We start from the raw sequence: 55194 nt of genomic DNA on the forward strand, positions 1-55194 counted from the left end.
TCTGGAGTTAGAAGTCGACCATCGCTTCGGCGTAACTCAACGCTCACCGGCCGGCGGCTCGGTTAAACAGCGTCCTCCCAACCACGCCACACCGCTCGAAGATCCGCCGTTCCCTCCCCATTAGCGTGACACTCGGCGCATGTCGTGGGCCCGGTTTCGCCGCATCCCGCCCCACACAGCACAAACCCCGGTGCACCGGGCACCGGGGTTTGTGTTGACGCGTTGTTGACGCCGTGGGCGATCTATCCCTTGCGGGCCTTGACCGCCTCGGTCAGCTGCGGGCTGACCTTGAACAGGTCACCGACGATGCCGAGGTCGGCGATCTCGAAGATCGGAGCTTCCTCGTCCTTGTTCACCGCGATGATCGTCTTGGACGTCTGCATGCCGGCACGGTGCTGGATCGCGCCGGAGATGCCCAGGGCGATGTACAGCTGCGGCGACACGGTCTTACCGGTCTGACCGACCTGGAACTGGCCCGGGTAGTAACCCGAGTCGACCGCGGCGCGGGAAGCACCGACGGCGCCGCCCAGCGAGTCGGCCAGCTCCTCGACCACCGAGAAGCTCTCGGCGCTGCCGACACCACGGCCACCGGCGACCACGACGCTGGCCTCGGTGAGCTCGGGGCGGTCACCGGCGACGGCGGGCTCGCGCTTGGTGATCTTGGTCGCGTTCTCGGCCTGAGCCGGGACCTCGACGTTGACGACCTCGCCGGCACCGTCGGCCGGGGTGGCCTCGATGGAGCCCGGACGCACCGTGATCACCGGGGTGTCACTGGTGACCTGGGCCTCGACGGTGAAGGCACCACCGAAGATGCTGTGGACACCCACGGCGCCTTCGCGGACCTCGACCACGTCGACCAGCAGACCCGAGCCGATGCGCGCAGCCAGGCGGGCGGCGATTTCCTTGCCGTCAGCGGTGGCGGCGAGGACGACGCCAGCGGGGGCAGCCGACTCGGCCAGCCCGGCCAGCACGTCGACGACGGGGGTGAGCAGGTAGTTCTCTGCGTCGTCGGACTCGGCGACGTAGATCTTGGCCGCACCGGCGGCCTTCAGGCCGTCGGTCAGCGCAGCCGCGGTGCCCGGCTTGCCCACCACAACTGCGGAAGGCTCACCCAGGGCGCGGGCGGCGGTAATGAGCTCGGCGCTGACTTTCTTCAACGCGCCTTCGGAGTGCTCAACGAGCACAAGTACTTCAGCCATGAGTTCTCGTTACGTCTTTCGGAAGTGGAAGTTCGGAATGAGCTGCTAGATCAACTTTTGGGCGACCAGGTACTCGGCGATCTTGGTACCGCCTTCGCCTTCGTCGGTCACCTTCTCACCGGCGGTCTTCGGCGGCTTCGGGGTCGAAGACAGCACCTTGGAACCGGCATTGGCAACGCCGACCTCATCGGCTTCCACGCCGATCTCGGCGAGGGTGAGCACGGTGACTTCCTTCTTCTTGGCGGCCATGATGCCCTTGAAGGAGGGGAAGCGGGGCTCGTTGATCTTCTCGTTGACGCTGACCACGGCCGGAAGCGTTGCCTCGAGGGTGAACACACCCTCGTCGGTCTCACGCTCGGCGGTGACCTTGCCGCCGTCGACGGTCAGCTTGCGCACATGGGTGAGCTGCGGCAGGCCCAGGTACTCGGCGATCACGGCCGGGACTGCGCCGCCGACGCCGTCGGTGGCCTCGTTACCGGCGATTACCAGCTCGGTGCCCTCGATGGTGCCCAGCGCGCGGGCCAGCGCCCAGCCCGTCTGGACCACGTCGGAGCCGTGCATGCCGTCGTCCTTGAGGTGCACAGCCTTGTCGGCACCCATGGACAGCGCCTTGCGGATCGCCTCGGTGGCGCGCTCCGGGCCGGCGGTCAGCACGGTGACGGTGCTGTCTCCGCCCTCACGCTCCTTGATCAACAGCGCCTCTTCCACGGCGCGTTCGTTGATCTCGTCGAGCACGGCGTCGGCAGCCTCACGGTCGAGGGTGAAATCGCCGTCGGACAGCTTGCGCTCCGACCAAGTGTCTGGGACCTGTTTGATCAGGACCACGATGTTCGTCATGACTCTGGTTCGTCCTCCTCGATGAGACCGGTGGCCCGGGCTCATATCACGTTCTAGGCAACTAGCATCATGTTACCGGTCGGTAACTTTTGATGGTTCGCAGGAACACCATAGCTGGTCGGAGTTTGTATTCCGGCCTCCCCTACCACACCCCTGAGGTATGGGAGCCGTTGGTTGATTGGCCACCGACCCCTTCAACCTGGGCAAGGCTGGGTTAGCCTGCCTTCCAATGAGCGCATTCGTTGGCGACCCGGATCACGCCCTACCCCTGACCGGCGAGCGGACCATCCCAGGCCTGGCCGAGGAGAATTACTGGTTCCGCCGGCATGAGGTGGTGTACCAGCGGTTGACCGGCCGGTGCGTCGACCGAGACGTCCTGGAGGCCGGCTGCGGCGAAGGCTACGGCGCCGATTTGATCGCCGACGTGGCCCGCAAGGTGATCGCACTGGACTACGACGAGGCCACTGTCGCGCACGTGCGGGCCCGCTACCCGAGGGTGGACATCCGGCACGGCAACCTCGCCGAGCTGCCACTGGAGGACGAGTCGGTCGACGTCGTGGTCAACTTCCAGGTCATCGAACACCTGTGGGATCAGGGTCAATTCGTCTCCGAATGCTTCCGTGTGCTGCGTTCCGGCGGCGTGTTCCTGGTATCCACGCCCAACCGGATCACCTTCTCCCCCGGTCGCGACACCCCGCTCAACCCGTTCCACACCCGCGAGCTCAACGCCGCCGAGCTGACCGAGCTGCTGAACGACGCCGGATTCACCGTCGAGTCGATGCTCGGGGTGTTTCACGGCGACGGACTCGCCAAGCTCGACGCCCGGCACGGCGGTTCGATCATCGAGGCGCAGGTGCAGCGCGCCGTGGCCGGTGCGGCATGGCCCGAGCAGCTGCTCGCCGATGTGGCCGCGGTGAGCGTCGACGACTTCGACCTCGAAGAAGCCGGCGGGCCCAACAACCGGAACATTGATGACAGCCTCGATCTGGTCGCGATCGCGGTGCGGCCGTGACCTCGAATCCCGAGCCCGAACGGGTAACCCGGCTCGATGTCGCCGGCGATCCGGCTCCCGGGTTGTTCACGCTCGTCCTGCACACCCACCTGCCCTGGCTGGCCCATCACGGCCGCTGGCCGGTCGGCGAGGAGTGGCTCTACCAGTCCTGGGCCGCGGCCTACCTGCCGTTGATGCGGGTGCTGCGCGGCCTGGCGGCCGAGGATCGCCGCCACCTGATCACCCTCGGGATGACTCCGGTGGTCACCGCACAGCTCGATGACCCCTACTGCCTGACGGGCATGCACCACTGGTTGGCCAACTGGCAGCTGCGCGCCCAGGAGGCGACGACGCTGCGCGAGCCGGAAGGGTTGCGGCAGTTCGGCATTCGCGAATATGCCGAGGCCGGCCAGGCCATCGAGGAGTTCACCACACATTGGCGGCACGGTGGCAGCGGACTGTTGCGCCAGCTGATCGACGCCGAGACCATCGAACTACTGGGCGGCCCGCTGTCCCACCCGTTCCAGCCGCTGCTGAACCCGCGACTGCGTGAATTCGCGTTGCGCGAAGGCCTGGCCGACGCACAGCAGCGGTTCGCGCACACACCCGTCGGCATCTGGGCACCCGAATGTGCGTATGCGCCGGGTATGGAGACCGGTTACGCCGCGGCCGGTGTCGGACACTTCATGGTGGACGGCCCCTCGCTGCACGGCGACACCGCGCTCGGCCGGCCGGTCGGTCAGTCCGATGTGGTGGCGTTCGGACGTGATCTGCAGGTCAGCTACCGCGTCTGGTCGCCCAAGTCCGGCTACCCCGGCCATGCCGCCTACCGGGATTTCCACACCTATGACCACACCACGGGCCTCAAGCCGGCCCGGGTCACCGGCCGCAATGTCCCGTCCGAGGAGAAGGCGCCTTACGATCCGCAGCGCGCCGACCGGGCGATCGACGAGCATGTCGCCGACTTCGTCGAGGTGGTCCGGCGCCGGCTGATCAGTGAGAGCGAGCGGATCGGCCGCCCGGCACACGTGGTGGCCGCATTCGACACCGAACTGTTCGGGCACTGGTGGTACGAGGGCCCGGAATGGCTCGGCCGGGTCCTGCGCGCCTTGCCGGCAGCCGGCGTACGGGTGGGCACGCTGGCAGATGCCAAGGCCGGCGGATTCATCGGCGACCCGGTCGAATTGCCGCCCAGCTCATGGGGTTCGGGCAAGAACTGGCAGGTCTGGAACGGCGAGAAGGTCGCCGATCTGGTCCAGCTGAACAGCGAAGTGGTCGACGGCGCCCTGAGCACCGTGGACAAGGCGCTCACCCAGCACGCCGCGGTGGGTGCACCGACCCCGCGCGACCGAGTGGCCGATCAGATCCTGCGGGAGACGCTGTTGACCGTGTCCAGCGACTGGCCGTTCATGGTGAGCAAGGATTCGGCCGCCGACTACGCGCGCTACCGCGCTCACCTGCACGCCCACGCCACCCGCGAGATATCCGACGCGCTGGCCGCCGGCCGGCGCGACCATGCCGAACGGCTCGCCGACGGCTGGAACAAGGCCGACGGACTGTTCGGTGCCCTCGACGCCCGGCGTCTGCCAAAATGACCATCAGCACGAGCGTGCGTATCTGCCGCTCCAGACCCCGCCAAGCCTCAGCTTTGTCCGCACACTCGCACCGGCATGAAAGCACGCAGTCATGAAGATCCTGATGGTGTCATGGGAGTACCCACCCGTCGTCGTCGGCGGTCTGGGCAGACACGTGCACCACCTGGCCACCGCGCTCGCCGAAGCAGGCCACGAGATCGTGGTCCTCAGCCGCAGGCCCACCGACACCGACCCGAGCACCCACCCGTCCACCGACGAGGTGAGCGAGGGCGTCCGGGTGGTGGCCGCGGCGCAGGATCCGCACGAGTTCGAGTTCGGCACCGACATGATGGCCTGGACCCTGGCCATGGGGCACGCCATGGTGCGCACCGGCCTTGCCGTCAAAGACAATTCGGGCGACCGCTGGGTGCCCGACCTCGTCCACGCCCACGACTGGCTGGTTGCCCACCCTGCCATCGCACTGGCCGAATACTTCGATGTACCACTGGTTTCCACGATCCATGCGACCGAAGCGGGTCGGCATTCGGGCTGGGTTTCCGGTCCGATCAGCCGCCAGGTCCATGCCGTGGAGTCGTGGCTGGTGCGCGAGTCCGATTCGCTGATCACATGTTCGGCTTCGATGAACGACGAGATCACCAAGCTGTTCGGCCCCGATCTGTCCGAGATCAGGGTGATCCGCAACGGGATCGACGCCGATCTCTGGCCGTTCGCCCCACGGCAGGTACGCCAGGGCCCGCCCGAGTTGCTCTACGTCGGCCGGCTGGAATACGAGAAAGGCGTGCACGACGCGATCGCGGCCCTGCCTCGCATCCGCCGCGCACATCCCGGCACCACCCTGACGATCGCCGGCGACGGAACTCAGCAGCAGTGGCTTGTCGACCAGGCCCGAAAGCACAAGGTGTTCAAGGCAACCCGGTTCGTCGGACGGCTGGGGCACGAGGAGCTGCTGGGTGCCCTGCAGGCTGCGGACGCCGCGGTGCTGCCCAGCCACTACGAGCCCTTCGGCATCGTGGCGCTGGAGGCCGCGGCCACCGGCACGCCACTGGTGACGTCCAACGTGGGCGGCCTGGGTGAGGCGGTGATCGACGGCCAGACCGGGATGTCGTTCGCGCCGCGAGATGTGGTGGGACTGGCGGCGGCGGTGCGGGCCGTGCTGGACGACCCCGAGGCGGCCCAGCGCCGGGCGGTCGCGGCCCGCGAGCGGCTCAGCGCCGATTTCGACTGGCACACCGTGGCCGCCGAGACCAGTCAGGTCTATCTGGCTGCCAAACGTGCCGAACGCGAACCACACCCGCGCCGGCCGATCGTCGAGCATGCCCTGCCCGACCGCTGATCCAGCCGAACGCGTGGCGAGAATGACCGATCCGCTGTCGCCCACGGTGGCCGGCAAGCACAATCGAGTCGTGACTCGAACTTGGAGACTCGGAGTGCGGACGGCCTGCGCCGCATTCGTCGGCGCAACGCTCGCACTCGGCCTGGCGGCCCCGTCGGTCGCCGAACCCAACGGCACCGCCCCCACGCTGCCCGCTTTCGTGCCCCATCCGTCAGACTGGTCGCCGAACTACACGGTGTTCCCCTACAACCTGTGGCAGGTGCGCGTCACGCCCGAGCAGATCGACGCTCAGCGCGAGTCCTGCCAGTGGTTCAACGCGCAGTACGGGACGTTGATCAGTCAGATCGTGGGCTTCCAGCATTTCCTGGGTGAGCAGCATGACTATTGGACCGCGCCCGGCGTGCAGGCCGCCGGCGACGCCGTGCGGGCCAACGTCGATCAGTCGGCGGCGTTCCTGGATCCTCGCGCCCACACCCTGTACATCACGAATTACCCGGATCAGAGCCAGTATTCACCGCTGTACAACGGCGATTCGATCTATCACCTGTGGTATCAGCTGACCCAGATCAGCGACAAGATCGCCAAGCAGCAGCCGGCGGGGGTCATCAACGCCAACGTCGCCACCGCCAATGTCTACGGGAACACGATCCGCGACTCCGGGGTGTGCAACGGGGCCTGAGCCGCCCGTCAGTTGCTGTTCGCCGCCTTCTTGCGCTCGATGTCGGCCAGCGCGGCGGCGAGTTCGGCGCGCTCGGTTGCCGAGGTCTCCCAATCCAGCTTGCGATTCTTGACCACCTTGGCCGGCGCCCCGACGGCGATCGAGAAATCGGGGATCTCCCCCTTGACTACGGCGTGGGCCCCCAGCACGCAGCCACGGCCGATCGAGGTGTTGCGCAGGATGGTGACCTTGGCGGCGATCCAGGTGTCGGGGCCGATGCGCACCGGGCCCTTGACGATGCCCTGGTCCTTGATCGGCAATTCGATGTTGTCCATCTTGTGGTCGAAATCGCACACGTAGCACCAGTCGGCCATCAGCGCGGAGTCGCCGAGCTCGATGTCGAGGTAGGTGTTGATCACGTTGTCGCGGCCCAGCACCACCTTGTCACCGATGCGCAGCGAACCCTCGTGGCAGCGGATGGTGTTCTTGTCGCCGATGTGCACCCAGCGGCCGATCTCCATCTGCGCCAGTTCGGGGGTGCACTGGATCTCCACGCCCTTGCCGAGGAAGACCATGCCGCGGGTGATGATGTGCGGGTTCGCCAGTTTGAACTTCAGCAGCCGCCAATAACGCACCAGGTACCACGGGGTGTAGGCGCGATTGTCGATGACCCATTTCAGCGACGCTCTCGTCAAGAAGTCGGCCTGGCGCGGATCACGCAGCCGGGAGCCACGCCAGCGCTTGTGAATCGGAGCGCCCCACATCGTCGTCATGGCCGGACAGCCTACGCGAGGGCGTTCGACGGGTATTCGGGTCGCTGTGCTCCGTTACGCCGCACCTGTGGCGGGTCACTGTGCGCCGGTTCCCCAGCCGGAACGGTTACCCTCACCTGGGTCACAAATACGAGCGCCCCGCGTGTTCGGCGACGAAAGGACATCGTGTTCCGGCGATACCTTGCACTGGCGGTCGCGGTGCTGTTCACAGGCCTGCTCGCCGGATGCGAGAACACCGATTCGTGGGTGGACGCGCACGCGGCACAAGGCTGGTCGGCACAGTACGGAGACGCCGCCAACAGCAGCTACAGCCGAATCCACGGCCCCGAGGCGCTGCGGCTGGAGTGGAGCCGGTCGGTCAAGGGTGAGCTGGGTGCCCAGGTGGCGCTGAGCGCGGACAACCGGCTTGCGGCCAACGCACAGACCGCCGGGGGCTGTTCGCTGATGGTGTGGGAAGCCGACAACAACGCCCGCCAACGCTGGTGCACCCGCCTGGTGCTGGGCGGCGGCTGGTCGGGTCCCTTGTTCGACGGGTTCGACAACGTCTACGTCGGGCAGCCCGGCACGATCCTGTCCTTCCCGCCCACGCAGTGGGTCCGTTGGCGTCAGCCGGTGATCGGCATGCCGACCACACCCCGGATTCTCGATGACGGCCAGCTGCTGGTGGTCACGCATCTCGGCCAGGTCCTGGTGTTCGACGGGCACCGCGGCACGGTCGACGGCACCCCGCTGGATCTGGTTTCCGGCGTGGATCCGACCGATTCGCAGCGCGGTCTGGACGACTGCCAGCCTGCCCGGTCGCGGTGCCCGGTGGCAGCTGCGCCCGCATTCTCGCATCAGGCCCGCATCGTCGTGGTCAGTGTGTGGCAGCCAGGAGCCGAGGCACCGGTGCTGACGGGTTTGCGTTACCACCCCGGCGAGGACACGCCGCTGACGCAGGAGTGGACCAGCGACGCCGTGGGCCGCGGGCCGCTGGCCAGCCCGGTGTTGTCCGCCGACGGCTCGACGGTGTACGTCAACGGCCGCGACCAGAAGCTGTGGGCACTCAATGCTGCCGACGGGTCACCCAAGTGGTCCGTGCCGCTGAACTATCTGGCCCAGACGCCACCCTCGGTGTCCCCGGACGGGCTGATCGTGGCCGGAGGCGGGCCGGAGTCCAAGCTGACCGCGGTGCGCGACGCCGGTGACCACGGTGAGGTGGCCTGGACCCGTGACGATGTGGTCCCGCTGACCACGTCGAGCCGGGCGGGCGGTGTCGGTTACACGGTGGCGCGCGAGGGCGGGCACGGCCAGACGCTGTTGGTGTTCGACACCGCCGACGGGCACACCCTCAACGCATATCCCGTTCCGGAGGCCACCGGCTGGCCGGTTGGGGTGTCGATCGGTCAGGACCATCGGATCGTCACCGCGACCAGCGACGGTCAGGTGTACGGGTTCGCGCCGGCCTGATCCCGCGTCAGGCCAGCAGGGCCGCCACGGCGGACCGGGGAACATTGGCCTGGCTGGCTCCGGCGGCCTCGGGCAGCAGTTCGCCCTGTCCGAAGAAGAAGATCACCGCGTCGTCGGTGATCGCGAAATTCTGGTAGTGCGCGGGATCGAGGCCGATGGTCGGCGGGATGGCCTGCTCGACGCCCGACTGTTTCTGCAGTTCGCGCTGGACGATCGGGAAGACCACGTCCAACGGCCTCGAGCCCGGTTTGAACAAGGTGTCGAACGTGATCGGGGCCCGAGTGGCAACGTTGTAGTTGAACGTCTTGTACCAGGTCTGCGGGTGGGCACCGCCCACATTCTGATAGACCTCGAACACCAGGCTCTGGGTGCGCGCCGAGGTCCCGGAGCTGTAGGCGGTGCCCTTGGCGTCCAGGACGTAGGGCTGATCGCGCAGGCCGGGCATGCTGGAGACGTTGACGAATCCGTCGCGTGTCTGGATCAAGTATCCGGCGACAGCCTGTTGGTCGGGATAGTCGACCGGGAACGTGTAGTCGAGTGTGTAGGCGGCATTGGCGGTGTGCACCTGACAGATCTGGTCACCGTCGACGGTGCCGCCGAGGTCGGCGCAGGCCGACTGCCCGGCTGCCACCGGCATGCCGAGCCAGCCCAGCAGCGCACCGGCTGCCAGCATCGCTGTCACAGGGGAAATTCGCATCGTCAGTCGTCCTCGCAGGCGATCAACTCACACCGGTGGTCCACCGGCGTGTTTCGTTCAGGGTACGTGGCCGCTATCGCGATGGGCGACAAATGAATGCCGTCGCCCGGCTGGCCGACCCGGAGCCTAGCCGTGCGATCACCACCGCGAGATGCTCGGTCCCGCGCAGCCGCATCCGCGCCCGCAACGCGTCGGGGTCCACGTCCAGGCCACGAACCAGGATCTCCAACGCCCCCACCGATCGGGCGGCCAACGCGGCCCGCAATCGCCGCTCCTGGAATTGCAGCTCTTCGAGCACCTCGAAACCACGCACCCCGGCGGGCAAGTCGTCACCGGAGAGGTAGGCGATGTCGGGGTCGAGTTGCCACAGTCCGTGCCGCGCCGCATAGTGACGCACCAGTCCGGCTCGCACCACCGCGCCGTCGGGGTCGATGATCCAGCGTCCGGCCGGCGCCACGGGGCAGTCGTCGGGTTCGGCGTCGGTGATCTCTTCGGCGGTGTCGAGCAGGCTGGCTCGCCGACGCACACCGGGCTCGGTCAGACCGGGTGACCAAAGGCACGCTTCGCGCACGCTGCCGGCCACCGACGTCACCTCGATCTCTCCGGCAAAGCCCATCTTGGTGAGCTCGTCGAAATCGATTCCGGGAGCGCACTTCACCACGAGGTCCCGGTCGCGGTAGAGCTCCAGTACGGCATCGAGCGCCGGTGTGTAGGCACGCGGGTCGAAGCGACGCCGTCCACCGGACCGCCGGGCCGGGTCGATGATCACCACCGTGTCGCGGGTGACGGGCGCGAGTGCGTCGGCGCGGCACAGCGGAACCTCGGTACCGCCCTCTTCGAGGTTGTGCGCGGCCATTGCCAGCCGCACCGGATCGAGGTCGCTGCCGAGCAGTTGGGCTGTGCAATCACGCAGTGCCACAAGCTCACTGCCGATCGAACAGGTTGCGTCGTGCACCCGGGCACCGGCGAGTCTGCGGGCCCGATGGGCGGCCACCGGTGCGGCCGTGGCCTGTTGCAGCGCCTCGTCGGTGAACAGCCACCGCCGCGGGTCGTCGAACTTGGCCGCGGCTCGACGCCTCAGCTGCACGGTCTCCACCAGAATCCCGGCATGGTCGCCGAATTGCGATCGTACGGCGGCGATGTCGCTGACCAGGCTGGCTCCGGTGAGGCGGCGCTCGGCCACCTGGGCCAGGGCCCGCTCTCCCGCCTCCGATCGCAGATATGCGACGTGTGAGAGGTCGAACGCTACTCCACCGTTCAGGAGGGCTTGACCCCCGTGACCATCACGTTGTAGAACCAGCCCTTCGGCACCACCCGGCGCCACACGTTGGCGTCGACCCAGCTCAGCGTGGTCCAGCTGTTGAACGCGAACTTGGCCCAGCCCCAACCCAGACGCTCCGGGGGCACCGCGGCCTCGAAGGTGCGCACCGGCCAGCCGAGCATCGCCGCGCTGAACTCCTCGCTGGCGGTGCGTACTTCGACGGCACCGGCGTTGCTCGCCATCCGCTCCAGGTCTGCCGGGTCGAAGGTGTGCAGGTCGACGACGGCTTCCAGCGCCGCGGCCCGGGAGGATTCGTCCAGCTCGGCCTGGGGCCGGCGCCAGCCGCTGAGCCAGGGCAGCTTGGTCAGGTTGGTGGTGGCGTGCCAGGTCAGGGTGGACAGCTCGCGGGCGTACTTGTTGCCGACCGTGGTGGGTTCACCGGCGAAGACGAAACGACCGCCGGGTTTGAGCACCCGGACCACCTCACGCAGGGAGAGTTCGACGTCGGGGATGTGGTGGAGCACCGCGTGCCCGACCACCAGATCGAAGGTGTTGTCCTCGTACGGGATGCCTTCGGCGTCGGCGACCCGCCCGTCGATGTCCAGGCCGAGTGACTGCCCGTTCCGGGTGGCCACCTTGACCATGCCCGGGGACAGGTCGGTCACCGAGCCGCGCCGCGCCACCCCGGATTGGACCAGGTTGAGCAAGAAGAATCCGGTGCCGCAACCCAGCTCGAGGGCCCGGTCGTACGGCAGCTCACGCTGCTCGGATTCGGGCACGATCGCGTCGAAACGGCCGCGGGCGTAGTCGATACACCGCTGGTCGTAGGAGATCGACCACTTTTCGTCGTAGGTCTCGGCTTCCCAGTCGTGGTAGAGCACCTGCGCGAGCTTGCTGTCATGCATCGCGGCTTCGACCTGCTCGGCCGTGGCGTGCGGGTTAGGAGTCGGCATGCCGGCAATATCGGCTTCCGTGCCGGAATCCTTGATGTCAGTCATGAAGGGCAGCCTAACGGCCGGGGTGGGGCAAGCGTCAGGGCCGGTCCACCAGTCCGTCGACGGCGGCCTTGGCCGCCGCCAGAACGTCCACGGGATGTTCGACGAACCTCCGGGCCCAAGCCAGTGCCTCGTCGTAGACGTGGTCGGGCGCCACCATCTGGTCGATCAGGCCGAGTTCCAACGCCTCCTCGGCGCCGACGAACCGGCCGCTGAACACCAGCTCCTTGGCCTTGCTGGCCCCGATGACCTCGGCCAGCCGCGCACCTCCGCCGGCGCGTGGCGCCAGTCCGGCCAGGATCTCGGTCGCCCCGAACTTGACGTTGTCGCCGCTGACTCGCCAATCGGCGGCCATCGCCAGGCCCAGTCCGCTGCCCAGCGCGTAGCCGGTGATCGCGGCCACGGTGGGCTTGGGAATGGCGGACACGGCTTGGATGCACTGGCGTAGCGCCTCATCCGCAGCGGCGGCCTCGCCCGCGTTCAGCGTGCGCAACTCGGGAACGTCGTCGCCGGCGCAGAAGATCTCATGCCCGCCGAACAGGATGACGGCCGAGATGTCGGTGCGCTCGCCCAGGTCGTGGGCCGCCGCGATGATCTCGCGGTACATCTGCCGGGTCAGGGCGTTGGTCGGTGGCCGCGACAACATCAGGGTGCCGACACGGTCCTGTTCCGGCGTCACCCCGCTGATCGCGCTGACGAACTCGTTCACTGAACCGATTCCTCGGCCGGCCCCCGGCCCAGAGGCGCCCGCTGGTTCCTGGCCGCGTTGTAGCGTCCGCTGTCGAAGAACTCGATCTGCCAGCTTCCCTCGCCGACTGAGAGGTTGGGTTCGATGGGGACGATCTTGCGTTCGCTGGCCAGCACGTCGGCGACCGAGCGGCCGGCGAGGCTGTTCAGCTGCGTCCAGGTCGGCGGCAGTAGGAACGAGTTGCCCTGCTCGAAGTCGTCGAGGCCGGCCTGCGGGGTGCTCCAGAAGGCCCGGTCGGTTTCAGTGTTCTCGCCGTCGGCCCGCTGGCCCTGAGGCAGGGCGCCGACGAAGAAGAAGGTGTCGTAGCGGCGGGTTCGTTCTTCTTTGGGCGTGATCCAGTTGTCCCACGGCCGCAGCAGGTCAGCGCGCAGCACGAGTTTCTCGTCCCGCAGGAAGTCGGCGAAGGACAGCGAGTGGTTGGCCAGGGCGGCACGTGCATCGCCGTAGACGGAGGCATCGCTGACGATCCCGTCCGGGTCGTTGGAGGGGCCGGCGAACAGGACCCCGGACTCCTCGAAGGTCTCGCGGGCCGCAGCGCACACCAGCGCCTCGGCCAGCCCGGTGTCCACCCCGAGCCGTTGTGCCCACCAGGCCGGTTCGGGTCCGAACCAGGCGATGTCGGCGTTGCGATCGCGGTCGTCGACTCCCCCGCCCGGAAAAACCATCACCCCGGCCACGAACTCCATGGCCGCGTGCCTGCGCATCATGAACACTTCGATGGATTCAGCGGCGTCGCGGACCAGCATCACCGTGGCCGCCGGTCGTGGCACCAGTGGATCGGGGTCGGTCATTGTCGCCTCCTATGAGCCGCACGGCTCCTGGTCCGCCGGGCGAAGTACCGCCCGTCGATCACGTCAAGGGCGATCGACTGACCGAACGCCTTGGACAGGTTCTCAGCAGTCAACACCTCCGTCAGCAGACCCGAGGCAACCGCCTTGCCTTCCGACAGGATCAGCGCGTGGCTGAATCCGACCGGAATCTCCTCGACATGATGGGTGACCAGCACCATGGCAGGCGCATCGGGGTCGGCTGCCAGATCGGTCAACCGCGCCACCAGCTCTTCGCGGCCGCCGAGGTCGAGGCCGGCCGCGGGCTCGTCGAGCAGCAGGAGTTCGGGGTCGGTCATCAGCGACCGAGCGATCAGGACCCGTTTGCGTTCGCCTTCTGAGAGCGTCCCGTAGGTGCGCTCGGCAAGATGTTCGGCACCGACACTTTCCAGCATGTCGATGGCCTGGGCATAGTCCACGTCCTCGTAGTCCTCGCGCCACCGGCCCAGTACGGCGTAGCCGGCCGACACCACCAGGTCTCGCACCACCTCGTGGTCGGGGATCCGCTGTGACAGCGCCGAGCTGCTCAGACCGACACGGGCTCGCAGCTCGGACATGTCGGTGCGGCCGAGTCGTTCACCGAGCACGTAGGCGGTGCCCGAGGACGGATGCTCGGTGGCGGCGGCGATCCGCAGCAGGGAGGTCTTGCCCGCCCCGTTCGGACCGATCACCACCCAACGCTCATCGAGTTCGACGGCCCAGGTGATCGGTCCGACGAGGGTGTTGCCGCCGCGCTGCAGGACTACCTGCGCGAAGTCGATCAACAGGTCGGGGTCGGTTCCGTCGTCAGCGCTGATTGTCGAGTCGGTGCGTTCCCCTGAGGCCACTCGCTCATCGTAGTGACCGGTTCTCGATCCGCTCGGGCATGCCCGCCACTGAAATCGTGGAACAACAGTGACCGCGGGGTCAGCCGCAGGAACAGCTGCACGAGCGGCCCGATTCCGAATGCATAGACAACCGTGCCGATCCCGATGGTGCCGCCCAACAGCGCGCCCACGGCCAGCACGGTGGCCTCAATTGCGGTGCGCACCAGCCGCACCGACAATCCGGTACGGGCGACCAGTCCGGTCATCAGCCCGTCGCGGGGCCCGGGACCTAGCCCGGCACCGATGTAGAGCACGGTGCTGACGGCGTTGAGCACGACGGCGCCGACCATCATTGCGATACGAACCGGCATCGCCGCCGGCGCGGGAAGCACCGCGAGGGTGGCGTCGACGGTGACGGCGATGACGATGACATTGGCAACGGTCCCGATTCCGGGCCGGTTCCGCAGCGGGATCCAGGCCAGTAGGACGACGGCGCCGACGACGGCCGAAGCCATGCCGAGCGACAGCGGGCTGTGCCGGGTGAGGCCCTGGTGGAACACGTCCCATGGATCGAGTCCGAGCCCGGCGCGCACCATCATCGCCATCGACGCGCCGTAGCCGCACAGGCCGATCAGGAGCAGGCCACCGCGGGTGAATGCCGTCCTCATGCGTGGTCGGGGAATCGGACGCGAATCGCGTCGAGCTCGCTACGCACCCGGCGGGCGTCCACATCGCGGTCCTCGGTGTAGTTGCCGGGATCGTGCAGACGGCGGAGATTCTCCGCCAATCGGGAAATCCAGTTCCGTGCCATGCAGCCATGATCTCGGCCAGCTGGCTTGCTCATCAATATCCAGTTGGCACATACTGGCCTTATTATGTCTTTCGATATGGCCGCACGCACCCTCGATGTGGACCTGCTGGCCCGTGAACTGGGCAACTGGCGCACTGCCAGCCAAAGTGGCCCTGCCTACCTCGGCCTGGCCGACGCCATCCGGCTGCTCATCGTGGACGGCCGCGTTCCGGTCGGGTCACGCATTCCCAGCGAACGGGCGCTGGCCGAGGCGCTGCGGGTGTCGCGCACCACGGTCACCGCGGCCTTCGCGCAGCTGCGCGAGGACGGGTACCTGCACGCCCGCCGCGGGGCCCGCAGCATCACGGCCCTGCCGGCTGCCGGTCACATCGAACCCGATGTCACCACCCCGACGGTCAGCCTGGCTGCGGCCGCCTTGTCCGCTCCCGGCACCGCCGTACTGGAAGCGTTCGCCGATGCCGCTCGCGATATCGCGCCGTACCTGCGCGAGCCCGGACACGAGCTGATGGGCGTCGGCCCACTGCGAACCGCTATCGCCGAAAGATATTGCGCCAGAGGGCTACCCACCGATCCGAGCCAGATCATGGTGACCAGCGGCGCCCAGCACGCGATCGGGCTGATCCTGGCCAGCCACACCCAGCCCGGCGACCGGGTACTCGTCGAGCAACCGACCTATCACGGTGCGCTGTCGGCGATCTCGACCGCGGGAGCACGGGCCGTCCCGGTCGCACTCACCGACGACGGCTGGGAACTGGACGCCGTGCAGGCCGCGCTGCGACAACTCGCGCCGAGCCTGGCCTACCTCGTTCCCGACAGCCACAACCCCACCGGGTTCACCATGACCGCCATGGAGCGAAAGCGCTTGGGGCAGATCATTTCCGACACCCGAACCCGCACCATCGTCGATGAGTCGATCGTCGACATGTGGATCGACGAGGCGCCGCCCGAGCCGCTGGCGGCGTCGGTGCCCCGCAACGACCTGGTGCTGACCATCGGCTCGATGTCGAAATCGTTCTGGGGCGGCCTGCGGGTCGGCTGGATTCGCGCCGAGCGCGGCACGCTGGCCACCATCGCCGCGATCCGGCCGTCGGTGGATCTCGGCACCCCGATCCTCGAACAACTCGCCGCGGCGAAGCTGCTTGCCATGCACGCCGAGGTGCTACCGGAACGGCGCGAGATCTTGTGCACCCGAAGGCAATTCCTGACCGCCCTGCTGGCGCGTGAACTTCCGGACTGGCAGCCGGGCCACGGCCGAGGGGGCATGTCGCTGTGGGTGAAGCTGCCCGCGCCGATGAGCACGGCATTGTCGGCCGCGGCGATGCGCCTGGGCCTGGATGTGCCCGCGGGCCCCCGGTTCGGGGTGGACGGCACGCTGGAGCGGTTCATCCGGCTGCCTTATGCACTGCCCGAACCCGAACTCGAAGATGCGGTGCGCCTGCTGGCGCGGGCCTGGCACAGCATCACGGGCACGCTCAGCGCGCAGCAACCTCAGACGCTGGTGGTGTAGACGCAGATGCTACGGCTGCTGCGACATGGCGTAGCAGGTGCTGTAATGCTCGATGGTGCACGGAATCCCGTTGACCGTGGGCAGTTGGCCGGGCCGGCTCTGGATGTTGGCGTCTCCGGTGCCCGGCGCCATCACCGGCGGGGCCACCGCACCCATCCCGCCGCCGGACGAACCGGCCACACACACGCCCTCGAACTTTGTCTGCACCGTGCCCGAGGGGCATCGCTTGGCCTCGGCCGGGGCCGCGACCGCCAGCTGTCCCAAGACCGCCGCAACAGCGAACGCGCCAACCACGACCGTGTGCTTCAAGTTCGCCATGGCCCCACCCTACTTCAGGGGTGAGTCGATGCGCTGTCAGTCCTCGGGGATCTCGACGCGGCGCAGCACTCCGTCGAGGGCATCGGCGGCCTCGATCTCACCGCGGGTGACACCGAGGATGAACAGCACGGTGTCCAGGTAGGGGTGGCTGAGCGACGCGTCGGCCACCTCACGCAACGCGGGTTTGGCGTTGAAGGCGACGCCGAGGCCCGCCACGGCCAGCATGTCGATGTCGTTGGCGCCGTCGCCGACGGCCACGGTCTGTTCCATGGGCACGCCGACCTGCTGGGCAAAATCGCGCAGCGCCTTGGCCTTACCCGGCCGGTCGATGACCTGACCGATCACCCGCCCGGTCAGCTTGCCGTCGACGACTTCAAGTTCGTTGGCGGCCACGTAGTCCAGCATGAGTTCGTGCGCCAGCGGTTCGATGACCTGACGGAAACCGCCCGACACCACGCCGCAGTGAAAACCGAGCCGCCGCAGGGTGCGGATGGTGGTCCGGGCGCCAGGGGTCAGTTCGACCTGCTCGGCGACATCGTCGAGCACCGAGGCGGGCAGGCCGGCCAGGGTCGCCACCCGGCGGTGCAGTGATTCGGCGAAATCCAATTCACCGCGCATCGCGGCTTCGGTGACCGCGGCGACCTGGGCTTCCATGCCGGCCCGGGCGGCCAACATTTCGATGACCTCGCCCTGGATCAGGGTGGAGTCGACGTCGAAGACGATGAGCCGCTTGGCCCGTCGGGCGAGGCTGTAATCCTCGAGGGCGATGTCGACACCCTCGTCGACGGCCACCTGGGCCAGGGCCGACTGGAGTTGGCTGTATGCGGCACCGGCCGGTACCGACACCCGGAGTTCCAGGCCGGTCACCGGATAGTCGGACACCCCGCGGATGGTGTCGATGTTGACGCCCAGACTCGCGACCGCACGGGCGACCACGCTGAACGACTCAGCGGTGATCGGGCGGCCGAGCACCACGATCGTGTGGGTCGACGGTTCGCGCATGACCGGCATGTCGTCGCTGCGCTCGACCGTGACGTCCAGGCCGAGCTGGTGAATCGCCGTCTCGACATCGCTTCGCAGCGCGTCGCCGTCGACCGTCTCGGCCGGGGCCGCGACCAGCACACCCAAGGTGAGCCGGCCGCGGACCACGACCTGTTCAACGTTGCGCAGCTCGACCTGATGGCGGGCAAGCACCTCGAACAGCGCCGAAGTCACACCGGGCTGATCGACCCCCGTGACGGTGATCAGTACCGACGAGCGCTCTCGCGGAGCACCGATCATCGAAACTTCCTCGACGTGCTCACCCCCGGATGCTGCCACCCGTCAGCTGGAGCGGTCCGCGGTCTCGAGCTCCGCGTGATGCGTGCGGCCCACGTGGGCCTCGGCGCGCATGCGCTCGACCATGTGCGGATAGTGCAGCTCGAACGCGGGGCGCTCCGAACGGATCCGGGGCAGCTCGGTGAAGTTGTGCCGCGGCGGCGGGCAGGAGGTCGCCCACTCCAGCGAGTTGCCGTAGCCCCAGGGGTCGTCGACCGTCACCGGCTCGCCGTAACGCCAGCTCTTGAACACGTTCCACACGAACGGCAGCGTCGAGATGCCCAGGATGAAGGCACCGATCGTGGAGATCACGTTGAGCGTGGTGAAGCCGTCGGTGGGCAGGTAGTCGGCGTAGCGACGCGGCATGCCCTCGTCACCGACCCAGTGCTGCACCAGGAAGGTGGTGTGGAAGCCGATGAAGGTCAGCCAGAAGTGCAGCTTGCCCAGGCGCTCGTCGAGCAGACGTCCGGTCATCTTCGGGAACCAGAAGTAGATGCCCGCGTAGGTGGCGAACACGATGGTGCCGAAGAGCACGTAGTGGAAGTGCGCGATGACGAAGTAGCTGTCGGTGACGTGGAAGTCGATCGGCGGGCTGGCCAGCAGCACGCCGGACAGGCCACCCAACAGGAAGGTGATCAGGAAGCCGACCGAGAACAGCATGGGCGTCTCGAATGTCAGCTGACCCTTCCACATCGTGCCGATCCAGTTGAAGAACTTGATCCCGGTCGGGACCGCGATCAGGAACGTCATGAACGAGAAGAACGGCAGCAGGACCGCGCCGGTGGCGTACATGTGGTGCGCCCACACCGCGACCGACAGGGCCGCGATGCTGATGGTGGCGTAGATCAGGGTGGTGTAACCGAAGATCGGCTTACGGCTGAACACCGGGAAGATCTCGGACACGATGCCGAAGAACGGCAGCGCGATGATGTACACCTCGGGGTGGCCGAAGAACCAGAACAGGTGCTGCCAGAGCAGGACGCCGCCGTTGGCCGGGTCGTAGATGTGCGCACCGAGGTGGCGATCGGCGGCCAGGCCGAACAGTGCGGCGGTCAGGATCGGGAACGCGATCAGCACCAGGATCGAGGTCACCAGGATGTTCCAGGTGAACACCGGCATGCGGAACATCGTCATACCGGGCGCACGCATGCAGACCACGGTGGTGACCATGTTGACGCCACCGAGAATGGTGCCCAGACCACCGACGGCCAGACCCAGGATCCACAGGTCACCGCCGGCACCCGGCGAGTGGATCGCGTCGGTCAGCGGCGAGTAGGCCGTCCAACCGAAGTCCGCGGCACCGCCGGGCGTGATGAAGCCGCCGAGCGCGATCAGCGCGCCGAACAGGAACAGCCAGAACGACAGCGCGTTCAGCCGCGGGAACGCCACGTCGGGCGCGCCGATCTGCAGCGGCAACACCAGGTTGGCGAACCCGAACACGATCGGGGTGGCGTAGAACAGCAGCATCACCGTGCCGTGCATGGTGAACAGCTGGTTGAACTGCTCGTTGCTCAGGAACTGCAGGCCGGGCATCGCCAGTTCGGTACGCATGAACAGCGCCATCAGACCGCCGATGAAGAAGAAGGCGAAGCAGACGACGCAGTACATGATGCCGATCAGCTTGTGATCGGTCGTGGTGATGAGCTTGTAGATCAGGTTGCCCTTGGGGCCCATCCGTTCCGGAAAAGGACGACGTGCCTCGAGTTCTCCGATTGGGGGCGCTTCGGCTACCAAGAGATCCTCCAAAGATTCGTCGGGAAATCCCGCTTATCGAACTGAATCCTAACGCTCCCGGCGGTCTTCGCGTCCCTGGGTCCTACAAACTGTCGTACTGCGTGGCGGCGCGGCGTCGAATCTTTCGGCCGCGAGGGCTTGACCAGCGGTAAGGCTGTGAATGTTACGGTCGCCCGGTGCTGACCAACCGACCCCGCGCCGCGCTCGCGGTGATCGCTGCGGCCGCAACCCTCGCCAGTGGGTGCGGCTCTGCCGAGCAGACACAGCAGGCGCAGACGTCGATGTCCACCAGCGTCACCAAGATCGCCGATGCCGGCGTGCTGGGTAATCAGCGTCGTCCCGACGAATCGTGCGCAGCCGAGCCGGCCGCCGCCGACCAGTCGGCACGCGAGGTCCGCAACGCCAGAGGAGACAGAGCCGAAGGGGCCGACATTCCCGAGTCCACCGAGGTGCGCGGCGACCCGCAACGCATCGTCGCGCTGTCCGGTGACCAGCTGGACGCGTTGTGCGCGCTGGGCCTGCAGTCGCGCATCGTCGCGGCCGCGCTTCCGGACGGTTCGTCCGAGCAGCCCTCGTATCTGGGGGCCGTGGTGCACGGGATTGCCCCCGCCGGTTCGCGGAACGCACCAGATGTAGACGCGATCAAAGCGGCGAATCCTGAGCTGATCCTGGGATCGGCAAACCTGACTCCGGCATCGTTCGGCGCATTGTCGGCGATCGCCCCAACCGTGTTCACCGGTGCGCCCGGGGCCGCCTGGCGCGACACCTTGCGCACGGTGGGTGAGGCGACCGGCCGCGCAGAAGCCGCGGCCGACCTGATCGCGCAGTTCGACGACGCCGCCCGCGACACCGGTGCACAGAACGACGCCGCGCACTTCCAGGCCTCGGTGGTGCAGCTGACCGAGAACAGCGTGCGGGTCTACGGCGCCGACACCTTCCCCGGCAGCGTGCTGGCCGCGGTGGGTTTGGATCGTCCTGCGGCGCAGCGGTTTACCGACAAGCCCTACCAGGAGCTCAGCACCACCGACGCGGATTACCGCATCGCCGACGCGGACATCGTCTACGTCTCGTTCGCATCCTCGGCAGCCAGGGACCACGCGCCCAAGATCCTGCACAGCACCGCATGGCGGGACTTGTCGGCCGCCAAGGACAACCGGGTGTTTGTGGTGAACAACGAGGTCTGGCAGACCGGGCAGAACATCGTGGCCGCCCGCGGCATCCTCGACGACCTGCGCTGGGTGAACGCCCCCATCAACTAATCTCGGCCCCGTGTTCCACGTCCTCACCACCACGTACACCCAGCCCATCGACGTCGTCGACCAGACCCGGCCCGCCCACATCGCCTGGCTCGAGGAAGAAGTGGCGGCGGGCCGCATCATCCTGGCCGGCCGCCTGGAGTCGGCGACCGGCGCCGTGCTCATCACCGGCGACCTGAGCGAAGAGGAGGTCGCCGACCTCATCGCCCGCGATCCCTACACCCTGGCCGGGCTGATCCGATGCGAGCGCACGTCGTTCAACGGGGCGTTCCGCGCGCCCGGGCTGTGACCCAACCCGATCCGGGAGATAAGTCACAACCAGTAGCGGGATTACCGCCGCGGCCGGTGTCGTTGCACGCCGTGGACTGCCTTTCAGGCAGTAGTCAGTTAACCGGACTAATCTTTTCCGGGACACGCACAAGACGACGAGCAAAGAGGGCTTTGATGAGCACTGTTTACGCCTATGCCGCCAACTCGGCGACCGAACCGCTGGCCAAAACCACGATCACCCGTCGTGAGGTAGGGCCGCATGACGTGGCCTTCGACATTCATTTCGCCGGCATCTGCCACTCCGACATCCACACCGTCAAGGGCGAGTGGGGCACCCCCAACTACCCCGTCGTGGCCGGTCACGAGATCGCCGGCGTGGTCACCGAGGTGGGCTCGGAGGTCACCAAGTACAAGGTCGGCGACCATGTCGGCGTCGGATGTTTCATCGACTCCTGTCGTGAATGCGACAACTGCAAGGCCGGGCTGCAGCAGTACTGCACCGGCGATTACGGCATGCACGGCACCTACAACTCCACCGAACGCGACGGTTCCCCCACCTACGGCGGCTACAGCGGGGCCATCGTCGTCGACGAGAACTACGTTTTGCGCATCCCCGACAGCATCCCGCTGGACGCGGCCGCTCCCCTGCTGTGCGCGGGCATCACACTGTTTTCTCCGCTACGGCACTGGAACGCCGGGCCGGACAAGAAGGTCGCCGTCATCGGCCTCGGCGGCCTGGGTCACATGGGCGTCAAGCTCGCGCACGCGATGGGTGCACACGTCACCGTGCTCTCGCAGTCGCTGAAGAAGATGGAGGACGGGCTGCGGCTCGGTGCCGACGAGTACTACGCGACCAGCGACCCGGACACGTTCCGCAAGCTGCGCGGCCGCTTCGATCTGATCCTCAACACCGTTTCGGCCAACCTCGACCTCGGCGCGTACCTCGGCCTGCTGGCCGTGGACGGCACCCTGGTGGAACTGGGCATGCCCGAACATGCGATGGAGGTTCCGCCGTTCCCGCTGGCCGGCATGCGGCGCAGCCTGTCCGGTTCGATGATCGGCGGCATCCCGGAGACCCAGGAAATGCTGGACTTCTGCGCCGAGCACGACGTCACCCCGGAGATCGAGGTCATCCAGCCCGACTACATCAACGAGGCCTACGAGCGCGTGCTGGCCAGTGATGTGCGGTACCGCTTCGTGATCGACACCGCCTCGCTGCGCGGCTAGTCAACTCGTCAACGCTGAAGATTGCAGTCACCCAGCGACTGCAATCTTCGGCGTTGCGTGTTATTCGGCGTCTGCGTCGGCGACCAGGTCGACGCCGGCCAACGGCCAACCCGCAGCGGCCAGTTTGGCCGCCACCCGCTGAACGTTCTCCGGGCCGGCGTCGTGGTCGGTGACATCGGCGATGAACTCGGCGATGTCGTCGCGCTTGATCGGATCGTCAACGTCGGCAGGCGCTGAGGCCTCGGCGATGTTGCGTACCACCTCGACCACCTGCTCCTCGGTCAGCGGCGTGGCCCGCAACAGCGCGAGCAGCGGCACCCGATCGGTTCCCGGGACGCCTTCCGGGTACCCGGCACGCAGCCAGTTCAGGACCGAAATCAGCAGCGACTTTGTTGACACCCGGTAAGTTTCGCCGTTTCTCGCCCGGCCCACCACTGGAGGGGCCGACAGTTGGTCGGTCATTCATTGGTGATTCATCGCCAAAATGCATCCCGCGCGGGAAAATCCCTAGCCCGGGGCGGCCTGGACGTTGGTGGGTCCGGGCCCCAACGTCGAAACCGGCAGTTCGGTCCGTTCCACACCGGGCGTGTCGAGCTGGCCGGCCAGCCAAGGCAACGCGGCGCCAAAAGCGTTGGCGGCGAATACCCAATCGTGCCGGCCGGGCGCAGTCTGCACCGAGCACCTGATCGCCTCGGCCCGGGCCGCTTCACACAGCGTGCTCGCGGCGATGTCCTGAGCCTCGGGATTGGCCGTGGGGTCATGCGTCACGCCGTCGTGGTGTGGCACCTCGAACCACGCCGTGACATCCGCGTACGGGCCGTGCCGACGCATGACGGTGGCCGGATCGTAGGCCGCCCAGGCGTCGGCATCTCCGCCGAACAGCCGGTTGATCGTCTGAGACTTGGTTCCGGTGTTGGGTCGCAAATCCCCGGCGATGTCGATGAATGACCGGAACATGTCCGGATGCATCAGGGTCAGGTCCACTGCGCAGGTGCCGCCCATCGACCAGCCGGCGATCCCCCACCCATCACGATCAGAACGCACCCCGAAGTTCGAGATCAGATATGGGACAACGTCTTTGGTCAGGTGGTCGGCCGCCTTCCCGCGGACTCCGTTGACGCACTCGGTGTCGTTCGTGAACGAGCCGGTGGCATCGACGAATACGAACACCGGCGCATCGCCGCCATGGGCGGCCGCGAAGCCGTCGAGGATGCCCAGCACGTTGCCCGCGCGCAGCCAGTCGGCCGGGGTGTTCAGTTGTGAGCCGATCATCATCACGACCGGAAGCTGCGGCGGCGGATTGTCGGCGAACCAGGCCGGCGGGAGGTAGACGAGTTCACCACGGTGCGTGAAACCCGAAGCCGTCGAATCGATGGTCACCGGGACCAGGACACCGCTGGGCGGCTGAAAGTGGGCCAGCTGCATCTTGGTCACGGTCAGCCGGTCTGTCTGCCCCGGAAGTGGGCTTGACGTGAGCTGCTTCCACAGGCCGCCCACCGTCGGGAAGTATCCGACCCACGTGTTGAGGGTCAACGCGCAAGCCAGCCCGCATACCCCGACAGCGGCCACCGAGACGGTGCGCCGCCACCACCGCGCGCTCGCCCAGCCCAGCAATGCGATACCGACCGACAGCACACTCAACGCAATCCAGAACCACAATTCGGGTGGCCCGGCGTTACCGGCCACGCCGATCGAGTCGATGTACCAATACGTCGCGGCCGCCAGCACGGTCGCCGCGATCACGAGCGCGGGCAGGAACCGGCGCCGCCAGCATTGCGTGCGCCAACCCACCGCGGTGCCCAGTAGCAGGGCAGCGATCAGCTGAACGACCACCGGGAACCAGCCGTGGATCAGCGAGATCTGCGCAATGAGCTGGTGCATCGGCTCATTTCCTATCAGGGCCAACTGTCATCTCACTGAGTGGTTGCTCCACGCGACCGAACACTTTCGAGCCGACAAAAGAAGCTGTGTGGTGCACGCCCAGGGCGGGTAGTCCGAACCCATGGAACGCAAGTCGACCACCAACGGACAGTTCGCCGGACCGGTCTTCGCCTTTCTGATCGTCGCGGCGGCGCTCGTCTGCATCGTGGCGCTGAGCCTCGGCCTGCCGGGGCCGGGCGTGGTGGCGGCCATCGTCGCCTTGTCGGTGCTCGGTGTGGCACTGGGCCTGTCCAATCAGCGGGAGCGACGGCACAGTGCGCGACGAAGCTACCCCTGCGCGCGTTGACGAGGAGGAAAACCGTTCGCGCCCAGCACCGGACGCATCGACCAAGCCCGATTCCCCCACTGAGATCACCAACGTGGCCCTGCTGTTCGGCGCCGAGATCGACGCCGAGCTCGAACGCGGCCGACAGCTGCAGGCAGGTATCCCCGTCGAGGAAATTCGCCAGTTGCCGCTGCGCGACACCAGCGTCATCGACAAGAGCGCCAAAAAACGGCGGCGCGGTCTACTGCGGGGACGCCTGTTGCGGCGCACCCGCGGCCGCGGTGACTAGAAGTCCCAGTCCTCGTCTTCGGTGTTGACGGCCTTGCCGATCACGTACGAGGAACCCGAGCCAGAGAAGAAGTCGTGGTTCTCGTCGGCGTTCGGTGACAGTGCGGACAGGATCGCCGGGTTCACGTCGGTCTCGTCCTTGGGGAACAACGCCTCATACCCGAGGTTCATCAGCGCCTTGTTGGCGTTGTAGCGCAGGAACTTCTTGACGTCCTCGGTCAGGCCGACCTCGTCGTAGAGATCCTGGGTGTATTCGACCTCGTTGTCGTAGAGCTCGAAAAGCAGCTCGTAGGTGTAATCCTTGAGCTCCGTACGCTTTTGCTCGTCGACCAGGGACAGCCCGCGCTGGTACTTGTAGCCGATGTAGTAACCGTGCACGGCCTCGTCGCGGATGATCAGCCGGATCATGTCGGCGGTGTTGGTCAGCTTGGCCCGGCTGCTCCAGTACATCGGCAGGTAGAAGCCCGAGTAGAACAGGAAGCTCTCCAGCAGTGTGGAGGCCACCTTGCGCTTGAGCGGCTCGTCACCCTTGTAGTACTGCATGACGATCTCGGCCTTGCGCTGCAGGTTCGGGTTCTCCTCCGACCAGCGGAACGCATCGTCGATCTCGGCCGTCGAGCACAACGTGGAGAAGATGTTGCTGTAGCTACGGGCGTGTACCGACTCCATGAAGGCGATGTTGGTGTAGACCGCTTCCTCGTGCGGGGTCAGCGCATCGGGGATCAAGCTGACCGCGCCGACGGTGCCCTGGATGGTGTCCAGCAGCGTCAGGCCGGTGAACACGCGCATGGTGAGCTGCTTCTCGTGTGCGGTCAGCGTGCCCCACGACGGGATGTCGTTGGACACCGGCACCTTCTCCGGCAACCAGAAGTTGCCGGTGAGCCGGTCCCAGACCTCGGCGTCCTTCTCATCCTGGAGACGGTTCCAGTTGATCGCTGAGACACGGTCGATCAGCTTCATGCCTTCGCTCACCAGAACCCCATTTCACCAGGTCGTTGTGTTTGCCGGACAGTAACCACGACACTACCCCTGGGGTCACTGACCCGCGGGGACCGCAACACCTTGTGTTTTCGTGTCGCTCGCCTCATGGATGAAATCGAACTCCGCCGGGTCCAGCTTGCGCGTTGCCAGCCAGTACTGCCAGGTCATGCCGCTCCACAGGGTCCGGTTGACGCCGTGGGCGTCCATGTACCAGCTCCGGCAACCTCCGGTGTTGAACACCGTATGCGCCAGATCGTGCTGCAACTCGGTGTTGAACTCCGACTGCGCACGGGGGCTCGGCGAGAGCGCCGCGGCCCCGGCCTCGTCGACCGCGGCGATGGCCTGGCCCACGTAGCGGATCTGCTGCTCGATCATGAACACCACCGAGTTGTGCCCCAGCGCGGTGTTGGGCCCGAGCAGGAAGAACAGATTGGGCATGCCCGACACGGCGATGCCGCGGTGGGCGGCCATGCCCTCACGGTTCCAGCGGTCGACCAGGTCCTCACCGCCGGCGCCCTTGATGTCGACGTAGGTGTAGGAGTCGGTGACGTGGAAGCCGGTGGCGAACACCACGACGTCGGCCGGGTGCTCGACACCATCGGCGGTGACGATGCCGGTGGGCGTCATCCGGCTGATGGACTCGGTGATCACCTGGGTCTTGGGGTTGGCGATCCCGCGGTAGTAGGTGTCGGAGTTGAGGATTCGCTTGCACCCGGCGCGGTAGTTCGGGGTGAGTTTGCGACGCAGCTCGGGGTCTTTGATGCTGCGGTTGATGTTGTAGCGGCCCATTGCCTCGCCGATCTTGAGCAGCCACGGCTGTTGGGTCATCGCGAAGCCGACGCCTTCGTGGATCCAGTAGATGGCTGCGCGCATCGCCGCGCGGGCACCGGGCACATAGCTGAAGATGCGCCGAATCCATTGCGGGAACTTGTTGTTCACGCGTGGCATGACCCACGGCGGGGTGCGCTGGTACAGATGCAGCTCGGCGACGTCCTTGACGATCTCGGGCACGATCTGGATCGCGCTCGCGCCCGTGCCGATCACCGCGACGCGCTTGCCGGTGAGGTCGACGCTGTGGTCCCACTGCGCCGAATGGAAAGCCGCGCCGGTGAACTCCTCGCGGCCTTCGATCTCGGGAATCTGCGGGATGTGGAGACCGCCGGCGCCCGAGACCAGGAACTGGGCGATGAACTCCTGCCCGGTGTCACTGAACACGTGCCAACGCAGCTCCTGGTCGTCCCAGTGCGCACGGTCCACGTGGGTGTTGAAGCGGGTGTTGCGACGCAGCCCATACTTGGCGGCCACACCCAGCAGGTAGGCCTGGATCTCGGGCTGGAAGGACCACATGTGGCTCCAGTCCGCCTTCGGTTCGAAAGAGAAGGAGTACATGTGCGACGGGATGTCGCAGGCGCAACCCGGATAGGTGTTGTCGCGCCAAGTGCCGCCGAATTCGTCGGCCTTCTCGAGGATCAGGAAATCGACGCCACGTCGTTGCAGCTCGATCGCCATCCCCATCCCCGAGAACCCGCTGCCGATGATCAAGGCGCGGGTCTGGATTGGTTGCTGACCCTGCGGTGAGGGTTGGGTAGCCGTCATAGCTCAGGTCCTTTTCTGGGAACGGCGGTACCGGATACTCACCAGTCTCCGGACCTGGTACCGGACTGTCAACGAGTCGGTCAGCTGGCGTGCTGGCGCCGCTGGACACCCTCGTGCAACGGGAGGTCCGGGTCGATCCAGATGCCGAGCAGTTCGCAGGTGCCGTTGATGGAACCGACCATGATCGTGGTCAGGTGATTGACGAACTCCGCGGCAGGCATCCGGCGCGGGCTGTCCTCGTCGGTGCCCAGCCACCAGTCCGTGGCCGAGGCGCACGCACCGAAGGTGGCGAATGCGGCCAACTCGATCGCGGCACCGTCGAGTTCCATCTCGCGCAGTTCATTGGAGAACATGTCGGCCATCGCCAGGGTGATCCCGCGGCCTTCGTTCAGCGCCCGCATGGTCGATTCGCTCTGCTCGGCAAACCGGCCCTGGATCAGGAACCGCAACACGTTCGGGTGTTCGTCGACCAGCAGCACGTACTGTTCGACGCTGCGGCGAATGACTTCCCGGGCCGGGTCGGCGCCCAGGTTGATGGCCGGGTAGATCGCCGACCACAGCATGTCGCGCAGGCGCTCGCCGATGGCCTGGAACAGATCGGATTTGTCGGCAAAGTGGCGGTAGATCTTGGGCTTGGCAGTGCCCGCCTCTTCGGCAATCTCCCGCAGGCTGACCTCGGGCCCCAACCTGTCGATCGCCCGGAACGAGGCGTCGACGATTTCCGAACGCACCTTCTTGCGGTGCTCACGCCAGCGCTCGCTGCGGGCATCAACCTTGACGCCCGCGCCAGCGCTGGAATGTGATCTCGACGTTCGCCGCACGCGATCACTGTACCGCCCGATGGCGCTGACCTGCCCAGACCGCCCCACAACACGCGGTTTTGCCGTTTGACCCGGGCGTTCGCCCGTCGAGCCGCCGCCATCTCGCTTGGGTACTATCGCAGCCACAGTCAACCAATGAGACGAGGCTCATGACGCAGCGATACGACCTGGTCATTGCAGGTGGCGGCCCATCCGGGTCAGCCGCGGCGTGGCAGGCCGCCCAGACCGGCGCCAAGGTGTTGGTTCTGGACAAGGCGGAGTTCCCCCGCGACAAGCCATGTGGTGACGGGCTGACCGCCCGCGCCGTGAGCTACCTGCAGAAGATGGGACTGGCCGACGAGGTCGCCAAATTCCATCGGATCAACAAAGTGACTGTGTACAGCCCCAGCGAGTGGGATCTGTACTTCCCGCGTCGCCCCGGTATGCCCGATCACGGGCATACCGTCAGCCGCACCGAGTTGGATACGCTGCTGCTCAAGCACGCCGAGTCGGTGGGAGCCGAGGTACGTCAGGGAGCCGAGGTGGCCGGGCCCGAGTTCGACGCCAAGGGCCGCGTGGTCGGCGTCGTGCTCAAAAACGGTGAGAAGGTGTTCAGCGACGCCGTGATCGCGGCTGACGGCGCCTACTCCCCCATCAAGCGTGCCCTGAAGATCGACTCGGAGTACAACGGCTACTCGGCGATCGCGATCCGGTCCGAAATGCACGCCAACCGCCCCGACTCCGACACCTTCGAGATCTATCTCAAGCTGTTGTTCCAGGGCGATCAGCTGCCGGGCTACGGCTGGGTGTTCCCCATGGGCGGCGGCCGGTTCAACATCGGGCTCGGCTACGTCAACAGCTACAAGAACTGGCAGTCCATCAACGCCACCCAATTCCTCGGCGACTTCCTGCGGACCCTGCCCACCGAATGGGAGCTGCCACCGATCGAGGAACTCAAGAAGAACAAGAGTGTGCGGGCCTGGCGATTGCCGATGGGTTTCACGGCGTGGCCGCCGTGGCGCCCGGGTGTGCTGTTCGTCGGCGACTCCCTCGGTGCGGGCAAGCCGGTGTCCGGGGCGGGCATCTCCAAGGCACTCGAATCCGGTTTGACCGCAGGCGAATGCGCGATCGCGGCACTCACCAACGGCGGACCGGACGACTTCACCAACTACGAGCAGCGGATGCGTGCGACGTGGGGTCGTGAATACCGGAGGGGCCGCTTTTTCCACAAGCTCGCGGGCATACCCGGAGTCGCGGGTGCGGGCCTGAAGGCACTGGACAACCACACCTTCCGTGACGCGCTGCTCAAGTCGCTGTACAAGAAGGCGCAGAGTCCGCAGCACACGTAGGCGTCATTGGTGCCCGTCGAATGGCCAGTTGTGACACGCATTTTCGAGTTTGGCGTGGCACAACTGGCCATTGGGCATCCTACGGCGACGGCTTGCCGGTGAGCACCGCACTGACAATGCGGGCATCGGAGAACGCGGCGAACATGTCATCGCCGGGGAGTTCAAACCCGTTGGCGGCGTAGGCCTCTTCCAGAGACTGGGCTGACACCTCCCAACCACATGCCGTCAGGTACTCGACGACAGAGCTGCGCCGCCCCTGATAGACGAGCTGGGACAACTCGCCGTCGAAGCCGAACCGGCGAAAGCCCTCCGCGACGCCCCGTGACCGATCTTCGGAGAAAGCCGACGCGTCGGGAATGTACTCGGTGGCGAGATAACTACCGGGGGCGCTCAGCCGCGTGATGTCGTCGAACAACTGATCCTGGGCCGCGGGCGGCAGGTAGATCAGCAATCCTTCGGCAATCCACGCCGTCGGACTGCCGGCGTCTAGCCCGTTGTCCACCAACGCTTTTGGCCAGTCATCGCGTAGGTCGACGGCGATCGCACAGTGCGTGGCGGCGGGCTCGACACCCAGGCCGGCCAGTGTCGCGGTCTTGAACTCGATCACCGCCGGCTGATCGATTTCGTACACGACCGACCCGGCAGGCCACGGCAAGCGGTAGGCACGCGTGTCCAGGCCCGAGGCCAAGACCACTGCCTGCCGCACGCCTGCGCCGGCTGCATCGGTGAACAGGCTGTCGTAGAACCGGGTCCGCACCGCCATGGCCTCGGCGAGCTGTTGCCGATCGAGGGCAGCGGCGCCATCCGGCACATCCCCGCCGTCGAGCATGGTCCGCACGACATCGCCCCCCACCGCACGCACCAGAGGCTCCGCATATGGGTCGTTGATCAGCGGATCCTGTCCTCGTGATGCGATCGCGCGCTGCGCGGCCACCACGGTGGCGGTCGCACCGACACTCGATGTCAGATCCCAGCTGTCGTTGTCACTTCGGCTCATCACGTCCTCCTTGCGCGTAGGTGAGTGTCCGGAACTGCTCGGCGATCCGTTCATAGAGAGCGACGACCTCGCTCGCTGCAGCATCGACGTGTTTTCGGGCCGGTGGTCGAGGTGGCTCGAAAGCCCGACGCAATGTGGCAGCCAACTGATTGGCCTTGTCGTCCAGGGTCAGGGTGAGTTCGTCGGGCAGCAGCGGCTCAGCTGCGAAGAAGCCATAGACGGTCGCTGTGAGCGGGTAGTGCACATCGGCCGGGTTCAGCCCCTCCCGCAGCAAGCCATGCCGGTGGACAATTGCCAGGTACTCCCGCCAGCCGACAAAATTCGCGGCGCCCATCCCCTTTTGGGAGCGGTCGGTTGCCAACGCGTCCACCGTTTCGATGTCCTGCGTATAAATGGCGCGTAGCACCGGTCGACCCATCGCCTCCACGAAGATTCGTCGCATCAGCAAATGCGGCAACACGGTCTCCGGATCGGCCCGCATCGACTCGGTGACCGCGTCCACCATCCGGGCGGTTTCCCGCGATCCGACTGCGGCGAGCATCTGCTCGCGGGTACGCCAATGCAGATAGACCGTTCCCTTGCCGATGCCCGACCGTTTGGCGACCTCGTCGATCCTTATCCGCCGATAACCCCAGCGCAGCAGCAGGTCCGACACCGTATCGAGGATCCGGTCCGCTCGTTCCCGTCGCGCATCCGACATCGCACCTCCCGTTGTCGTCGATACACCTTTGACCAAAAAACGTTTTGGTCAATAGTCAGCGTTCACGACCCCTTCATTCGCTTCGCCCCCGTCTGCACATCGGATAGCGTGACAACGTGCGATTGCCAGGTCGGGTGGGCAGGAAATGCGGATCCACCGCGACCCTCGGATTGGTCCTTTGTGCCACTGCGTGTTCGCAGGTGGTGACCGGGCAACCGGTCGCCGGAAGTCTCCCCGCCCGAAATGCACCCGACGTGACATGGCGTGACCGTGTCCTGCCCTCGGATTGCCTGCTCACCGGGGCACAGATGTCGGCTCTGGCAGGGGTCGAGATCGACAACGGCCTCGACGCGGATATCCAGAACTCCAATGGGTCCGTCGGGCACAGCTGCAATTACTACGCCACCGCGGGCGGCGTTCTGTCGTTCACAGCGACGATCAAGGTCCAGTCCCCCACCACCGGGGTCATCACCGAGGAACTCCTCGCGGATATCGGGGAGCCGGGCGCCACGGAAGTTCCGGGGATCGGCCGACGCATGCTCATCGAACCGCTCACTCGCCCAGGCGCTTTCCCGGCCATGCGGGTAGCCACCGACAAGTATCTGGCCAACGTCGTGCTCGTGGTCGGCAACATCCCCCGCCCACCCGACGTTGCCGCATGGACACGGGCCGCGGACGAGATCCTGGACGCTCTTCCGGCCTAGCCTTCCGGATAGAAGAGGAACAGCACACAGCCTTCCGCGGATTGCGGTACGTGCCACGACCCGGCCGGGGCGTGCAGGAAGGTTCCTGCGGCATAGTCGTTGACGCCGTCATTGAAGACACCGGAGACGACATAGACCTCTTCGGGTCCTGGGTCATGCAGGTCTTCACCGGCCCAGACCGCACCCGCAGCGATGGTGGTGATCGCCGCCTTGGCTCCGTTGGCACCCCGCCAGAGTGGTTGGACGGTGATTCCGGGAGAGACTTCGACCGGGTCGACCTCGGCAGTCGATTTCCACTCGTATCCAGGCGCGTTGGGACCGAAAGACGCCGCTTCGCCGTTAGTGGTCATGTGTGCACGAACCGCGCACCCCGGCTCACAATTCCCGGCGCTTCAGCGCCGACCGCGCTTGGCCGGGCCCGGCTTGCGCGCAACCTTGCCCGCGGCAGCGCGGGCAGCCTGCTTCGCCAGCGTCTTTTCGCGTGCCGTGCGTTTCGGCGCCGGCGCGGCCTGCCCGCGCGACGAACTGGCTTTGCGGCCCCGCACAATGCCGATGAACTCGTCGACCAGTTCGGATTGCGGCCCTTCCGGGAATGCCAGCGCCACAGGACAGGTGGGCGCGTCGGTGATCGGGCGGTAGGTGAGGTCTTTGCGGTGGTGCAGCCGCGCCAGCGACTGTGGAACGATGAGCGCGCCCATTCCGGTGGCGACGAGTTCTGTTGCGTCGCGAGTGGTTTCGGGCCGGTGATCGATCGGCACGCCGGGAGCATTCGGCCAGTCGACGACGTGATCGAGCGGCACCAGGACAGGTTCGCCGTCGAGGTCCGCCGCGGTGATCTCATCGACGGCGGTGAGCAGGTGATCGATCGGCACCACCGCCACCGTGGTCTCCTCGTAGAGCGGGATGACCGCGAGTCCGGATGTGTCGGCCGGCAGCCGGACCAACGCCACGTCGACGGTGCCGTCCCGCACGGCGTCGGCGGCGTCCGCGGCACCGACGGAATGCAACTGCAGCGGCACCTCTGGGTGGCGCTGTGCCCAGATCCGCGCCCACTTGGCGGGCGTCCCGCCAGGTACATACCCGAGGGTGAGGGACTGCGGGGTCACCGCCTCAGGTTACCGATACGCTGAGGGCATGAGCAGGCCAAACGCGCAGTCCATGAAACCCGCCACAGCGGCGAAGAAACTGGACGTGTATTTGCCCGCGACACCTGCCGAGTTCCAGGAGAGCGCGATCACCCGCGGCGAGCTCGCCGCCCTCCAAGAGAACCCACCGCAGTGGCTCAGGGATCTCCGCAAGAACGGGCCGCACCCGAAGAATCTCGTGGCAGCCAAGCTGGGCATCTCGATCGCCGGTCTCGCGCGTGGTGGCGTCGGAGATGCGCTCACCACCGAGCAGATCGATCAGCTACTCCAGGAGAAGCCCGAGTGGCTGATCGCCGAACGCGAGAGCTACCAGAATGTTCTGGCCGAGCAGCGACGCCTGAAGGCGGTACGGGCGGAGCAGGCTCGCGACAACTGACGGGGCTGGCCACGTGCCAGCAACGCCGCAGATGACGCACATGTTGCGCTCCGAACGGAAGCACCAGCACCAGATGCCTGACACTCCAAACCCTCCGCTGGGCATTGCCACGTTCAACGTCAACGGAATCCGGGCGGCACGCCGTCGTGGCTTCGACGCCTGGCTCGCCGGGCGGGGGCTCGACGTGGTGGCCCTGCAAGAGTTGCGCTGCCCACGCGAGGAGCTCGGCACGTTCGACGGTTATCACGCGGCGATCGACTGCGGCTCGATCCCGGGCCGCAACGGCGTCGCGATCCTGACGCGCGAGGCACCGTCGGATGTGCGGTCCTGGGTCTCGCATCCGCCGCGCAGCCGGGGCCTCGGGGCCCATGCGGGCGAGGGCCGGTACCTCGAGGTCGACCTCGCGGACGTTCCCCTCACCGTGGCGTGCCTCTACCTGCCGAAGGGCGGTCTACCCGCGCACTTGCAGCGGCCCGGCACCATGCGCGACACGCCTGACGGCGGCGCCAAGTACGACCGGAAGATGCGCTTCCTCGGAGCGTTCGCGCGCGAGCTGAGCCGGAACCGCCGGGCGGCGCTCGACGCGGGTCGCGAGTTCCTGCTGCTCGGAGACCTGAACCTTGCTCATCTTCCGCACGACGTGACCAATTGGCGGCCCGCACAGAAGATGGAGGGCTTTCTCCCCGAGGAACGCGCCTGGCTGGACACACAGATCGGGCCGCGCACGCTTGTCGACGTGGTACGGACGCTGCACGGCGACCGCCCCGGGCCGCTGTCCTGGTGGAGTTGGGCCGGCGAGTCGTTCGTCAAGGACGTGGGCTGGCGCATCGACCACCACCTGGCCACGCCGCGGCTCGCGCGGACCGCCATGTCGGTGGCCGTCGACAAGGAACCCGAACCCGGCGCGCGGCTGTCCGACCACGCGCCCGTGGTCGTGCGGTACGCGTTCGCCTGAGCCGCCGGTTACCGGTCGAACATGTCGCTGAGGCGGTCGAAGAAGCGGTCGACCCGCTGACCGGTGGGCCCTCAGCCCTCCTGCGCGCCCGGGTCCATCCAGAAGATCTGCCAGGAGTGTCCATCGAGGTCGTGGTAGCTGCGGCCGTACATGAAGTCCTCGTCGTCGGCGTCTCCCGGTGTGCCGCCCTCGGCGATGGCGCGGTCCACCAACGCATCCACGCACTCACGACGGTCGACGCCCAGGCAGATGACGCATTCCTTCGTCGTCGACGCGTCGGCCGTCTCGACCGGGTGCAGCGAGTCGAAGACATCGCGCCGCGTCAGCATTGCGAACTGGTTCTCGCCCAGCACCAGTGTCACCGCGCTGTCGCTGGTGAAGTTCTCGTTGAAGCTGTAGCCCAGGCTGGTGAAGAACTTCCGTGAGCGTTCGACGTCGCTGACCGGCATGTTGACGAAGATCTTTGAGTGCATTTCGGACGCCTCCAGTGTGCGCGCGGGGTCCGTGGGTGGACCCGTCCCCGATATAGACCAGATTCGTTCCGAAACTCATCGGTGCCCGGCATATCAGTCAGTGGCCCCCGCGCACACTGAGCAGTGTGAGGGCCGCAGCCACCTCGATCGGGTTGCGCGCAAACGGTTTCGGCAGGAGTTCGTCGATCCGGGCAAGACGCCGATCGATGGTGTTGCGGTGGGTGTACAGCCGTTCTGCGGTGCTCGTGCGGTTGAGTCCCTCGTCCACGTAGGTCAGTACCGTCTGGTGCAGCACCGGACTGGCGTCCTTCAATTCACCGAGCACGTCGGCGACGAACCGGTCGGCCGACGGCAGATCCGTCGACAACAGGTCCACCAGGTGGACGTCCTCGTAGCGCACGATCGACAGCCCGGAGTCCAGGCGCGCCAGAAGCCGTTGCGCTGCAGCGGCATCCATGTGCGTTCGCCGAAAGCCGCTCACCCCTGGGGCCGCGCGGCCGAGTGCCACGCGCGCACCGCACCGTCTCCCCAGATGTTCGGCGAGGTCCGTGACCGTCGGCGTGGTCTTCGCCGGTATCCACAGCCACACCGCAGCGGTACCGGCAACCACCGTCAGCCGCCGGTCCGCGCCGCACGCCCGCATCACCTGCTCACTGGCGCGTTCGAGTTCGGCGACGTCTTTCTCGGATTCGACCCAGACGACGACGCCGATGTGCGAACCCGTCAGTGCATAGCCCAGCTGCGCTTCGGCGCGCGACGGTTCGATATCCGCGCCCTGGAGCAGGAGCTCGACGGTGGCGTAGCGCTGCAGCTGCGAGCCACCGGCGAACTCCTCGCGGACCTTGCGGATGTGCTCGGCAAGTTCGGCGATGGAGTCATCGACGAATGCCGTGAGCGAATAACCGGAGACCTCGATCAGTTCGCGAAGCTGTTCCGCGTCGTCCGTCGCCTGGAAACACGTGGCCAGCCACCACTTCCAGGCGACACGTTGAGCCGATCGCCACGACAGGACATCGTCGGTGGTCAGACCGCGCAGCACCACATCACGTGCGTAGGTGCGCATCGCGCTTCCCGCTGCCGGGGCGACCCGGCGACCCGGTTCGGTGATGTTGGACGTCAGCCAGTGCTTGAGGTGGGTGGCCACCATGCGGGCGTCGACCTCGGCGAGCACCGGGTCCTCGGCGATCGCCCGGTACCGCGGGTCCTGCAGCGACGCTGCCGTCAGCTCGTCGATGACGTCCCCGGACCTCGCCAGCGCCGTCTCGGCAAGTCCGCGGATCAGCCGACGGACCGGATCGGATGCATCGGGCCATAGCTGATCCGGTGTCATGGCAACAGTCTGCCGCTACAGGCCGAGGTGGTCGGCGAGTTCGCGGTAGTCGACCATCCAGAGTCCGGGCGAGCCGGTGGGGTACTGAGAGCGGAAGCCAAGGATGCGCTGGACGCGCTCCGGCAGGGTGTTCACCACGTCACGATCGATGAGGAACGGGTACGCCTCCTCCCCGACCAGGAAGCCCGGGTTGAACGCGAAGGACACCGCGCGGCGGTACTGATCGGTGGTGACGTTGGCACCGCCGCCGTGGGCGGTCTTGCCGCTGAAGAAGAGGGCGTCGCCGGCGTTCATGATCGCGGGAACGGTCTGCTCAGGGGTGCCGCGGTCCTGGAAGTCGGGCCACTGGTGGCTGCCCGGGATGACGCGGGTCGCGCCGTTCTCCTCGGTGAAGTCCGTGAGGGCGATGAGGAAGTTGAGGGTGATCTCCGGCCCGGCGGGGCCCATGCCGACGAAAGGGAACCAGTTCTCGAGGTCGCGGTGCAGGAACTGCGAGCGGTTGCCGGGTCCGATCTCGATGACCTGGGCGGTGGTCATCCAGTAGGTGCCGGACTCCTCGAGGAAGGTCGCATCACACAGGGCGTGGACCAGGTCGTGGTCGATGATCTCGTTGCGGAAGACCGGGCTGTGGGTGACCAGGTTGGTGAGGCGCTTGGTGTTGGCGCCGTGGAACTCGTTGACGATCTCGAGTTCGTGCTTGCCGCCGGCGGTCAGCGCGGTGAGGGGGGCCTCGATCTCGGCATTGAACCGGGTGACCTGTTCGGGGGTGAGCAGTCCTTCGATGATCACCCCGCCGTCCTCGGCGACGACGGCGAGGATGTCCGCGACGTCCGCCGTGGAGGGAAGCTTCCTGAGGTTCGAAACTGCGGTTGTCATCGCGTTATCTCTTTCTGCGAGTTGAGGTTTAGGGATAGCGTCGAGCTGTTGGCATGGCGTTCATCTCACTATGGCCGCTGAGACTGGTCACGTGCCACGGCACCTCTCAACCAATTGAGCGAGGCAGCGGTGCATGTTGCACCCCTTCAGCACCCCACCGCGCATCTTTCGTTGCCAGGACGGGGGGAAGATCTCCCATCGACAGGAATCCGCTGGGCGCGTCGATCACCGCTGTCACGGCATTGACCGCCGCCGCGACGGTGCTGACGCAGGACTCGACGTCGGTGCGCTGCAGCACGGACGGCAGTCGATCAGGGGTGCACCTTGCACCTGTTCGCCTCAGCAGTCGGTGAGCACCGTTGTAGCGGCCCTGCGCCTATAGCCGCGACAGTGAACTTGTCAGTTGCGAGATGCGTCGATTGCCAGGGCGATCCGTCGCGTGCAGTAGCTCATGCTGCGCATGCTCTGTCCTACGCTGCCGCCCGCTGCATCTCGCATCATCAATCAGGAGCGATGGAGGAAACAGTGGAAAAACACACCGTGTTGACATCACCCGAAGGCGGCGACGGGTCCGCATCGGTTGATGTCGTGATTGTCGGGGCGGGCTTCGCCGGCTTGAGCGCTGCAGACAGGCTCGTCAACATGGGCGCGTCCGTTCTCGTCGTAGAAGGTCGCGACAGGGTCGGCGGCCGGTCGTACACGGGCGAGGTGGCCGGGGTCAAGGTCGACCTGGGTGCGACGTGGGTTGCCCAGCGCCACACCGCAATCCGTGACCTGATGGAGCGATTGGGGTGTTCACTGACCCCTCAGTTCGACGAAGGCGTCAACGTTCTCTGGATGGCCGGGCAACGCCAGACCTACACGGGCACCCTGCCGACGACCGGGCCGGTGGACGTGGAGGATCTGGGCCGCATCCAAATGGCGCTGAACACATTGCTGGAGACCATCGATGTCAATGCTGCCTGGAGATCCCCCAACGCCGGCCAGCTCGACTCGATCTCGTTCGGCGAATGGCTCGACCAGCAGCAGGCCGCGACCAGCACTCGTGCCCTGATGTTCATCGTCACCAGGGTGCAGTGGGGCTGCAGCCCGCTCGATGTGTCACTGCTGCACGTGTTGCGCTACATCCAGGCCGTGGGCGGGCTCGATCACATGCTTGCCGTCGAAGGCGGACAGCAGGAGTATCGCGTCACCGAAACCACTGAGGAGATCGCCAAGCGGCTCGCTGCGCAGATCGGCGACCGGATTGTCTTGGACACCCGGGTTTGCGAGATTTCGCAAGACGATAGCGGCGTCACGGTCTCCACCGACTCGGGACTGATCAATGCCAAGTACGCCATCGTGACCGCAGCCCCCGAGCATCGGGCGTACATCGAGTACCGCCCGGCCCTGCCGGACAAGATCGAGGGGCTCACGACGAGCTTCCCGATGGGCGCGCTGAGCAAGGCGTTCGTTGCCTACGACAAGCCCTTCTGGCGGGCTGAGGGACTTTCGGGTGAGGCGTTGGCCGATACCGCGCCGGTGTTCATCACCTTCGACGTGTCACCCAGCGATGACGGGCCGGGGATCCTGATGGTCTTCTGCACCGCGCGGGTGTACGACGGCTTCGGTCCGGACGTTCGGCGGAAACTGGTTCTCGATCAATTGGTCGACCTGTACGGCGAGCAGGCTGGCAGCCCCATCGATTACATCGATCACTGTTGGGGCACAGAACCTTTCGCCCCGGGCGGCCCGCATCCGGCCGCGCCGCCTTTTGCATCGGTGAACTACGGCGAGGCCCTCACCACACCGCACGGGCGCATCCACTGGGCGGGCACCGAAACCGCGGGCGAGTGGGCCGGCACCATGAACGGCGCCATCCTGACTGGTCTACACACCGCCGAGCAGATCGCGCAGCGACTCGGCGTCAAGGAAGAAGCCTCCGCGTAAGCTTCGCGTACCCCTCGGGTGCGAGCGGGCAGGCCGGCCCGCGAGCGTTGGCCGCTGCTCACCCCCCGAGGGGTGCACCGACGATTTTCAGTAGTTCCCTGGCAACAGCTTTCATCCCGTCGGCGGTCGGGTGAAACGAACTCGCAATTCGGTGGACAGGTTGCAACGGCTGGATCCACGGGAACGGGCTACCGAGTTCATGCCCACGGCCGAGCCGGGATGCTTGTGCGAGATCGGCGCCAGTTTGCCCGGCGACATCGATGAATACCGACGACAGCTGATCGTGGATAACCGCGAGAGCGTCGATGACGGTCCTGTCGAACGGGACATCGGTGAAAGGGACGGTCGCGCCACCCACCATGGGTAGGTAATCGACGAGAACGACACGTGCTTGCGGTGCACGGGAACGTGTTTCGGTCACGATACGCGCGAGCCCGGCGGCAGCCCTGTCCCGCTGCTGCCGAGTCGCCACCGGAATGCCGGCGGGTATCCAGCGCTGCAGCAGCCCGTGCGTGTACCGGTCGAGGGTGAAGCGGACGCCGAGCTTGACCGCAGAGCCCAGGTACTCCAGATCGTTGCCTGCCGCCGTGATGAGGACCAGGTCGGCGTCGGCGGGCAGTGAGCGAATCTGTGGTGCGAACGTCACGAACCCCACACGCTGCGGGACATCCAGGACGGTCGACGTCGTTGCTCCCGAGACCGTCAAATCGGTGAGTTCGGCGCCGAGGGCGCGCGCCAATACGTGTGCGTAGTTGTTGCCCGAACGCATCGCGGCACGGTTGACGACAGGTTGGATGCCTGGTCCGGCAGCATAGGAGCTGCCCAGTGCAGCGATCCGGCGATACGTCGTCATGGTGTGGATCTCCCGGCGTTGGCTTTCTCAGCAGCCTAGTGCGAAAACACCGAATGGCCAGTCATTGCAAGCTTTTTCGCGCAAGTTCATACGGTCGGCACGCGATTCAGACGGACGGTCTCGAGTGTCACCCCGGCGGCCGGCGGCCAGGTCAGCAGAAGCCCGTGGACTGACCTCGCCCGCCGCGGGCGGACCCGCGTCCGCCGCCGCGTTGTGCCGTTCGAGCGCGAGGTAGCCGCGGGAGAAGGTCACGATCATGAGCGCCCAGATCGAGAGCGAGATGATGTAGAACACCGTGTGATCCGCGTCGTCGCCCGGAAGATGGACGAAATCGTAGATGATCGCCACGAACGCCCCGAGACTGTTCCCGATCGCGACCCACGTCGCGTTGGTGCGATCGCCCGCGCGCCACAGCTTCGGCACCATGAATACGAAGATGAACAGTGCCGCACCGAGATTCATCACGAGGTAGAAGATCGACCACCCCAGTTCCACCGGCCGCGGATCGAGGGCGCGGTTGAGGCCCACCGCGATGCCGGCCACGATGGCGACAGCCTCCACCATCCACGTCGGGCGGTATCTGTGGGTCACCGCCGATATGCCGACGATAAGGATCACCGTCATACCGAAAGACCTGGAGAAGGCGTCGAAGAACAGCATCACGCGGTAGCTGAAGCTTGCCTGGTCGGCATAGATCGCAGCGAGGTAGATGACGTTGACGCCGGAGACCGCCATGACGACCCACTCGAGGCCGAGCAGGAAGTTGCGGAACCCGCGGAGCAGCTTGTAGCCGTAGTAGAAGCCGGCGATGACCATCGCGAGGTCCGCGAGGAGGATCAGGACCATGCGGGTGGTGCTCATCGGCTCTCCTTGAGGGAGGTGCGGATGGCGCCGGCGACGCGGTCGACGGCGGCGCGGGCAGTGGGGCTGATCCGTGTCATCGAGATGTAGCCGTGCACGAGGCCGCCCTCGCGGAACACGCGCACCGGGACACCGGATTCGGTGAGCCGCTCGGCGTAGGCGAGCGCCTCGTCGCGGAGCGGGTCGAATCCGGCCACCGTGAGCAGGGTCGGCGGCGCGCCGGACAGGTCCTCGGCGAGCATGGGCGAGATCCGCGGGTCGAAACGGTCTTCGCGGCCGGGCACGTACAGGTTCGCCAGCCAGTCGATCTGCTTCGCCGACAGTGCGGAGTTGCCCGCGAACTCCTGCCGCGAAGGGTAGACCCCCGCCGCGTCCACGAAGGGGTACATCAGCACCTGGAGGTAGGGCCGAATCGTCTGGCCCGCGAGGTCGTTCGCGAGCACGGCACACAGATTTCCGCCTGCGCTGTCGCCGAGCAGCACGATCCGCGTGGGGTCGATCCCCCACTCGGCGCAGTGCTCGACAGCGAACCGCCAGGCTGTGACCGCGTCGTCGACGGGCCCGGGGAACGGCGACGCCGGCGCCAGGCCGTACTCGACAGAGAGCACGTTGACCCCGGCGCCGTCCGCGATCAGGCGGACGGGCACGTCGTAATCCTGCCGGCTGCTCAGGACGAATCCACCGCCGTGCAGGAACAGGACCAGTGCGTTCGACGGTGCGGCGGGCCGGTACAGGGTGGCGCGCAGGCCGCCTGACATCACAATCTCCGGCTCGACGCGCACGCCCGAGGGCGCCTTGTCGGCGAACACCCGGTAGTCGTGCGCGACGATCGCGCGTGCTTGCTCCGGGGTGCCGTCGCTGAAGTCCGGCGCACCTGCGGAGGCCTTGAGCATCAGGGCGATCTCGGGCGCCATCACGTCGCCGTCGGCGTTGACCACCCGCGGCGCCAGCCGGCCGAGCAGGCGGCCGGGGACGCGCCCGAGCGCGGTGAACGCGCCGCGCTGGAGCCGCTCGGGAATGGTCAGCGCAGCCGGTGCAGCGGCGGGCGCGGGCGCCTTGGCGGTCACGGTCATGAACGTGCCTCTTCCACGACGGCGCGGCCGCCGAATTCGCGCTCGAGGCGCGAGCTGAACCGGAGGTTCTCGTCGATCACCGAACCCCGGTACATCTTCCGGTCGTCGAGGAAGACATTCTCCATCTTCCAGGGCATGGCGTCGCCCTGGCGCGGCAGATCGTCCTTGGACCGCTGCATGTAGCCCGAGTTGAGGTCGAGCATGGAGCGGGTGCCGACGCCGACAGGCGCATGCGGGACGACGGTGTCGTAGCCGTGGGTGTCCATGTGGCGCAACAGCTCGATGATGCTCTTGCCGAGCAGCCCGATCTTCAGCGTCCAGGACGACTTGGTGTAACCGATCGCGTTCATCCAGTTGGGCACGCCGGAGAGCATCATGCCGCGGTACACCACGGAGCTGGGCAGGTCGATAGGACGCCCGTCCACCGTCAGGTCGATGCCGCCGAAGATGCGTAGGTTCAGCCCGGTCGCGGTGACGATGACGTCGGCGTCCAGGTGCTCGCCGGACTGGAGTTCGATACCGGTGGGGGTGAACCGCCGGATCCGGTCGGTCACCACCGAGGCCCGGCCGTCGCGGATGGACTTGAAGAAGTCCCCGTCGGGCGCGAGGCAGAGGCGCTGCTCCCACGGGTTGTAGGGCGGGTTGAAGTGCTTGTCGACATCGAAACCGGCGGGCAGCTCCTTGACGTTGACGCTACGGATGTAGCGGCGGGAGGCGTTGGGGAACCGGGTCAGCAACTCGACGATCGTCCAGTCGATGAGGATGTTCTTCCACCGCGTCGCCAGGTAGCCGCCGCGCTCGCCCAGCAGGCGGGTGAGCTTGAGGCTCAGCGCATCCACGCGGGGCAGGGTCAAGATGTAAGTCGGCGTCCGCTGCAGCATCGTCACGTGCGCGGCCGCGCCGTCGCCTTTGAGCATCGACGGGATCAGCGTGATCGCCGTGGCGCCACTGCCGATCACCACGACCTTCTTGCCGGAGTAGTCGTACCCCTCGGGCCAGTGCTGCGGGTGGATGATGTCGCCGGTGAAGTCCTCTCGGCCTGCGAACTCCGGGGTGAAGCCCTCCTCGTAGTTGTAGTAGCCGGTGGCGCCGAAGACCCAACCGGCCTTGATCACCTCACGCCGCACCGTCCCGTCGGCCTCCATCGCGTCGACGTCGAGCAGCCACTCGGCGTCGTCGCTCGACCACGCCGCGGAGACAACCTTGTGCCGGTAGCGGATCTTGTCGCCGAGCCCGTACTCGTCAACGGTCTCCTTGAGGTAGTCCAGGATCAGTGGAGCGTCGGCGATCGCGTTCTCGTCCTTCCAGCTCTTGAACTCGTACGCGAAGGTGTGCAGGTCGGAGTCGGAGCGGATGCCGGGGTATTTGAACAGGTCCCAGGTACCGCCGACGGAGTCGCGTCCCTCCAGCAGGGCCACCGTCTTGTTCGGGAACTCCTTGGTGATGTACGCCGCGGCGCCGATACCCGAGATGCCTCCGCCGATGATGACCACGTCGAAGTACTCCGGGCGGGCTGCTGTGTTGCTCATCTGTTGATTCCTCCCTGCGCCGAGCGCGTCGTGATGCAGTTCAGATTGCCGGTTCGGGCGTGGCGGACTCCACATCGAATCTCAACGTCTTTGCTCGTTCAGTGGTGGAAATCTCACCTCTGCCCAGGCGATGGCACAACCGCCCCGCGCGCGGCCCTGCCCGCCGGGGTCCGAATACAAAAACGCTGGCCAGGGAGCATTTTCCCTGGCCAGCGCCTTGTCTAGAACACACCTACAGCATGCAACTGACGCAACCCTCCACGGCCGTGCCTTCCAGGGCCATCTGCCGCAACCGGATGTAGTACAGCGTCTTGATTCCCTTGCGCCAGGCGTAGATCTGCGCCTTGTTGACGTCGCGCGTGTTGGCGGTGTCCTTGAAGAACAGCGTCAGGCTCAGCCCCTGATCCACGTGCTGGGTCGCCGCGGCGTAGGTGTCGATGATCTTCTCGTATCCGATCTCATACGCGTCCTGGTAGTACTCCAGGTTGTCGTTGGTCAGGTACGGCGCCGGGTAGTAAACGCGGCCGATCTTGCCTTCCTTGCGGATCTCGATCTTGCTCGCCACCGGGTGGATCGAGGAGGTCGAATGGTTGATGTAGGAGATCGACCCCGTCGGCGGGACGGCCTGCAGGTTCTGGTTGTAGATGCCGTGCTTCTGCACCGACTCCTTCAACTGCTTCCAGTCGTCCTGGGTCGGGATGTGAATCTCGGCGTCGGCGAAGATCTGCCGGACCTTGTCGGTCACCGGCTCCCACGCCTGCTCGGTGTATTTGTCGAAGAACTCCCCCGACGCATATTTCGATTCCTCGAATCCGCCGAAGCTCGTACCCCGTTCGATCGCAATGAGATTCGAGGCCCGCAGGGCGTGGAACAGCACGGTGTAGAAGTAGATGTTGGTGAAGTCGATGCCCTCTTCGGAGCCATAGTGGATCCGCTCGCGGGCCAGGTACCCGTGCAGGTTCATCTGCCCCAGACCGATCGCGTGGGAGCTGTTGTTGCCCTGTTCGATCGACGGCACCGACCAGATGTGGGTCTGATCGCTCACCGCGGTCAGCGCCCGGATGGCCACCTCGATGGACTGCGCGAAGTCCGGGGAATCCATCGTCTTCGCAATGTTCATCGACCCCAGGTTGCACGAGATGTCCTTGCCCACCTTGGAGTAGGACAGATCGTCATTGAACTCCGAGGCGGTGGAGACCTGCAGGATCTCCGAGCACAGGTTGGAGTGGGTGATCTTGCCGGCGATCGGGTTGGCGCGGTTCACGGTGTCCTCGTACATGATGTACGGGTAGCCCGACTCGAACTGCAGCTCGGCCAGCGTCTGGAAGAACTCGCGAGCCTTGATCTTCGTCTTGCGGATCCGCGCGTCGTCGACCATCTCGTAGTACTTCTCGGTCACCGAGATGTCGGCGAACGGGATGCCGTAGACCTTCTCGACGTCGTACGGCGAGAACAGGTACATGTCCTCGTTCTTCTTGGCCAGCTCGAAGGTGATGTCGGGGATGACGACACCCAGTGAGAGCGTCTTGATCCGGATCTTCTCGTCGGCGTTCTCGCGTTTGGTGTCGAGGAACCGGTAGATGTCGGGGTGGTGCGCGTGCAGGTACACCGCGCCGGCTCCCTGGCGCGCCCCGAGCTGGTTGGCGTAGGAGAACGAATCCTCCAGCAGCTTCATGATCGGGATGACACCGGAGCTCTGGTTCTCGATGTTCTTGATCGGCGCGCCATGCTCGCGAATGTTGGTCAGCAGCAAGGCGACTCCACCACCGCGCTTGGACAGCTGCAGGGCCGAGTTGATCGAGCGCCCGATGGACTCCATGTTGTCCTCGATGCGCAGCAGGAAGCAGGACACCGGCTCGCCGCGCTGCTTCTTACCCGAGTTGAGGAAGGTCGGGGTGGCCGGCTGGAACCGGCCGTCGATGATCTCGTCGACGAGCTGCTCGGCCAGCACGGTGTCACCGGCGGCCAAGGTGAGCGCCACCATCACGACTCGATCCTCGAAGCGCTCCAGGTAGCGCTTTCCGTCGAAAGTCTTGAGCGTGTAAGAGGTGTAGTACTTGAACGCGCCCAGGAAGGTCGGGAACCGGAACTTCTTGGCGTATGCCCGGTCCAGCAGGCTCTTGACGAAGTTGCGGCTGTACTGGTCGAGCACCTCGCGCTCGTAGTACTCCTTCTCGATCAGATAATCGAGCTTCTCGTCCTGACTGTGGAAGAACACCGTGTTCTGGTTGACGTGCTGCAGGAAGTACTCCCGCGCGGCCCGCACATCCTTGTCGAACTGAATGTTGCCGTCGGCGTCGTACAGATTCAGCATCGCGTTGAGCGCGTGGTAATCGGTCTCTCCGGGCAGGGTGTGCCCGGGAGTGGTTACAGGCTCTGCAGCTGTGACGGTTGGTGGCACGTCTGGTCCTTCCAAAAGTCTTTCAACCCCGCACGAACAGCTTCGACGTCGTCCGGGGTTCCCATGAGTTCGAAGCGGTACAGGTACGGCACGCCGCATTTGCGCGAGACCACATTGCCCGCGTACGCGAACTCCGCACCGAAGTTGTTGTTGCCCGCGGCGATGACGCCGCGGATCAACGACCGATTGTGTTCATTGTTCAGAAAGGCGATGACTTGCTTGGGCACATAGCCACCGTTGTTGATGTCGGGGGTGGCACGGCCGCCGCCGTAGGTGGGAAGGATCAGAACGTAGGGCTCGTTCACCTCGATGCGGCCGTGCAGCGGGATCCGGGTGACGCGGTCTTCAGGCCACTGCAGCTTCTCGACGAAGCGGTGGGTGTTCTCCGAGACACTGGAGAAGTAGACGAGATGGCTCATCGTGTTCTCCGTCCTTCCCCGGGTTGATTGACCTTTCGTTACGCGCTGGCCGCGACCGTGCTGAGAGCCTTGATCCGATCCGGGCGGAAGCCCGACCAGTGCTCGTTGCCGGCCACCACCACCGGGGCCTGCAGGTAGCCGAGCGCCATGACGTAGTCACGGGCCTCGCTGTCGAGGGTGATGTCAACCTTCTCGAACTCGATGCCCTGCTTTTCCAACGCCTTGTAGGTGGCGTTGCACTGCACGCATGCGGGCTTGGTGTACACGGTGACGGTCATCTTCGGTACGGCTCCTCTTGCGGAAAGTGAACAAACTAGACAAGTGACTGGCAACTGATCGGGTCTTACGTTTCGCTTAAGTTCAGCGACCTTCGGGCCGCCAAAATTCCTGCCGGTCGAAGCCGCTCCCCGGCTGGTCTTGAAACCGACTCGGCCGGATTCGCTACGCTCCGGCCGGCTCCCGAACTGTGGTGGCCTGTCGGTCTCACAGACACTACACCTAGTGGCCGACAGTTCGAAGCCATACAACATGTTCTGAATAACATTTTTGAAATTCCCAGGTCGTAAGCTTGCCAGCAACCACACCCACGGCGTGTCGCGCTCGACTTGACAGACCGTGTCGCACCGCACCACCAGATGTAGCACCAGGCACCGACAAGTCCGGCCGCCGCAAAGCGCAAGACCCCCCAACAGCAAAGCCGCCGGCCGGGTCGGAACGACCCAGCCGGCGGCAAGATTTTGCCGGAAAGTGGCGCGAACGGCAAAACGCGAAGACGAACCCTCAACCGACCTCAAGTGTGAGCTTGCCCACAATATCGCGAAGCGCCTCGGTCACCTCGGCGTTCTCCCTGGGGTGCTTGCCGTCGAGGGTCTTGGACGGCACCGAGAGCTTGAGATCCTCGACCACGCGCGGCCCGGCGATGCCGAAAGACTTCCGAGTTTCGTCATGCGCCCACACGCCGCCGTACTGTCCGAGCGCCGCCCCGACCACCGCCAGCGGCTTGTCGTTGAGTGCGCCGTTACCGAACGGCCGCGACAGCCAATCGATGGCGTTCTTCAACACCCCCGGGATGCTTCCGTTGTATTCGGGGGTCACGACAAGCGCAGCGCCGGCCTCGGCCGCTGCCGCGCGCAACGCGACCACGGGTTCGGCCACGTCCGCCGTGTCGATGTCCTCGTTATAGAAGGGCAACTCCCCCAGTCGGTCGAAGATCTCCAGGCTCACGCCTTCGGGCGCCTGTTCCACCGCCAGCTCGGCGATCTGTCGATTCACCGACGCGGCCCGTAGGCTCCCGACCAGAACCAGCACCTTCTTATCGGCCATTTGCACGCTCCCTTGTTCGACTCGATCGATTCTCGCAACGATCAACCGGACTGTGGTCCGGTTAATTCCAGCTGGGTTAAAGTGCAGTTGTGGCAGCCTCTGACCGGCCGACCCAGCTCGCGGGCATCGACGCGGCGCCATCCGAACGCGGGGATGCCGCCCGCAACCGCGCCTTGATTCTCGACGCTGCACGCCGGCTCATCGCCGAACGCGGCCCCGACGCAGTCAGCACCGACGATATCGCGATCGAGGCCGGCGTCGGGAAGGGCACGGTGTTCCGCAGGTTCGGCAGCCGTGCCGGTCTGATGATGGTGTTGCTCGACGAGGACGAAACCGCCGAACAGGATGCCTTCATGTTCGGTCCGCCCCCGCTCGGGCCCGGCGCGCCGCCACTGGAACGGCTACTGGCCTACGGTGCGGACCGACTCCGGTTCGTGCACTGCCACCAGGCGTTGTTGTCCGACGCGATCCGCGATCCCGCGCTGCGCTACACCGGCCCGTTCACCCTGCACCGCACGCATGTCCGGATGCTGCTCGAAACGGCGGGTACCACAGGCGATCTCGACACACAGGCCGACGCCCTGATCGCGCTGCTCGACCCCGACTACCTGGCTCACCAGCTGACCCTCGGCCGCAGCCTCGACGAACTCACCGCGGCGTGGCAGGACACCGCCCGCAAGTTGTGCGGCCACTAGCGCCATGACCGCCTGGGTGCTGCACGTCGACCTGGACCAGTTCCTGGCCTCGGTGGAGCTGCGCCGGCACCCCGAACTCGACGGCCTGCCCGTCATCGTCGGTGGCAGCGGTGATCCCGCCGAACCCCGCAAGGTGGTCACCTGCGCGTCATACGAAGCGCGTGAATTCGGGGTGCACGCCGGGATGCCTCTGCGCACCGCGGCGCGCAAGTGCCCCGACGCCACGTTCTTGCCATCAGACCCGGACGCCTACGACGAGGCCTCCGAACAAGTGATGGGCCTGCTGCGCGATCTCGGCCACCCGCTGGAGGTCTGGGGCTGGGACGAGGCGTATCTGGGCGCCGAGGTCAGCGATCCGGTCGAGTTGGCCGAGCGCATCCGCACGGTGATCGCCGCCGAGACCGGGCTGTCCTGTTCGGTGGGCATCAGCGACAACAAGCAGCGCGCCAAGGTGGCGACCGGGCTGGCCAAACCCGCAGGTGTCTACGTGCTCACCGAGGCCAACTGGATGTCGGTGATGGGTGATCGCCCACCCGATGCGCTGTGGGGCGTCGGCCCCAAGACCACCAAAAAGCTTGCCACGCTGGGCATCACCACGGTGGCCGATCTGGCCGCCACCGATGCCACCGTGCTCACCTCGGCATTCGGTCCCAGCACCGGGCTGTGGATTCTGTTGCTGGCCAAAGGCGGCGGTGATACGGAGGTGAGCTCGGAGCCCTGGATTCCGCGCTCACGCAGCCACGTCATCACATTCGCGCAAGACCTCACCGAGCGCGCCGCCATGGACGACGCGATCCGCGAGCTGACCCGCCGCACCCTCGACGAGGTGGTAGCGCAGGGACGCATCGTCACCCGGGTCGCGGTCACGGTGCGCACCAGCACCTTCTACACCCGCACCAAGATCCGCAAGCTCGGTTCGCCGAGCACGGACGCCGCTGTTGTCACCGAGACCGCGCTGGCGGTCTTCGATCAGTTCGAGCTGGACCGGCCGGTCCGACTGCTCGGCGTGCGCCTGGAACTGTCGATGGATGACAGCACACCGGAGCGCCCGAGCGCCCCGATTGTCGGGGCCGACCAATAGCCTCGACGCCATGTTGCAGACCATCGCGATTCGCGGCTACCGCTCCCTGCGGGAAGTGATCCTGCCGCTGGCCGAACTCACGGTGGTCACCGGTGCCAACGGCACCGGCAAGTCCTCCATCTATCGGGCACTGCGACTGCTGGCGGATTGCGGCCGAGGCCAGGTGATCGGCTCACTCGCCCGAGAGGGCGGCCTGCAGTCGGTGCTGTGGGCCGGTCCCGAACAGCCCAATGCGCAGACGCAGGGCACCGTCCGAACCCGACCGGTGTCCCTCGAACTCGGCTTCGCCGCAGATGACTTCGGCTACCTCGTCGACCTGGGGCTGCCGCAGATGGCCGGCACCGGCCCGACGGCGTTCGCGCAGGACCCGGAGATCAAGCGCGAGGTGGTGTTCGCCGGGCATGTGTTGCGACCCGCCTCGACACTGGTGAGCCGCACCCGCGATTACGCCGAGGTGGCCGCGCAATCGGGACGAGGCTTCGATGAGTTGACCCGCTCCCTGCCCAGCTATCACAGCGTGCTGGCCGAATACGCCCACCCGCATGCCCTGCCGGAGCTCTCAGCGGTCTCCGACCGGTTGCGGGATTGGCGGTTCTACGACGGGTTCCGGGTGGACGCCGCGGCCCCGGCCCGCCAACCCCACATCGGTACCCGCACCCCGGTGCTCTCCGACGACGGCGCCGACCTTGCTGCGGCGGTGCAGACGATCATCGAGGCCGGCTTCGACGACCTGGAACGGGCGGTGGCCGAGGCGTTCGATGGCGCCACCATCGCAGTCGCGGTCAACGACGGGCTGTTCGACCTCCAACTACGCCAACGCGGCATGCTGCGCCCGCTCCGGGCAGCCGAATTGTCCGATGGCACACTGCGTTTCCTGCTGTGGGCAACGGCACTGGCCAGCCCGCGGCCACCGTCGCTGATGGTGCTCAACGAGCCGGAGACCTCGTTGCATCCCGATCTGGTCCGTCCTCTGGCATCTCTGATCAGATCCGCCACGAAACAGTCCCAAGTGGTGGTCGTGACACATTCGCACGCCCTGCTGGATTTCCTCGACACCACCCCGGCCGCCGACGAGGACCGGGGCAACGCTATCGAGGTGGAGCTCTACAAGGAGTGGGGCGAGACGAAAGTGACCGGATTCGGCATGCTCAACACACCGTCCTGGCATTGGGGAAAACGCTAGCGCTGGACGGTTTTCGGCCGCAGCGCCCGGCTGAAAAGCACGTTGACCTGCCGCATGGCCACGCTGTACGGCCACCACGCCACGCGCTTGAACGCGTACAGGGCACGGATGTCGGCCGAGGTGTAGATCAGGAAGCGGTTGCGAGCCATACCGGCCAAGATCTTGTCGGCGGCCTTCTCCGGCGAGATGGCGTGGCCGGCGAACCGGTCCACCCATTTCTGCACGTTCGGATCCTCCCGATCCACCCCGGCGATCTGAACCGTCTGCACCAGGCCGGTTTTCACCGCGCCGGGTACCACGACGGATACCCCGATGCGGTGCCGGGCCAGGTCGAAACGCAGTACTTCACTCAGCCCCCGCAGCCCGTACTTGCTGGCGCTGTAGGCGCTGTGCCACGGTAGCGCGACGATGCCTGCGGCCGAGGACACGTTCACCAGGTGCCCGCCCCGGCGGGCCTGCACCATCGGCGGCAGGAACGTCTCGATGACGTGGATCGGGCCCATCAGGTTGATGTCGATCATCGAGCGCCAGTGCTGATGGGTCAGTTTGTCGACGGTCCCCCAGGCCGAAACCCCGGCGATGTTCATCACCACGTCCATCGACGAGTGCGCCGCGTGGACGTCGGCGGCGAACGCCGCCACCTGGTCGTAGTCGGAGATGTCCAGGGCCCGGTGTGCGGGTACCTGGGCACCGAGCGCTCTGGCGTCGGCCACAGTCTGGGCCAGACCGACTTCGTCCCGGTCGGTCAGGTACAGCTCGGCCCCTCGGGCGGCCAGCGCCAGCGCGGTGGCCCGGCCGATGCCGCTGGCAGCGCCGGTGATCAAGCACTTCTTGTTGCGAAAGTCCGCCCGACCGTTACCCGTGGTATCACTCCCCATAGCGGTGACCTTACCTGTGGCGCTAACCCTCTTGGCCACCCCACAGTGCGTTGAGCCACAGCCGCTCCACCACGTCGAGCGCGCGGGCCGGATCGGCGCTGCGGCCGACGAATGCCGAGTCGTGCGACAACGTCATCGCCGTGGTCGCCACCAGGGTCCGCACCAGGGCGGGCAGGTCATCGGAAATAGGGCGGGCGCCCTCGTCTTGTTCGACGAGGCCCACGATCCTGTCGATGACGGCGTCCTCGAAATCGTTCATCAGATCGCGGATCTGCGCATCGGTGTTCTGGGCGACCGTGCAGGCCGCCATGATCGGGTCGTTGGTGGCGAAGACCGCCGCGGCACTGCCCACCATCCGCTCGGCGAACGCCGCCGGCGTCTCGCCGGCCTCGCGGGGCGCGTAGTCGTGCGTCAGTGCGGCGAGTTCTTCCATGGCGTCGGCCAAAATCACGGCCAGCACCGCGTACTTCGAATCGAAGTAGAAGTAGAAGCCCGACCGGGCCACCCCGGCGCGTTCGCTGATGGTGCTCACCGACAGGTCGGCGAAGGAGTGCTCTTCGAGGAGCTCCCGGACAGCCGTCACGATGGCTTCGCGTTGCCGGTCGCCGCGGCTCCGACGGGCCTGCGGGCGCCCGGTGGAGTCATCGCCGCTCGCGGGTATCGATTCGGCTGTCATGGCATTAGACCTTCGCACTCGCGACGCGCCAGTTCAAAACTTGACATGCGTCAAGTCTGACAGTCAGGATGGCCACAAGTGGTGAGTTCGACCACACTTCGTCAGGCTTTTATGGTCAGGAGCAGCCCATGGCAACCATCAGCACCCCGCGTTACCTGCTCGATCAGGCCAAGCGTCGATTCACCCCGACGCCCAGCACCATGCCCGGCATGGGCGCACTGGAGAAGAAGCTCAAGGCCAAGAACTGGGACAAGTTCGTGTTCGCAGAACCGCCGGCGGGCAGCGGCCTCAAGCCGATCATGGGCGACTCGGGTCTGCCGGTCATCGGTCACATGATCGAGACGTTCCGCGGCGGCCCGGACTACATTCTCGAGCAGTACCGCAAGAACGGCCCGATCTACTACTCCCAGTCGCCGGCCCTGTCGTCGGTGATGGCGCTGGGCCCTGACGCCACCCAGGCCGTGTTCTCCAACCGCAACAAGGATTTCTCGCAGCGTGCCTGGCATCCGATCATCGGGCCGTTCTTCGACGGCGGGCTGATGATGCTCGACTTCGACGAGCACATGTTCCACCGCCGGATCATGCAGGAGGCCTTCACCCGCACCCGGCTGAGCGGCTACATCTCCCATATCGACTCGGTGGCTTCGGCTGTGCTGGCCAACGACTGGGTGGCCGACGACCCGCGGTTCCTCATCCACCCGGCGATGAAGGAGCTCACGCTCGACATCGCCTCAGAGGTGTTCATGGGTGTGCCGGCAGGGACCGACCGAGCCCTGGTCACCACGGTCAACAATGCGTTCACCACCACTACCCGAGCCGGCAACGCCATCGTCCGCACACCTGTGCCGCCCTTGAAGTGGTGGCGAGGCATCCAGGCCCGCAAGACCCTCGAGGAGTACTTCGCCAGCCGCATCACTGAGAAGCGGCGGTCGGAAAGTACCGACATGTTCAGCGTGCTGTGTCACTCGGCCGACGAGGACGGGCAGTCCTTCACTGATGACCAGATCATCAGCCACATGATCTTTTTGATGATGGCCGCCCACGACACCTCGACCTCGACGATGACGACGATGGCCTACCACCTGGCGGCCAACCCGGAGTGGCAGGAGCGCCTGCGGGACGACTCCGCGCGAATCGGCGACGGGCCGTTGGACTTCGAGGCACTGGACAAGCTGGAGACCTACGACCTGGTGATCAACGAGTCGCTGCGGATGATGACTCCGCTGCCGTTCAATTTCCGCGAGGCGGTACGCGACACCGACCTGCTGGGTTACTTCATCCCGGCCGGCACCAGCGTCGTGACCTGGCCGTCGATGAACCACCGACTGCCCGAGCTGTGGACCGATCCCGAGAAGTTCGACCCGGATCGTTTCGCCGAGCCGCGCAGCGAGCACAAGAAACACCGCTACGCGTTCGCCCCGTTCGGCGGAGGCGCGCACAAGTGCATCGGCATGGTCTTCGGCCAGCTCGAGATCAAGACCGTCATGCACCGCCTTCTGCGTCGCTACAAGCTCGAGCTCGCCAGCCCCGGTTACCAGCCGCACTACGACTACGGCGGCATGCCGGTGCCGATCGACGGCATGCCGATCGTGCTACGCCCGCTGCACTGACGCATTCGGCGTCGAGCCCGCGTGGTCAGACCGACTTCATCAGCCGGTTGGCGCAGGCGATCACGGCGTACAGCGCCGAGTGTTCGGGATCGTCGGCCAGTCCCATCGCCCACTCGTTGTGCAGGCCGTCGCAGCCTTCGATGAAAGTTGCGGTCTGACCACCGGTGGGCAGTTGATGAAACGACTGGGTCTCGACGGTGATCCCACGCTCGTAGAGCATCTCGGTCAGCGCGGCGACGGGTCCAGTCGCGGCTGCGCTCGACGTGCTGATGGTGTCGCCCACTGCCAGAGTGGCCCGGTAGTGGCGAGCCTGCGGCCCCAGCCTGCTGGCCGCGCGTTCGGTGTCGGTGCAGGTCCACTGCCCCAGTTTCAATGCGCCCGGACTCGCGGCGTATTCATCGAGGAACTGGTCCCAGGACGCTGACTCACCGGCTTCGCGCAGCCCGCGCGGCAGCGGGTTGGTGAAATGCGCGGCGAACGACGCTATTGCGCTGGACTGCGGTGTGGGGGTGCTGATGTGCATGTGCCGGTCTTCTCTTGCTCAGAGGATTTGACCGACGAAGTAGCGAACGACCCACAGCGAGGGGTCGGTCTTGATCAGACCCCGCTGCGGGTTGCTACTACGAGTCGCCTTGGCACGTTGGCGATGCTAGACGCAGCCCGGCCGGCGATGCAAACACTTTGGCTCCGTAGTCTCGGCCGGGTGGGAACCACATGAGTGCCGGTGAGGTCATCCTGCTGGTCGTCGCCGGCATCGGCGGCGGACTCACCGGCAGTATCGCCGGCCTGGCCTCGGTGGCCACGTATCCCGCCCTGCTGCTTGTCGGTTTGCCTCCGGTCACGGCGAATGTCACCAACACCGTGGCGTTGGTGTTCAACGGCATCGGTTCGGTGTGGGGGTCGCGGCCCGAACTGGCTGGGCAACGCGCGTGGATCAAGCGGATCATCCCGGTCGCGGTAGTCGGTGGGGCGGTCGGCGCGGCTCTGTTGCTCTGCACGCCGGCCGAGGGCTTCGAGAAGGTTGTCCCGCTGCTGTTGGCATTTGCGTCGGTGGCGATCCTGCTGCCACGGGGCCGCCGGCGTCCGACCCGGGTGGCCGATCATCGGGAGCATCGGATCAAGGTGGCCATGGAGGCCGCAGCGATCTTCCTGATCACCATCTACGGCGGCTATTTCGGTGCCGCTGCGGGCGTGCTGCTGCTGGCGCTGCTACTGCGGACCGGGGGCGCGACGCTCGCGCACGCCAACGCCGCCAAGAACGCGATCCTCGGTGTCGCCAACTTGGTCGCCGCGGTGGC

58 protein-coding genes and 1 pseudogene (1 of these 59 only partly in view) are annotated in these 55194 nt (G+C 66.2%); 21 read left to right on the forward strand and 38 right to left on the reverse strand.

Annotated elements, in window-relative coordinates:
* Positions 1-242 precede the first annotated feature (242 nt).
* The gene (locus E0T84_RS18720) at positions 243-1199 is read right to left on the reverse strand and encodes an electron transfer flavoprotein subunit alpha/FixB family protein (RefSeq protein WP_070188918.1); all 957 of its coding nucleotides are present in this window, start codon (positions 1197-1199) and stop codon (positions 243-245) included.
* Between the two features lie 45 nt (positions 1200-1244).
* Entirely contained in the window at positions 1245-2036 is a 792-nt protein-coding gene (locus tag E0T84_RS18725; protein ID WP_070188917.1) for an electron transfer flavoprotein subunit beta/FixA family protein, read from the reverse strand.
* Between the two features lie 229 nt (positions 2037-2265).
* Here E0T84_RS18725 and E0T84_RS18730 point away from each other — a divergent pair, with 229 nt between their 5' ends.
* The 4 genes from E0T84_RS18730 to E0T84_RS18745 all read left to right on the forward strand — a co-directional run bounded on the left by E0T84_RS18730 (position 2266) and on the right by E0T84_RS18745 (position 6634).
* Entirely contained in the window at positions 2266-3048 is a 783-nt protein-coding gene (locus E0T84_RS18730; RefSeq protein WP_138745186.1) for a bifunctional 2-polyprenyl-6-hydroxyphenol methylase/3-demethylubiquinol 3-O-methyltransferase UbiG, read from the forward strand.
* Positions 3045-4622, forward strand: coding sequence for a glycoside hydrolase family 57 protein (locus E0T84_RS18735; protein WP_138745187.1), 1578 nt, complete (start codon positions 3045-3047; stop codon positions 4620-4622). The genes E0T84_RS18730 and E0T84_RS18735 overlap by 4 nt, the downstream gene beginning before the upstream one ends.
* 91 nt (positions 4623-4713) lie before the next feature.
* Positions 4714-5955 carry a glycosyltransferase family 4 protein gene (locus E0T84_RS18740; protein WP_138745188.1) on the forward strand — a complete coding sequence of 414 codons (1242 nt, stop codon included), beginning with the start codon at positions 4714-4716 and terminating at the stop codon, positions 5953-5955.
* Between the two features lie 94 nt (positions 5956-6049).
* Positions 6050-6634, forward strand: a complete 585-nt coding sequence (locus tag E0T84_RS18745; RefSeq protein ID WP_070188992.1) for a hypothetical protein — start codon at positions 6050-6052, stop codon at positions 6632-6634.
* Positions 6635-6642: 8 nt separating this feature from the next.
* On the opposite strand, the gene E0T84_RS18750 is transcribed toward E0T84_RS18745, so the two are convergent.
* Positions 6643-7386 carry an acyltransferase gene (locus E0T84_RS18750; RefSeq protein WP_070188913.1) on the reverse strand — a complete coding sequence of 248 codons (744 nt, stop codon included), beginning with the start codon at positions 7384-7386 and terminating at the stop codon, positions 6643-6645.
* A 165-nt stretch (positions 7387-7551) separates the two neighbouring features.
* On the opposite strand from E0T84_RS18750, the gene E0T84_RS18755 reads away from it, so the two are divergent.
* On the forward strand, positions 7552-8835 hold the full coding sequence (locus E0T84_RS18755; RefSeq protein ID WP_138745189.1) for a PQQ-binding-like beta-propeller repeat protein: 1284 nt from the start codon (positions 7552-7554) through the stop codon (positions 8833-8835).
* Between the two features lie 7 nt (positions 8836-8842).
* Here E0T84_RS18755 and E0T84_RS18760 read toward each other — a convergent pair whose 3' ends face one another.
* From E0T84_RS18760 to E0T84_RS31865, 8 genes are all read right to left on the reverse strand, one after another.
* A complete protein-coding gene (locus tag E0T84_RS18760; RefSeq protein WP_138745190.1) occupies positions 8843-9532 on the reverse strand; it encodes an esterase in 690 nt (229 codons plus the stop codon).
* A gap of 73 nt (positions 9533-9605) precedes the next feature.
* A complete protein-coding gene (locus E0T84_RS18765) occupies positions 9606-10856 on the reverse strand; it encodes a class I SAM-dependent methyltransferase (RefSeq protein WP_171055082.1) in 1251 nt (416 codons plus the stop codon).
* Positions 10790-11746: a class I SAM-dependent methyltransferase gene (locus E0T84_RS18770; protein ID WP_171055085.1), complete on the reverse strand. Its 957-nt coding sequence runs from the start codon at positions 11744-11746 to the stop codon at positions 10790-10792. Before E0T84_RS18770 ends, E0T84_RS18765 begins: the two co-directional genes overlap by 67 nt.
* Positions 11747-11825: 79 nt before the next feature.
* Entirely contained in the window at positions 11826-12497 is a 672-nt protein-coding gene (locus E0T84_RS18775) for an enoyl-CoA hydratase (RefSeq protein WP_070945237.1), read from the reverse strand.
* Positions 12494-13327 carry an NUDIX hydrolase gene (locus E0T84_RS18780; protein WP_138745191.1) on the reverse strand — a complete coding sequence of 278 codons (834 nt, stop codon included), beginning with the start codon at positions 13325-13327 and terminating at the stop codon, positions 12494-12496. The genes E0T84_RS18775 and E0T84_RS18780 overlap by 4 nt, the downstream gene beginning before the upstream one ends.
* Entirely contained in the window at positions 13324-14160 is an 837-nt protein-coding gene (locus E0T84_RS18785; RefSeq protein ID WP_138745230.1) for an ABC transporter ATP-binding protein, read from the reverse strand. Before E0T84_RS18785 ends, E0T84_RS18780 begins: the two co-directional genes overlap by 4 nt.
* A complete protein-coding gene (locus E0T84_RS18790; RefSeq protein WP_138745192.1) occupies positions 14124-14837 on the reverse strand; it encodes a YitT family protein in 714 nt (237 codons plus the stop codon). The genes E0T84_RS18785 and E0T84_RS18790 overlap by 37 nt, the downstream gene beginning before the upstream one ends.
* Positions 14834-14980, reverse strand: coding sequence for a hypothetical protein (locus E0T84_RS31865; RefSeq protein ID WP_165617782.1), 147 nt, complete (start codon positions 14978-14980; stop codon positions 14834-14836). The genes E0T84_RS18790 and E0T84_RS31865 overlap by 4 nt, the downstream gene beginning before the upstream one ends.
* 64 nt (positions 14981-15044) lie before the next feature.
* Here E0T84_RS31865 and E0T84_RS18795 point away from each other — a divergent pair, with 64 nt between their 5' ends.
* Positions 15045-16487, forward strand: coding sequence for a PLP-dependent aminotransferase family protein (locus E0T84_RS18795; protein ID WP_070945235.1), 1443 nt, complete (start codon positions 15045-15047; stop codon positions 16485-16487).
* A gap of 9 nt (positions 16488-16496) precedes the next feature.
* Here the strand turns inward: E0T84_RS18795 and E0T84_RS18800 are convergent, their stop codons facing one another.
* From E0T84_RS18800 to ctaD, 3 genes are read right to left on the reverse strand one after another with little or no spacing between them, the layout of a single operon-like run.
* Positions 16497-16805 (reverse strand): hypothetical protein, encoded by a 309-nt coding sequence (locus tag E0T84_RS18800; RefSeq protein ID WP_070188905.1) that lies wholly within the window; start codon positions 16803-16805, stop codon positions 16497-16499.
* 36 nt (positions 16806-16841) lie between these two features.
* Complete coding sequence (gene serB / locus E0T84_RS18805) at positions 16842-18086, reverse strand: phosphoserine phosphatase SerB (RefSeq protein WP_165617785.1); 1245 nt, start codon at positions 18084-18086, stop codon at positions 16842-16844.
* 42 nt (positions 18087-18128) lie between these two features.
* Positions 18129-19856: a cytochrome c oxidase subunit I gene (gene ctaD / locus E0T84_RS18810; protein ID WP_070945286.1), complete on the reverse strand. Its 1728-nt coding sequence runs from the start codon at positions 19854-19856 to the stop codon at positions 18129-18131.
* Positions 19857-20032: 176 nt separating this feature from the next.
* Here ctaD and E0T84_RS18815 point away from each other — a divergent pair, with 176 nt between their 5' ends.
* The 3 genes from E0T84_RS18815 to E0T84_RS18825 all read left to right on the forward strand — a co-directional run bounded on the left by E0T84_RS18815 (position 20033) and on the right by E0T84_RS18825 (position 22609).
* Positions 20033-21115 (forward strand): iron-siderophore ABC transporter substrate-binding protein, encoded by a 1083-nt coding sequence (locus E0T84_RS18815; protein ID WP_070945234.1) that lies wholly within the window; start codon positions 20033-20035, stop codon positions 21113-21115.
* A gap of 10 nt (positions 21116-21125) precedes the next feature.
* A complete protein-coding gene (locus tag E0T84_RS18820; RefSeq protein ID WP_070945233.1) occupies positions 21126-21401 on the forward strand; it encodes a YciI family protein in 276 nt (91 codons plus the stop codon).
* Between the two features lie 155 nt (positions 21402-21556).
* Complete coding sequence (locus tag E0T84_RS18825; protein WP_138745193.1) at positions 21557-22609, forward strand: NAD(P)-dependent alcohol dehydrogenase; 1053 nt, start codon at positions 21557-21559, stop codon at positions 22607-22609.
* 60 nt (positions 22610-22669) lie between these two features.
* On the opposite strand, the gene E0T84_RS18830 is transcribed toward E0T84_RS18825, so the two are convergent.
* Both E0T84_RS18830 and E0T84_RS18835 read right to left on the reverse strand, forming a co-directional pair.
* Positions 22670-23008, reverse strand: a complete 339-nt coding sequence (locus E0T84_RS18830) for a DUF3349 domain-containing protein (RefSeq protein ID WP_070188987.1) — start codon at positions 23006-23008, stop codon at positions 22670-22672.
* A gap of 108 nt (positions 23009-23116) precedes the next feature.
* Positions 23117-24490 (reverse strand): alpha/beta hydrolase-fold protein, encoded by a 1374-nt coding sequence (locus E0T84_RS18835; RefSeq protein ID WP_138745194.1) that lies wholly within the window; start codon positions 24488-24490, stop codon positions 23117-23119.
* Positions 24491-24611: 121 nt separating this feature from the next.
* Here E0T84_RS18835 and E0T84_RS18840 point away from each other — a divergent pair, with 121 nt between their 5' ends.
* Positions 24612-24836, forward strand: coding sequence for a hypothetical protein (locus E0T84_RS18840; RefSeq protein ID WP_070188901.1), 225 nt, complete (start codon positions 24612-24614; stop codon positions 24834-24836).
* 64 nt (positions 24837-24900) lie between these two features.
* Positions 24901-25104: pseudogene (locus E0T84_RS18845) on the forward strand (YihY/virulence factor BrkB family protein); the annotation flags it as partial.
* On the opposite strand, the gene nrdF reads toward E0T84_RS18845, so the two are convergent.
* The 3 genes from nrdF to E0T84_RS18860 form a co-directional block, all read right to left on the reverse strand.
* On the reverse strand, positions 25101-26063 hold the full coding sequence (nrdF, locus tag E0T84_RS18850; protein ID WP_070188899.1) for a class 1b ribonucleoside-diphosphate reductase subunit beta: 963 nt from the start codon (positions 26061-26063) through the stop codon (positions 25101-25103). The pseudogene E0T84_RS18845 and the gene nrdF sit on opposite strands and share 4 nt — an antisense overlap.
* A 75-nt stretch (positions 26064-26138) precedes the next feature.
* Entirely contained in the window at positions 26139-27680 is a 1542-nt protein-coding gene (locus tag E0T84_RS18855; protein ID WP_138745195.1) for an NAD(P)/FAD-dependent oxidoreductase, read from the reverse strand.
* Positions 27681-27760: 80 nt separating this feature from the next.
* The gene (locus tag E0T84_RS18860; protein ID WP_070188897.1) at positions 27761-28501 is read right to left on the reverse strand and encodes a TetR/AcrR family transcriptional regulator; all 741 of its coding nucleotides are present in this window, start codon (positions 28499-28501) and stop codon (positions 27761-27763) included.
* Positions 28502-28650: 149 nt separating this feature from the next.
* Here E0T84_RS18860 and E0T84_RS18865 point away from each other — a divergent pair, with 149 nt between their 5' ends.
* Positions 28651-29829, forward strand: a complete 1179-nt coding sequence (locus E0T84_RS18865; RefSeq protein ID WP_070945228.1) for an NAD(P)/FAD-dependent oxidoreductase — start codon at positions 28651-28653, stop codon at positions 29827-29829.
* A 79-nt stretch (positions 29830-29908) separates the two neighbouring features.
* On the opposite strand, the gene E0T84_RS18870 is transcribed toward E0T84_RS18865, so the two are convergent.
* Positions 29909-30826 (reverse strand): SAM-dependent methyltransferase, encoded by a 918-nt coding sequence (locus E0T84_RS18870; protein WP_138745196.1) that lies wholly within the window; start codon positions 30824-30826, stop codon positions 29909-29911.
* Positions 30813-31526 carry a TetR/AcrR family transcriptional regulator gene (locus tag E0T84_RS18875; RefSeq protein ID WP_138745197.1) on the reverse strand — a complete coding sequence of 238 codons (714 nt, stop codon included), beginning with the start codon at positions 31524-31526 and terminating at the stop codon, positions 30813-30815. The genes E0T84_RS18870 and E0T84_RS18875 overlap by 14 nt, the downstream gene beginning before the upstream one ends.
* A gap of 254 nt (positions 31527-31780) precedes the next feature.
* Here E0T84_RS18875 and E0T84_RS18880 point away from each other — a divergent pair, with 254 nt between their 5' ends.
* Positions 31781-32230, forward strand: coding sequence for a hypothetical protein (locus E0T84_RS18880; protein ID WP_138745198.1), 450 nt, complete (start codon positions 31781-31783; stop codon positions 32228-32230).
* Here E0T84_RS18880 and E0T84_RS18885 read toward each other — a convergent pair.
* Positions 32227-32580 (reverse strand): cupin domain-containing protein, encoded by a 354-nt coding sequence (locus tag E0T84_RS18885; protein WP_138745199.1) that lies wholly within the window; start codon positions 32578-32580, stop codon positions 32227-32229. The two genes, E0T84_RS18880 and E0T84_RS18885, sit on opposite strands and share 4 nt — an antisense overlap.
* A 42-nt stretch (positions 32581-32622) precedes the next feature.
* Positions 32623-33336 carry a LysR family transcriptional regulator substrate-binding protein gene (locus E0T84_RS18890; RefSeq protein ID WP_138745200.1) on the reverse strand — a complete coding sequence of 238 codons (714 nt, stop codon included), beginning with the start codon at positions 33334-33336 and terminating at the stop codon, positions 32623-32625.
* Positions 33337-33364: 28 nt separating this feature from the next.
* Between E0T84_RS18890 and E0T84_RS18895 the strand changes: the two genes are divergently transcribed.
* Positions 33365-33751, forward strand: coding sequence for a DUF5997 family protein (locus E0T84_RS18895; protein ID WP_070945223.1), 387 nt, complete (start codon positions 33365-33367; stop codon positions 33749-33751).
* A gap of 73 nt (positions 33752-33824) precedes the next feature.
* Complete coding sequence (locus E0T84_RS18900) at positions 33825-34706, forward strand: exodeoxyribonuclease III (RefSeq protein ID WP_070945285.1); 882 nt, start codon at positions 33825-33827, stop codon at positions 34704-34706.
* A gap of 71 nt (positions 34707-34777) precedes the next feature.
* Here the strand turns inward: E0T84_RS18900 and E0T84_RS18905 are convergent, their stop codons facing one another.
* The 4 genes from E0T84_RS18905 to E0T84_RS18920 form a co-directional block, all read right to left on the reverse strand.
* Positions 34778-35179, reverse strand: a complete 402-nt coding sequence (locus E0T84_RS18905) for a VOC family protein (protein WP_070945222.1) — start codon at positions 35177-35179, stop codon at positions 34778-34780.
* Positions 35180-35276: 97 nt separating this feature from the next.
* Positions 35277-36509 carry a CdaR family transcriptional regulator gene (locus tag E0T84_RS18910; RefSeq protein ID WP_138745201.1) on the reverse strand — a complete coding sequence of 411 codons (1233 nt, stop codon included), beginning with the start codon at positions 36507-36509 and terminating at the stop codon, positions 35277-35279.
* Positions 36510-36524: 15 nt separating this feature from the next.
* Positions 36525-37385, reverse strand: a complete 861-nt coding sequence (locus E0T84_RS18915) for a phytanoyl-CoA dioxygenase family protein (RefSeq protein ID WP_138745202.1) — start codon at positions 37383-37385, stop codon at positions 36525-36527.
* 106 nt (positions 37386-37491) lie between these two features.
* Positions 37492-37683, reverse strand: a complete 192-nt coding sequence (locus E0T84_RS18920; RefSeq protein ID WP_070188886.1) for a hypothetical protein — start codon at positions 37681-37683, stop codon at positions 37492-37494.
* Positions 37684-37925: 242 nt separating this feature from the next.
* Between E0T84_RS18920 and E0T84_RS18925 the strand changes: the two genes are divergently transcribed.
* The gene (locus tag E0T84_RS18925) at positions 37926-39314 is read left to right on the forward strand and encodes a flavin monoamine oxidase family protein (protein WP_371726084.1); all 1389 of its coding nucleotides are present in this window, start codon (positions 37926-37928) and stop codon (positions 39312-39314) included.
* A gap of 58 nt (positions 39315-39372) precedes the next feature.
* Here the strand turns inward: E0T84_RS18925 and E0T84_RS18930 are convergent, their stop codons facing one another.
* The 8 genes from E0T84_RS18930 to E0T84_RS18970 form a co-directional block, all read right to left on the reverse strand.
* Entirely contained in the window at positions 39373-40167 is a 795-nt protein-coding gene (locus E0T84_RS18930; RefSeq protein ID WP_138745204.1) for an SGNH/GDSL hydrolase family protein, read from the reverse strand.
* Positions 40168-40194: 27 nt separating this feature from the next.
* A complete protein-coding gene (locus E0T84_RS18935; protein WP_212757720.1) occupies positions 40195-41028 on the reverse strand; it encodes a hypothetical protein in 834 nt (277 codons plus the stop codon).
* The gene (locus tag E0T84_RS18940) at positions 41025-42101 is read right to left on the reverse strand and encodes an alpha/beta hydrolase (protein WP_138745205.1); all 1077 of its coding nucleotides are present in this window, start codon (positions 42099-42101) and stop codon (positions 41025-41027) included. The genes E0T84_RS18935 and E0T84_RS18940 overlap by 4 nt, the downstream gene beginning before the upstream one ends.
* Positions 42098-43630 (reverse strand): NAD(P)/FAD-dependent oxidoreductase, encoded by a 1533-nt coding sequence (locus E0T84_RS18945; RefSeq protein ID WP_075909264.1) that lies wholly within the window; start codon positions 43628-43630, stop codon positions 42098-42100. Before E0T84_RS18945 ends, E0T84_RS18940 begins: the two co-directional genes overlap by 4 nt.
* A 232-nt stretch (positions 43631-43862) precedes the next feature.
* On the reverse strand, positions 43863-46031 hold the full coding sequence (gene nrdE / locus E0T84_RS18950) for a class 1b ribonucleoside-diphosphate reductase subunit alpha (RefSeq protein WP_138745206.1): 2169 nt from the start codon (positions 46029-46031) through the stop codon (positions 43863-43865).
* Positions 45998-46450, reverse strand: a complete 453-nt coding sequence (gene nrdI, locus E0T84_RS18955) for a class Ib ribonucleoside-diphosphate reductase assembly flavoprotein NrdI (RefSeq protein WP_070188880.1) — start codon at positions 46448-46450, stop codon at positions 45998-46000. Before nrdI ends, nrdE begins: the two co-directional genes overlap by 34 nt.
* 38 nt (positions 46451-46488) lie before the next feature.
* Positions 46489-46728 carry a redoxin NrdH gene (locus E0T84_RS18960; protein ID WP_029111492.1) on the reverse strand — a complete coding sequence of 80 codons (240 nt, stop codon included), beginning with the start codon at positions 46726-46728 and terminating at the stop codon, positions 46489-46491.
* A 502-nt stretch (positions 46729-47230) separates the two neighbouring features.
* A complete protein-coding gene (locus E0T84_RS18970) occupies positions 47231-47773 on the reverse strand; it encodes an NAD(P)H-dependent oxidoreductase (RefSeq protein WP_138745208.1) in 543 nt (180 codons plus the stop codon).
* Positions 47774-47862: 89 nt separating this feature from the next.
* Here E0T84_RS18970 and E0T84_RS18975 point away from each other — a divergent pair, with 89 nt between their 5' ends.
* The 3 genes from E0T84_RS18975 to E0T84_RS18985 are packed head-to-tail and all read left to right on the forward strand — an operon-like array spanning position 47863 to position 50732.
* On the forward strand, positions 47863-48468 hold the full coding sequence (locus E0T84_RS18975) for a TetR/AcrR family transcriptional regulator (protein ID WP_138745209.1): 606 nt from the start codon (positions 47863-47865) through the stop codon (positions 48466-48468).
* A gap of 4 nt (positions 48469-48472) precedes the next feature.
* Entirely contained in the window at positions 48473-49549 is a 1077-nt protein-coding gene (locus E0T84_RS18980) for a DNA polymerase IV (RefSeq protein WP_138745210.1), read from the forward strand.
* Positions 49550-49559: 10 nt separating this feature from the next.
* Entirely contained in the window at positions 49560-50732 is a 1173-nt protein-coding gene (locus tag E0T84_RS18985) for an AAA family ATPase (protein WP_070945218.1), read from the forward strand.
* Here E0T84_RS18985 and E0T84_RS18990 read toward each other — a convergent pair.
* The gene (locus E0T84_RS18990; protein WP_070188875.1) at positions 50729-51610 is read right to left on the reverse strand and encodes an SDR family oxidoreductase; all 882 of its coding nucleotides are present in this window, start codon (positions 51608-51610) and stop codon (positions 50729-50731) included. The two genes, E0T84_RS18985 and E0T84_RS18990, sit on opposite strands and share 4 nt — an antisense overlap.
* A 22-nt stretch (positions 51611-51632) precedes the next feature.
* Positions 51633-52286: a TetR/AcrR family transcriptional regulator gene (locus E0T84_RS18995; RefSeq protein WP_070188874.1), complete on the reverse strand. Its 654-nt coding sequence runs from the start codon at positions 52284-52286 to the stop codon at positions 51633-51635.
* A gap of 128 nt (positions 52287-52414) precedes the next feature.
* On the opposite strand from E0T84_RS18995, the gene E0T84_RS19000 reads away from it, so the two are divergent.
* Positions 52415-53896, forward strand: coding sequence for a cytochrome P450 (locus E0T84_RS19000; protein WP_075909938.1), 1482 nt, complete (start codon positions 52415-52417; stop codon positions 53894-53896).
* A 25-nt stretch (positions 53897-53921) separates the two neighbouring features.
* Here E0T84_RS19000 and E0T84_RS19005 read toward each other — a convergent pair whose 3' ends face one another.
* On the reverse strand, positions 53922-54419 hold the full coding sequence (locus E0T84_RS19005) for a homocitrate synthase (RefSeq protein ID WP_138745211.1): 498 nt from the start codon (positions 54417-54419) through the stop codon (positions 53922-53924).
* A gap of 191 nt (positions 54420-54610) precedes the next feature.
* Between E0T84_RS19005 and E0T84_RS19010 the strand changes: the two genes are divergently transcribed.
* Positions 54611-55194 carry the 5' portion of a sulfite exporter TauE/SafE family protein gene (locus tag E0T84_RS19010; protein ID WP_070188871.1) on the forward strand. It continues 178 nt past the right edge of the window, so the window shows 584 of its 762 coding nt (coding positions 1-584); it begins with the start codon at positions 54611-54613; its stop codon lies off the right edge, out of view.

The sequence above is a fragment of the Mycobacterium sp. DBP42 genome, from assembly GCF_005924235.1.
GTDB classification, from domain to species: Bacteria; Actinomycetota; Actinomycetes; order Mycobacteriales; family Mycobacteriaceae; genus Mycobacterium; species Mycobacterium syngnathidarum.

What these genes read in the sequence shown, in the direction of transcription:
- E0T84_RS18720 (WP_070188918.1), bottom strand. Translation starts at nt 1,199, where the DNA reads ATGGCTGAAGTACTTGTGCTCGTTGAGCACTCCGAAGGCGCGTTGAAG.
- E0T84_RS18725 (WP_070188917.1), bottom strand. Translation starts at nt 2,036, where the DNA reads ATGACGAACATCGTGGTCCTGATCAAACAGGTCCCAGACACTTGGTCG.
- E0T84_RS18730 (WP_138745186.1), top strand. Translation starts at nt 2,266, where the DNA reads ATGAGCGCATTCGTTGGCGACCCGGATCACGCCCTACCCCTGACCGGC.
- E0T84_RS18740 (WP_138745188.1), top strand. Translation starts at nt 4,714, where the DNA reads ATGAAGATCCTGATGGTGTCATGGGAGTACCCACCCGTCGTCGTCGGC.
- E0T84_RS18750 (WP_070188913.1), bottom strand. Translation starts at nt 7,386, where the DNA reads ATGACGACGATGTGGGGCGCTCCGATTCACAAGCGCTGGCGTGGCTCC.
- E0T84_RS18760 (WP_138745190.1), bottom strand. Translation starts at nt 9,532, where the DNA reads ATGCGAATTTCCCCTGTGACAGCGATGCTGGCAGCCGGTGCGCTGCTG.
- E0T84_RS18770 (WP_171055085.1), bottom strand. Translation starts at nt 11,746, where the DNA reads ATGCCGACTCCTAACCCGCACGCCACGGCCGAGCAGGTCGAAGCCGCG.
- E0T84_RS18780 (WP_138745191.1), bottom strand. Translation starts at nt 13,327, where the DNA reads ATGACCGACCCCGATCCACTGGTGCCACGACCGGCGGCCACGGTGATG.
- E0T84_RS18790 (WP_138745192.1), bottom strand. Translation starts at nt 14,837, where the DNA reads ATGAGGACGGCATTCACCCGCGGTGGCCTGCTCCTGATCGGCCTGTGC.
- E0T84_RS31865 (WP_165617782.1), bottom strand. Translation starts at nt 14,980, where the DNA reads ATGGCACGGAACTGGATTTCCCGATTGGCGGAGAATCTCCGCCGTCTG.
- E0T84_RS18795 (WP_070945235.1), top strand. Translation starts at nt 15,045, where the DNA reads ATGTCTTTCGATATGGCCGCACGCACCCTCGATGTGGACCTGCTGGCC.
- E0T84_RS18800 (WP_070188905.1), bottom strand. Translation starts at nt 16,805, where the DNA reads ATGGCGAACTTGAAGCACACGGTCGTGGTTGGCGCGTTCGCTGTTGCG.
- serB (WP_165617785.1), bottom strand. Translation starts at nt 18,086, where the DNA reads ATGATCGGTGCTCCGCGAGAGCGCTCGTCGGTACTGATCACCGTCACG.
- E0T84_RS18825 (WP_138745193.1), top strand. Translation starts at nt 21,557, where the DNA reads ATGAGCACTGTTTACGCCTATGCCGCCAACTCGGCGACCGAACCGCTG.
- E0T84_RS18835 (WP_138745194.1), bottom strand. Translation starts at nt 24,490, where the DNA reads ATGCACCAGCTCATTGCGCAGATCTCGCTGATCCACGGCTGGTTCCCG.
- E0T84_RS18840 (WP_070188901.1), top strand. Translation starts at nt 24,612, where the DNA reads ATGGAACGCAAGTCGACCACCAACGGACAGTTCGCCGGACCGGTCTTC.
- nrdF (WP_070188899.1), bottom strand. Translation starts at nt 26,063, where the DNA reads ATGAAGCTGATCGACCGTGTCTCAGCGATCAACTGGAACCGTCTCCAG.
- E0T84_RS18855 (WP_138745195.1), bottom strand. Translation starts at nt 27,680, where the DNA reads ATGACGGCTACCCAACCCTCACCGCAGGGTCAGCAACCAATCCAGACC.
- E0T84_RS18865 (WP_070945228.1), top strand. Translation starts at nt 28,651, where the DNA reads ATGACGCAGCGATACGACCTGGTCATTGCAGGTGGCGGCCCATCCGGG.
- E0T84_RS18870 (WP_138745196.1), bottom strand. Translation starts at nt 30,826, where the DNA reads ATGAGCCGAAGTGACAACGACAGCTGGGATCTGACATCGAGTGTCGGT.
- E0T84_RS18875 (WP_138745197.1), bottom strand. Translation starts at nt 31,526, where the DNA reads ATGTCGGATGCGCGACGGGAACGAGCGGACCGGATCCTCGATACGGTG.
- E0T84_RS18885 (WP_138745199.1), bottom strand. Translation starts at nt 32,580, where the DNA reads ATGACCACTAACGGCGAAGCGGCGTCTTTCGGTCCCAACGCGCCTGGA.
- E0T84_RS18895 (WP_070945223.1), top strand. Translation starts at nt 33,365, where the DNA reads ATGAGCAGGCCAAACGCGCAGTCCATGAAACCCGCCACAGCGGCGAAG.
- E0T84_RS18900 (WP_070945285.1), top strand. Translation starts at nt 33,825, where the DNA reads ATGCCTGACACTCCAAACCCTCCGCTGGGCATTGCCACGTTCAACGTC.
- E0T84_RS18905 (WP_070945222.1), bottom strand. Translation starts at nt 35,179, where the DNA reads ATGCACTCAAAGATCTTCGTCAACATGCCGGTCAGCGACGTCGAACGC.
- E0T84_RS18910 (WP_138745201.1), bottom strand. Translation starts at nt 36,509, where the DNA reads ATGACACCGGATCAGCTATGGCCCGATGCATCCGATCCGGTCCGTCGG.
- E0T84_RS18915 (WP_138745202.1), bottom strand. Translation starts at nt 37,385, where the DNA reads ATGACAACCGCAGTTTCGAACCTCAGGAAGCTTCCCTCCACGGCGGAC.
- E0T84_RS18930 (WP_138745204.1), bottom strand. Translation starts at nt 40,167, where the DNA reads ATGACGACGTATCGCCGGATCGCTGCACTGGGCAGCTCCTATGCTGCC.
- E0T84_RS18935 (WP_212757720.1), bottom strand. Translation starts at nt 41,028, where the DNA reads ATGAGCACCACCCGCATGGTCCTGATCCTCCTCGCGGACCTCGCGATG.
- E0T84_RS18940 (WP_138745205.1), bottom strand. Translation starts at nt 42,101, where the DNA reads ATGACCGTGACCGCCAAGGCGCCCGCGCCCGCCGCTGCACCGGCTGCG.
- E0T84_RS18945 (WP_075909264.1), bottom strand. Translation starts at nt 43,630, where the DNA reads ATGAGCAACACAGCAGCCCGCCCGGAGTACTTCGACGTGGTCATCATC.
- nrdI (WP_070188880.1), bottom strand. Translation starts at nt 46,450, where the DNA reads ATGAGCCATCTCGTCTACTTCTCCAGTGTCTCGGAGAACACCCACCGC.
- E0T84_RS18960 (WP_029111492.1), bottom strand. Translation starts at nt 46,728, where the DNA reads ATGACCGTCACCGTGTACACCAAGCCCGCATGCGTGCAGTGCAACGCC.
- E0T84_RS18970 (WP_138745208.1), bottom strand. Translation starts at nt 47,773, where the DNA reads ATGGCCGATAAGAAGGTGCTGGTTCTGGTCGGGAGCCTACGGGCCGCG.
- E0T84_RS18980 (WP_138745210.1), top strand. Translation starts at nt 48,473, where the DNA reads ATGACCGCCTGGGTGCTGCACGTCGACCTGGACCAGTTCCTGGCCTCG.
- E0T84_RS18985 (WP_070945218.1), top strand. Translation starts at nt 49,560, where the DNA reads ATGTTGCAGACCATCGCGATTCGCGGCTACCGCTCCCTGCGGGAAGTG.
- E0T84_RS18990 (WP_070188875.1), bottom strand. Translation starts at nt 51,610, where the DNA reads ATGGGGAGTGATACCACGGGTAACGGTCGGGCGGACTTTCGCAACAAG.
- E0T84_RS18995 (WP_070188874.1), bottom strand. Translation starts at nt 52,286, where the DNA reads ATGACAGCCGAATCGATACCCGCGAGCGGCGATGACTCCACCGGGCGC.
- E0T84_RS19000 (WP_075909938.1), top strand. Translation starts at nt 52,415, where the DNA reads ATGGCAACCATCAGCACCCCGCGTTACCTGCTCGATCAGGCCAAGCGT.
- E0T84_RS19005 (WP_138745211.1), bottom strand. Translation starts at nt 54,419, where the DNA reads ATGCACATCAGCACCCCCACACCGCAGTCCAGCGCAATAGCGTCGTTC.